Annotated in this window: 61 protein-coding genes and 1 riboswitch (1 of these 62 running past the window's edge); of the genes, 29 read left to right on the forward strand and 32 right to left on the reverse strand. The window is 54.7% G+C overall.

Features of this window, described 5'->3' with window-relative positions; genetic code table 11:
* Positions 1-110: 110 nt before the first annotated feature.
* Entirely contained in the window at positions 111-629 is a 519-nt protein-coding gene (locus Q0835_RS24760; protein ID WP_298818577.1) for a L,D-transpeptidase, read from the reverse strand.
* A gap of 295 nt (positions 630-924) precedes the next feature.
* Between Q0835_RS24760 and Q0835_RS24765 the strand changes: the two genes are divergently transcribed.
* Positions 925-1,536, forward strand: a complete 612-nt coding sequence (locus Q0835_RS24765) for a YceI family protein (protein WP_298818574.1) — start codon at positions 925-927, stop codon at positions 1,534-1,536.
* 83 nt (positions 1,537-1,619) lie between these two features.
* Here the strand turns inward: Q0835_RS24765 and Q0835_RS24770 are convergent, their stop codons facing one another.
* The 4 genes from Q0835_RS24770 to Q0835_RS24785 all read right to left on the reverse strand — a co-directional run bounded on the left by Q0835_RS24770 (position 1,620) and on the right by Q0835_RS24785 (position 4,376).
* Positions 1,620-2,024, reverse strand: a complete 405-nt coding sequence (locus Q0835_RS24770; protein WP_298965289.1) for a curlin — start codon at positions 2,022-2,024, stop codon at positions 1,620-1,622.
* 27 nt (positions 2,025-2,051) lie between these two features.
* Positions 2,052-2,444, reverse strand: coding sequence for a curli-like amyloid fiber formation chaperone CsgH (csgH, locus tag Q0835_RS24775; protein ID WP_298818571.1), 393 nt, complete (start codon positions 2,442-2,444; stop codon positions 2,052-2,054).
* A gap of 72 nt (positions 2,445-2,516) precedes the next feature.
* Positions 2,517-2,951 (reverse strand): curlin, encoded by a 435-nt coding sequence (locus tag Q0835_RS24780; RefSeq protein ID WP_298965291.1) that lies wholly within the window; start codon positions 2,949-2,951, stop codon positions 2,517-2,519.
* A gap of 315 nt (positions 2,952-3,266) precedes the next feature.
* Entirely contained in the window at positions 3,267-4,376 is a 1,110-nt protein-coding gene (locus Q0835_RS24785; protein ID WP_298965293.1) for a branched-chain amino acid ABC transporter substrate-binding protein, read from the reverse strand.
* A gap of 205 nt (positions 4,377-4,581) precedes the next feature.
* Here Q0835_RS24785 and Q0835_RS24790 point away from each other — a divergent pair, with 205 nt between their 5' ends.
* From Q0835_RS24790 to Q0835_RS24805, 4 genes are all read left to right on the forward strand, one after another.
* Complete coding sequence (locus Q0835_RS24790; RefSeq protein WP_298818565.1) at positions 4,582-5,130, forward strand: flavin reductase; 549 nt, start codon at positions 4,582-4,584, stop codon at positions 5,128-5,130.
* A gap of 56 nt (positions 5,131-5,186) precedes the next feature.
* Positions 5,187-6,191 (forward strand): P1 family peptidase, encoded by a 1,005-nt coding sequence (locus tag Q0835_RS24795; protein WP_298965295.1) that lies wholly within the window; start codon positions 5,187-5,189, stop codon positions 6,189-6,191.
* 71 nt (positions 6,192-6,262) lie between these two features.
* Complete coding sequence (locus Q0835_RS24800; RefSeq protein ID WP_298818561.1) at positions 6,263-6,781, forward strand: DUF3833 family protein; 519 nt, start codon at positions 6,263-6,265, stop codon at positions 6,779-6,781.
* 87 nt (positions 6,782-6,868) lie between these two features.
* Positions 6,869-8,359, forward strand: a complete 1,491-nt coding sequence (locus tag Q0835_RS24805) for a transglycosylase SLT domain-containing protein (RefSeq protein ID WP_298818559.1) — start codon at positions 6,869-6,871, stop codon at positions 8,357-8,359.
* Positions 8,360-8,389: 30 nt separating this feature from the next.
* Here Q0835_RS24805 and Q0835_RS24810 read toward each other — a convergent pair whose 3' ends face one another.
* Positions 8,390-8,971, reverse strand: coding sequence for an NAD(P)H-dependent oxidoreductase (locus tag Q0835_RS24810; RefSeq protein ID WP_298818557.1), 582 nt, complete (start codon positions 8,969-8,971; stop codon positions 8,390-8,392).
* 118 nt (positions 8,972-9,089) lie between these two features.
* Here Q0835_RS24810 and Q0835_RS24815 point away from each other — a divergent pair, with 118 nt between their 5' ends.
* Positions 9,090-9,704, forward strand: a complete 615-nt coding sequence (locus Q0835_RS24815; RefSeq protein ID WP_298818555.1) for a TetR/AcrR family transcriptional regulator — start codon at positions 9,090-9,092, stop codon at positions 9,702-9,704.
* Between the two features lie 51 nt (positions 9,705-9,755).
* On the opposite strand, the gene Q0835_RS24820 is transcribed toward Q0835_RS24815, so the two are convergent.
* Positions 9,756-10,229 (reverse strand): YcgN family cysteine cluster protein, encoded by a 474-nt coding sequence (locus Q0835_RS24820; RefSeq protein WP_298818554.1) that lies wholly within the window; start codon positions 10,227-10,229, stop codon positions 9,756-9,758.
* 318 nt (positions 10,230-10,547) lie between these two features.
* On the opposite strand from Q0835_RS24820, the gene Q0835_RS24825 reads away from it, so the two are divergent.
* The 3 genes from Q0835_RS24825 to Q0835_RS24835 are packed head-to-tail and all read left to right on the forward strand — an operon-like array spanning position 10,548 to position 13,926.
* Entirely contained in the window at positions 10,548-12,653 is a 2,106-nt protein-coding gene (locus Q0835_RS24825) for a PBP1A family penicillin-binding protein (protein WP_298818626.1), read from the forward strand.
* Positions 12,650-13,369, forward strand: coding sequence for a DUF1214 domain-containing protein (locus Q0835_RS24830; protein ID WP_298965297.1), 720 nt, complete (start codon positions 12,650-12,652; stop codon positions 13,367-13,369). The genes Q0835_RS24825 and Q0835_RS24830 overlap by 4 nt, the downstream gene beginning before the upstream one ends.
* Positions 13,366-13,926 carry a hypothetical protein gene (locus Q0835_RS24835; RefSeq protein WP_298965300.1) on the forward strand — a complete coding sequence of 187 codons (561 nt, stop codon included), beginning with the start codon at positions 13,366-13,368 and terminating at the stop codon, positions 13,924-13,926. Before Q0835_RS24830 ends, Q0835_RS24835 begins: the two co-directional genes overlap by 4 nt.
* A 121-nt stretch (positions 13,927-14,047) precedes the next feature.
* Here Q0835_RS24835 and Q0835_RS24840 read toward each other — a convergent pair whose 3' ends face one another.
* Entirely contained in the window at positions 14,048-14,908 is an 861-nt protein-coding gene (locus tag Q0835_RS24840; RefSeq protein WP_298818548.1) for a hypothetical protein, read from the reverse strand.
* Positions 14,909-14,972: 64 nt separating this feature from the next.
* A complete protein-coding gene (locus Q0835_RS24845; RefSeq protein WP_298818546.1) occupies positions 14,973-15,182 on the reverse strand; it encodes a hypothetical protein in 210 nt (69 codons plus the stop codon).
* Positions 15,183-15,463: 281 nt separating this feature from the next.
* Here Q0835_RS24845 and Q0835_RS24850 point away from each other — a divergent pair, with 281 nt between their 5' ends.
* Entirely contained in the window at positions 15,464-16,528 is a 1,065-nt protein-coding gene (locus tag Q0835_RS24850; RefSeq protein ID WP_298965303.1) for a DUF2336 domain-containing protein, read from the forward strand.
* On the opposite strand, the gene Q0835_RS24855 is transcribed toward Q0835_RS24850, so the two are convergent.
* The 3 genes from Q0835_RS24855 to Q0835_RS24865 all read right to left on the reverse strand — a co-directional run bounded on the left by Q0835_RS24855 (position 16,525) and on the right by Q0835_RS24865 (position 19,436).
* Positions 16,525-16,905 carry a DUF1491 family protein gene (locus Q0835_RS24855; RefSeq protein ID WP_298965516.1) on the reverse strand — a complete coding sequence of 127 codons (381 nt, stop codon included), beginning with the start codon at positions 16,903-16,905 and terminating at the stop codon, positions 16,525-16,527. The genes Q0835_RS24850 and Q0835_RS24855 overlap by 4 nt on opposite strands.
* Positions 16,906-16,970: 65 nt before the next feature.
* Positions 16,971-17,735, reverse strand: a complete 765-nt coding sequence (locus tag Q0835_RS24860; protein ID WP_298965306.1) for a peptidoglycan-binding protein — start codon at positions 17,733-17,735, stop codon at positions 16,971-16,973.
* A gap of 9 nt (positions 17,736-17,744) precedes the next feature.
* On the reverse strand, positions 17,745-19,436 hold the full coding sequence (locus Q0835_RS24865; protein WP_298965309.1) for a hypothetical protein: 1,692 nt from the start codon (positions 19,434-19,436) through the stop codon (positions 17,745-17,747).
* A 388-nt stretch (positions 19,437-19,824) separates the two neighbouring features.
* Between Q0835_RS24865 and Q0835_RS24870 the strand changes: the two genes are divergently transcribed.
* Together Q0835_RS24870 and Q0835_RS24875 are read left to right on the forward strand one after the other, a co-directional pair.
* Positions 19,825-20,265 (forward strand): DUF5330 domain-containing protein, encoded by a 441-nt coding sequence (locus tag Q0835_RS24870; RefSeq protein ID WP_298818540.1) that lies wholly within the window; start codon positions 19,825-19,827, stop codon positions 20,263-20,265.
* A 326-nt stretch (positions 20,266-20,591) separates the two neighbouring features.
* Complete coding sequence (locus Q0835_RS24875) at positions 20,592-21,023, forward strand: SufE family protein (protein ID WP_298965312.1); 432 nt, start codon at positions 20,592-20,594, stop codon at positions 21,021-21,023.
* Positions 21,024-21,126: 103 nt separating this feature from the next.
* On the opposite strand, the gene Q0835_RS24880 is transcribed toward Q0835_RS24875, so the two are convergent.
* From Q0835_RS24880 to Q0835_RS24915, 8 genes are all read right to left on the reverse strand, one after another.
* The gene (locus tag Q0835_RS24880; RefSeq protein ID WP_152501239.1) at positions 21,127-21,543 is read right to left on the reverse strand and encodes a MucR family transcriptional regulator; all 417 of its coding nucleotides are present in this window, start codon (positions 21,541-21,543) and stop codon (positions 21,127-21,129) included.
* Positions 21,544-21,862: 319 nt separating this feature from the next.
* The gene (mnhG, locus tag Q0835_RS24885; RefSeq protein WP_298818536.1) at positions 21,863-22,207 is read right to left on the reverse strand and encodes a monovalent cation/H(+) antiporter subunit G; all 345 of its coding nucleotides are present in this window, start codon (positions 22,205-22,207) and stop codon (positions 21,863-21,865) included.
* On the reverse strand, positions 22,204-22,560 hold the full coding sequence (locus Q0835_RS24890; RefSeq protein ID WP_298818534.1) for a cation:proton antiporter: 357 nt from the start codon (positions 22,558-22,560) through the stop codon (positions 22,204-22,206). The genes mnhG and Q0835_RS24890 overlap by 4 nt, the downstream gene beginning before the upstream one ends.
* The gene (locus Q0835_RS24895) at positions 22,557-23,033 is read right to left on the reverse strand and encodes a Na+/H+ antiporter subunit E (RefSeq protein ID WP_298965315.1); all 477 of its coding nucleotides are present in this window, start codon (positions 23,031-23,033) and stop codon (positions 22,557-22,559) included. Before Q0835_RS24895 ends, Q0835_RS24890 begins: the two co-directional genes overlap by 4 nt.
* On the reverse strand, positions 23,030-24,619 hold the full coding sequence (locus Q0835_RS24900; protein WP_298965317.1) for a Na+/H+ antiporter subunit D: 1,590 nt from the start codon (positions 24,617-24,619) through the stop codon (positions 23,030-23,032). Before Q0835_RS24900 ends, Q0835_RS24895 begins: the two co-directional genes overlap by 4 nt.
* 5 nt (positions 24,620-24,624) lie before the next feature.
* Positions 24,625-25,002, reverse strand: coding sequence for a Na+/H+ antiporter subunit C (locus Q0835_RS24905; protein ID WP_298818528.1), 378 nt, complete (start codon positions 25,000-25,002; stop codon positions 24,625-24,627).
* The gene (locus Q0835_RS24910) at positions 25,002-25,421 is read right to left on the reverse strand and encodes a Na(+)/H(+) antiporter subunit B (RefSeq protein WP_298818622.1); all 420 of its coding nucleotides are present in this window, start codon (positions 25,419-25,421) and stop codon (positions 25,002-25,004) included. The genes Q0835_RS24905 and Q0835_RS24910 overlap by 1 nt, the downstream gene beginning before the upstream one ends.
* Positions 25,421-27,805 carry a putative monovalent cation/H+ antiporter subunit A gene (locus Q0835_RS24915; protein ID WP_298818526.1) on the reverse strand — a complete coding sequence of 795 codons (2,385 nt, stop codon included), beginning with the start codon at positions 27,803-27,805 and terminating at the stop codon, positions 25,421-25,423. The genes Q0835_RS24910 and Q0835_RS24915 overlap by 1 nt, the downstream gene beginning before the upstream one ends.
* Before the next feature lie 401 nt (positions 27,806-28,206).
* Here Q0835_RS24915 and Q0835_RS24920 point away from each other — a divergent pair, with 401 nt between their 5' ends.
* Together Q0835_RS24920 and msrB are read left to right on the forward strand one after the other, a co-directional pair.
* A complete protein-coding gene (locus tag Q0835_RS24920) occupies positions 28,207-29,184 on the forward strand; it encodes a diguanylate cyclase (RefSeq protein WP_298965320.1) in 978 nt (325 codons plus the stop codon).
* Positions 29,185-29,268: 84 nt separating this feature from the next.
* A complete protein-coding gene (gene msrB / locus Q0835_RS24925) occupies positions 29,269-29,733 on the forward strand; it encodes a peptide-methionine (R)-S-oxide reductase MsrB (protein WP_298818523.1) in 465 nt (154 codons plus the stop codon).
* 70 nt (positions 29,734-29,803) lie between these two features.
* On the opposite strand, the gene Q0835_RS24930 is transcribed toward msrB, so the two are convergent.
* Positions 29,804-30,187: an MAPEG family protein gene (locus Q0835_RS24930; RefSeq protein ID WP_298965323.1), complete on the reverse strand. Its 384-nt coding sequence runs from the start codon at positions 30,185-30,187 to the stop codon at positions 29,804-29,806.
* 133 nt (positions 30,188-30,320) lie between these two features.
* Here Q0835_RS24930 and Q0835_RS24935 point away from each other — a divergent pair, with 133 nt between their 5' ends.
* Both Q0835_RS24935 and Q0835_RS24940 read left to right on the forward strand, forming a co-directional pair.
* Positions 30,321-31,133 (forward strand): helix-turn-helix domain-containing protein, encoded by an 813-nt coding sequence (locus tag Q0835_RS24935; protein WP_298965326.1) that lies wholly within the window; start codon positions 30,321-30,323, stop codon positions 31,131-31,133.
* 22 nt (positions 31,134-31,155) lie between these two features.
* Entirely contained in the window at positions 31,156-32,067 is a 912-nt protein-coding gene (locus Q0835_RS24940) for a VCBS repeat-containing protein (protein WP_298965329.1), read from the forward strand.
* Between the two features lie 28 nt (positions 32,068-32,095).
* On the opposite strand, the gene Q0835_RS24945 is transcribed toward Q0835_RS24940, so the two are convergent.
* Positions 32,096-32,512 carry a helix-turn-helix domain-containing protein gene (locus tag Q0835_RS24945; protein WP_298965332.1) on the reverse strand — a complete coding sequence of 139 codons (417 nt, stop codon included), beginning with the start codon at positions 32,510-32,512 and terminating at the stop codon, positions 32,096-32,098.
* A 133-nt stretch (positions 32,513-32,645) separates the two neighbouring features.
* On the opposite strand from Q0835_RS24945, the gene Q0835_RS24950 reads away from it, so the two are divergent.
* Both Q0835_RS24950 and Q0835_RS24955 read left to right on the forward strand, forming a co-directional pair.
* On the forward strand, positions 32,646-33,512 hold the full coding sequence (locus Q0835_RS24950; protein WP_298965335.1) for an SDR family oxidoreductase: 867 nt from the start codon (positions 32,646-32,648) through the stop codon (positions 33,510-33,512).
* 237 nt (positions 33,513-33,749) lie between these two features.
* Positions 33,750-34,988, forward strand: coding sequence for an MFS transporter (locus Q0835_RS24955; RefSeq protein WP_298818510.1), 1,239 nt, complete (start codon positions 33,750-33,752; stop codon positions 34,986-34,988).
* Here Q0835_RS24955 and Q0835_RS24960 read toward each other — a convergent pair.
* The 4 genes from Q0835_RS24960 to Q0835_RS24975 all read right to left on the reverse strand — a co-directional run bounded on the left by Q0835_RS24960 (position 34,948) and on the right by Q0835_RS24975 (position 38,166).
* On the reverse strand, positions 34,948-35,916 hold the full coding sequence (locus Q0835_RS24960) for an iron ABC transporter permease (RefSeq protein WP_298965522.1): 969 nt from the start codon (positions 35,914-35,916) through the stop codon (positions 34,948-34,950). The genes Q0835_RS24955 and Q0835_RS24960 overlap by 41 nt on opposite strands.
* Before the next feature lie 123 nt (positions 35,917-36,039).
* Positions 36,040-36,975 carry an ABC transporter substrate-binding protein gene (locus Q0835_RS24965; RefSeq protein WP_298965337.1) on the reverse strand — a complete coding sequence of 312 codons (936 nt, stop codon included), beginning with the start codon at positions 36,973-36,975 and terminating at the stop codon, positions 36,040-36,042.
* A gap of 16 nt (positions 36,976-36,991) precedes the next feature.
* Complete coding sequence (locus Q0835_RS24970; protein WP_298965339.1) at positions 36,992-37,765, reverse strand: ABC transporter ATP-binding protein; 774 nt, start codon at positions 37,763-37,765, stop codon at positions 36,992-36,994.
* On the reverse strand, positions 37,762-38,166 hold the full coding sequence (locus Q0835_RS24975; protein ID WP_298965342.1) for a DUF1636 domain-containing protein: 405 nt from the start codon (positions 38,164-38,166) through the stop codon (positions 37,762-37,764). Before Q0835_RS24975 ends, Q0835_RS24970 begins: the two co-directional genes overlap by 4 nt.
* A gap of 356 nt (positions 38,167-38,522) precedes the next feature.
* A riboswitch (cobalamin riboswitch) is annotated at positions 38,523-38,733 on the reverse strand.
* 550 nt (positions 38,734-39,283) lie between these two features.
* On the opposite strand from Q0835_RS24975, the gene Q0835_RS24980 reads away from it, so the two are divergent.
* From Q0835_RS24980 to Q0835_RS25005, 6 genes are all read left to right on the forward strand, one after another.
* Positions 39,284-40,657: a cytochrome ubiquinol oxidase subunit I gene (locus tag Q0835_RS24980; RefSeq protein WP_298965344.1), complete on the forward strand. Its 1,374-nt coding sequence runs from the start codon at positions 39,284-39,286 to the stop codon at positions 40,655-40,657.
* Positions 40,658-40,662: 5 nt separating this feature from the next.
* Positions 40,663-41,673, forward strand: a complete 1,011-nt coding sequence (locus Q0835_RS24985; RefSeq protein WP_298965347.1) for a cytochrome d ubiquinol oxidase subunit II — start codon at positions 40,663-40,665, stop codon at positions 41,671-41,673.
* A gap of 150 nt (positions 41,674-41,823) precedes the next feature.
* The gene (locus tag Q0835_RS24990; protein ID WP_298965524.1) at positions 41,824-43,908 is read left to right on the forward strand and encodes a S9 family peptidase; all 2,085 of its coding nucleotides are present in this window, start codon (positions 41,824-41,826) and stop codon (positions 43,906-43,908) included.
* A 296-nt stretch (positions 43,909-44,204) separates the two neighbouring features.
* Entirely contained in the window at positions 44,205-45,797 is a 1,593-nt protein-coding gene (locus tag Q0835_RS24995; protein WP_298818499.1) for an ABC transporter substrate-binding protein, read from the forward strand.
* Between the two features lie 282 nt (positions 45,798-46,079).
* Positions 46,080-47,129 (forward strand): hypothetical protein, encoded by a 1,050-nt coding sequence (locus Q0835_RS25000; RefSeq protein ID WP_298818497.1) that lies wholly within the window; start codon positions 46,080-46,082, stop codon positions 47,127-47,129.
* Positions 47,130-47,328: 199 nt separating this feature from the next.
* A complete protein-coding gene (locus Q0835_RS25005) occupies positions 47,329-47,712 on the forward strand; it encodes a hypothetical protein (RefSeq protein ID WP_298965350.1) in 384 nt (127 codons plus the stop codon).
* Here Q0835_RS25005 and Q0835_RS25010 read toward each other — a convergent pair.
* Positions 47,700-48,626, reverse strand: coding sequence for a LysR family transcriptional regulator (locus Q0835_RS25010; RefSeq protein ID WP_298965353.1), 927 nt, complete (start codon positions 48,624-48,626; stop codon positions 47,700-47,702). The two genes, Q0835_RS25005 and Q0835_RS25010, sit on opposite strands and share 13 nt — an antisense overlap.
* Positions 48,627-48,728: 102 nt before the next feature.
* Here Q0835_RS25010 and Q0835_RS25015 point away from each other — a divergent pair, with 102 nt between their 5' ends.
* The 3 genes from Q0835_RS25015 to Q0835_RS25025 are packed head-to-tail and all read left to right on the forward strand — an operon-like array spanning position 48,729 to position 49,656.
* A complete protein-coding gene (locus Q0835_RS25015; protein WP_298818491.1) occupies positions 48,729-49,040 on the forward strand; it encodes a putative quinol monooxygenase in 312 nt (103 codons plus the stop codon).
* 6 nt (positions 49,041-49,046) lie between these two features.
* Entirely contained in the window at positions 49,047-49,307 is a 261-nt protein-coding gene (locus tag Q0835_RS25020) for a DUF2798 domain-containing protein (RefSeq protein WP_298818489.1), read from the forward strand.
* A complete protein-coding gene (locus tag Q0835_RS25025) occupies positions 49,282-49,656 on the forward strand; it encodes a RidA family protein (RefSeq protein ID WP_298818487.1) in 375 nt (124 codons plus the stop codon). The genes Q0835_RS25020 and Q0835_RS25025 overlap by 26 nt, the downstream gene beginning before the upstream one ends.
* 20 nt (positions 49,657-49,676) lie before the next feature.
* On the opposite strand, the gene Q0835_RS25030 is transcribed toward Q0835_RS25025, so the two are convergent.
* The 4 genes from Q0835_RS25030 to Q0835_RS25045 form a co-directional block, all read right to left on the reverse strand.
* Positions 49,677-50,210 (reverse strand): GNAT family N-acetyltransferase, encoded by a 534-nt coding sequence (locus Q0835_RS25030; RefSeq protein ID WP_298818485.1) that lies wholly within the window; start codon positions 50,208-50,210, stop codon positions 49,677-49,679.
* Entirely contained in the window at positions 50,207-51,139 is a 933-nt protein-coding gene (locus Q0835_RS25035) for a cytochrome c (RefSeq protein ID WP_298965356.1), read from the reverse strand. The genes Q0835_RS25030 and Q0835_RS25035 overlap by 4 nt, the downstream gene beginning before the upstream one ends.
* 47 nt (positions 51,140-51,186) lie before the next feature.
* Positions 51,187-51,648, reverse strand: a complete 462-nt coding sequence (locus Q0835_RS25040) for a cytochrome c (RefSeq protein WP_298818481.1) — start codon at positions 51,646-51,648, stop codon at positions 51,187-51,189.
* 195 nt (positions 51,649-51,843) lie between these two features.
* Positions 51,844-52,446 (reverse strand): superoxide dismutase, encoded by a 603-nt coding sequence (locus tag Q0835_RS25045; protein ID WP_298965359.1) that lies wholly within the window; start codon positions 52,444-52,446, stop codon positions 51,844-51,846.
* Between the two features lie 725 nt (positions 52,447-53,171).
* Between Q0835_RS25045 and Q0835_RS25050 the strand changes: the two genes are divergently transcribed.
* The gene (locus tag Q0835_RS25050) at positions 53,172-53,552 is read left to right on the forward strand and encodes a DUF1761 domain-containing protein (protein ID WP_298965362.1); all 381 of its coding nucleotides are present in this window, start codon (positions 53,172-53,174) and stop codon (positions 53,550-53,552) included.
* A 242-nt stretch (positions 53,553-53,794) separates the two neighbouring features.
* Positions 53,795-54,982, forward strand: a complete 1,188-nt coding sequence (locus Q0835_RS25055) for a YbfB/YjiJ family MFS transporter (protein ID WP_298965364.1) — start codon at positions 53,795-53,797, stop codon at positions 54,980-54,982.
* Between the two features lie 51 nt (positions 54,983-55,033).
* On the opposite strand, the gene Q0835_RS25060 is transcribed toward Q0835_RS25055, so the two are convergent.
* On the reverse strand, positions 55,034-55,463 hold the 3' portion of the coding sequence (locus Q0835_RS25060; protein WP_298965366.1) for a branched-chain amino acid aminotransferase. 428 nt of this gene lie beyond the right edge of the window; the window shows 430 of its 858 coding nt (coding positions 429-858); its start codon lies beyond the right edge, outside the window; it ends in the stop codon at positions 55,034-55,036.

Raw genomic sequence — 55,463 nt, forward strand, 5'->3', positions numbered from 1 at the left:
GGTCATTCTTATTCACTTCACGCTAAAGCGGGCTCGTCTGAAGACGAGGGGTTTCCTCCAAGGCGTGGATACTAAATGCGGCAAGCTGTCCCAGCGCTGCAAAACTGAGGTTATTGCACTGCCACAACAGGTGTCCTGACCCCGACCCGCTGGAACAGATCCTGGATGTCATGATTGGCCATGCGGATGCAGCCGTAAGATACCGCGCGCCCGATGGAACCGGGGCGATTGGTTCCATGTATAGCGTAATTTCCGTTTGAGAGCGTCATCGCCGCAACACCCATCGGATTGTTTGACGCCCCTCCCCTGATCACAGCGGGCAGATGAGGAAAGTCCCTGCGAACTTCAGGAGAAGGCGACCAGTCCGGCTTGACATACTTGGCCGTGATATGTGCCAACCCTGTCCAGGCTTTCCTACTTTTTCCAACGGCCACCTTGTAGCGGATCGCCCGATTTCCCCGCAGCACCAAGTAGAGGCGCTTTTCGGAATTTTTGATGACGATCGTTCCAGGCTGGAACCTGTGATCGGAAAATCCGACAAGTTCTGCAGCACTCAAAGGCGATGAGTTCGACATCACGACCAAAGCCAAGGCCGAAAGCAAAAAGCTGAAAAGACAGGTGCGACGCATTACCAACCCCGTGTTTTCAGAGAAGATACCGCGTCATCAGTGCTGGAAGAATACCGCGCGCGCCACTTTCTTACCGAAAGGTTAATGCCTTTTGTGGCCGATTTTGCGCGCGCTACCAGCCAATTCAGTCGCTGCATTGTGACTTCAAAGTCAAGTGACTTAGCGCACAATACCGAACGGTAGGAAATGACTAGATTGATGGAGTGGTTCTCTGAGGAACCATTTGCCGTCGGACCTCGCGGAGCCTGGTCTCGCGAACTCTCTCGTACCCATGAGCTGAACAGGGACAATATCGATGACGTTTCTACACTCGACAATTTCAAATTTCGCGCGGAAAACCGCCAAGTTTCTTGCCGTCGCCGCGTGTGCGGGCGGTCTTCTTTCAGCCTCGCTTCCAGCCTATGCAGGGCCTCTTACAGGAACTTACACCCTCTCACCTTCTCAAATTGAAACCGGATTTTCCGTCCGCGTTCTCGGTCGCGGTCCCGTAACCGGCGCCTTCACCAAGGTCTCCGGGAAAATGGTACTCGATCAAAAACGGCCTGAGAAAAGCCGTGTCGAGGTGACGGTGGACCTGAGTAGCGTGACAACCAATAACAACAAGGTGACCGGCTTCTTGAAAAGCTCGGCGATGTTCGATGTCGCCAAACACCCAATCGCAAAGTTTCAAAGCACCCGTGTCAGAATTACCGGCCAGAACACTGCCGAAGTTGATGGCGTCCTGGTCATGCGCGGCAAACAAAAACGTACGACGCTTTCGGTGACGATCAATCCAAACTCCAAGGGCCGGGTTGCTTTCGAAGTCTCAGGAGCTTTCTTTCGGAGCTTATACGGAATGGACGCCGGGCTTCCCATTTACGCAGACAGGGTGAACCTCAATATCAAGGGAACTGGTCGCCGCAGTTGATGACATCTCGTATCCAATGAAAGAGGCACGCTAGCTGGCAAAGCTGCGTGCCTCTTCATTTGCCGGGTTCAAGTCTTGTCCCGTTACCATCCGAACTGGAAGGTCGTTCCTGTCTGACCATGCCCGTTTTGAACAACGTGGCCATTTGTGTTTCGACCGAATTGAAACAAACCGTAGGCATTGCTGTTGCCGTTCTGTTTGAGAGATCCGTTGTGGCCGTTTCCTTCCTGGAAAACTATGCCCTGATTGCCGAAGCCGTTTTGTAGAATACCGGCCGTATTGCCAATACCATTCTGCTTGATTCCGCCCTGTTTGCTCAGATCGTTGGCGATCGCTGCTGCCACAAGACCAGCTCGCATTAGTGTCTGCTGCTCACCATTTTGCGGATTAAGTGTGATGGAGAAGCCTCCCCCGGCAAGAACAGGGCTTGCTGCGATACCACTGAACAAAGCAGCTGCGGCGATAGTACGGACAATGTTGCGGGTCATGAGTAAATTTCCTGAATTTGAAGGATGTCAGATGCGGTCGCCGATGCGGGTTTCGCAGTCAAAGGTCTCGCTGCCGATCTGGTATTGAAAGCGTGCATCGTAGACGCCGTCATTGCCAAGCATGACACGGCCTGTTTCAGCGCGGCCATCCGGCCCGATTTCAAAGGCGCCACCCTGACTGGTGGAAGTCGTACCTCCAGAACCACCACCCCTTATGGTCAAGCGATACTGGCCGGTTTCCCCGGGAAGACCTGTTGCGATGCCGGTCAGCATTACGGAGTTTCCACCAGTCTCTGTGTCGATCCCGCAAGCTGTGCGATTGGCATTTTCATATGCTTGCGACGCGTCAGTTGCGTAGTGAACACCGCCAATACCGGCGATCAGGACTGCAAGGCTCAAGGCTTTAAGGTTGGATTTCATGATGTCCTCCTGTTGGCTCTTTCGGCGGCCGGATCAACCGGCCAACCAAAAGTGTCGGGAAGTATTCGGGCATTACGGGCAGGTCTGAACGAAGGCCGCGACATTACCGGAACCGGCCTGCTTGACGGATGCATCACAGCCATGACCAACCTGTACACCCGCGGCAATATTGCCGTTCCCATCCTGCGTCATCACTGCGTTATGGTCTGTGCCGAACTGACCAACACCAGCAGAGTTGCCAAAGCCGTTCTGCCAGGTATCGGCGAAGTTGTGGGCCCCTGTCTGGCCGATTGCAGTGGTGTTGTGATTGCCAAACTGGTTGTTGATGGTTTCGTTGGCATGACCGTCCTGAAAAATGCCGATCAGGTTGTTGAAACCATTCTGATTGCCGCCGGCAACATGGCCGAACCCAAACTGTTCGATATTTATGCCGTTTGCGTTGGCCGGCAGAACTGCGGTGGAAAGAAAAACCGCTGCAGTGGCGCTGAGAACAACTTTGCGAAACATCTGGACTTCCTCTCGTCGGTGCGGCCTCGCCGCGTGTTGAAGACAATCGGAAAGTAGAATGCAGGCACGGAACTCGCGCTGAATGTGGCGTTCAGATTGGGTTCATGGTGGTGTTCAAATTCGGGCAGCCTTGAATTTGGCTCCGCCCTGCGCTGGCACTCTTAAGGTGCTAAACCCGGTTCATCCATAAGACAATGCAGGAATTTGAATTTGGTCTGATGGTTCCAATCAAGGAAGTCAGCTTGAAATTGGCTTGTTCCAAAAAGGCCGGCAGCTACATCAGCCTTTGGGGCGTGGGGGTATCTGTCCTGCTGCCTATCTGGATCGGGGCTGTGGAGCGCCGTTTTGCCATTCATACCAGACATAGGCCGGTACGTTGGCGTCGCCGTTTTCATCAAAACGGACAGTTCCCAGAACGGTCTCGAACGCTCCATTTTCAAGTGAGCCGGCAACCGCCTCGAACGTCGGGTTGTCAGCCTGTTCCATTGCCTGTGCCCAGGCTTGAAGGGCCGCATAGGTTGTCAGGGCATAGCGATCTGCAGATAGACCGGCTTCTTCCAGATCGGCGACCACATCTTTGGATGCCTCAACCTCCCTTGGTATTTCGGGATAGGTAAGCAGTGTCCCTTCCCCAGCTGGACCAGCGACCGACCAGAATTCTTCGGTCATGAGGGCATCGCCACCGATCAACTGAGCATCAAGACCCTGGCGGGCCATCTCGAGCCCGATCAGACCGGCCTCGGGATGATAACCACCGAGATAGACTACATCGACATTCTCCAAACTCAGCTGGGTAACGAGATTGCGGTAATTGTCCTCGCCGGCATCGAAACCCAGGGCAATGCTCTCCGTAACGCCACGATCATTCATGACGGCTTTCACCGCATCAGTCAGGCCTTTGCCATAGGCTGTCTTGTCATGAAGAATAGCAATGCGACTGGAGGCAAACTCGGAGGCCAGCAATTGGCCTGCAACAACGGCTTGTGCATCGTCACGAGGCGCGAGCCTGAAAATGCCGGTGTCTGGCCCTCCGTCGGTAAACCTCGGTAAAGTGGTCGCCGGGGAGATTTGGATTATTCCCGCATCTGCATAGACTGCACTCGCTGCGATTGATGCGCCGAAACAAAAATGACCGGCCACGAAAACCGCGCCCTTACCAATGAGCTGGTTGGCAACTGCGACAGCTTTTTCATCGTTGCAGCCGTCATCAGCGACTTCCAGCACCAGCTTTTCCCCTCGAACGCCGCCAGCTGCGTTGATATCAGCAACGGCCTGCGCTGCTCCTGCCTGCATCTGTGCACCAAAGGCCCCGAACTGTCCGTCCATCGGACCAGCGATTGCAACGGTTACATCTGCAATAGACGGGTTGGAAATTAGACTACAGGCAACAACTCCGAGGCTTGCAACAAGCTGCTGATAAGTCATGTGTCATCCCAACGATCCGGTTTTGAATATTCTATCCGTAACGCCATGACGCAGGGAGCTCAATCGGGAGGTGCTGAATTTGACACTCCCGCTAAGGTCTGAATTGGCAATTTGGCGAAAAGGAAATGCGGTTGACGCTCTAGGCAGGGGTTTTGAAGAAGCATAGACTTTAACCTCCAGGGCCATATGTTTCGATTCCCAATCCATGGCCTCAAGGAGAGACGTCATTACACCTTCTTCCTCCGATATGAGCGACCAGGCCGATCTCACGCTGGACAAGCAGAGTTTTCGCGAAGCCATGAGCCGTATCGCAGCCGCGGTACACGTCGTAACAACGGATGGCGCAGGCGGGCGCATGGGAGCAACCGTTTCTGCCGCCTGTTCAGTCAGTGATGAACCGCCCAGCATATTGATCTGCCTGAACAGGCAGACCCGCATCCATGGCGCTCTATTGAAGAACAGATGCTTTTGCCTCAACACGCTTAGCGATGATCACGAGCACATCTCGGACGTCTTTGCCGGACGTGACAAACTGGAGATGCCGGATCGGTTCGCCAGAGGTGACTGGACCAACCTTGCCACCGGGTGTCCTGCCCTCGACAGCGCGCGTCTCAGCGTCGACTGCGAAGTATTCTCGGTAACCGAAATGGGAACACACTCGATTATCGTCGGAACGGTTGCGGATCTGCGGATGACCGACCCCGGTAAATCTCTTCTGTATGTACGCAGAGGCTACAAAAGCCTAGACACCTGAAATCATTGGGATCAAACTCTTTTTTTGACCCATCATATCACAGGGACAGTCTCCCAATGGCCGGCATGCGCAATCTGATCACCGATGTTCCGGGTCTGAAAGTTGGAAATGCTTCGGACCAGGAACTCAAATCCGGGGCAACCGTGCTGGTGCCGGACGAACCGGCCGTGACGTCGGTCGCAATACACGGCGGCGCTCCGGGAACGCGGGAAATCGCATTGCTGGAACCCGAACAGACTGTCGAGAAGATCGACGCGATCGTTCTTGCGGGCGGCTCCGCGTTCGGGCTGGACGCAGGTGCGGGTGTTCAGGGCCGTCTCGCGGAGCTGGGATATGGCTTTGAAATCGGCCCGGTTCGTGTCCCGATCGTACCAACGGCAATCCTGTTTGACCTGTTAAATGGCGGCGACAAGAGCTGGGGGCAGGCAGCGCCGTACAGAGATCTCGGCCGATCTGCACTGGACGACATTTCGTATGATTTCGTTCTCGGCTCCGTCGGTGCGGGCACTGGTGCCACGACAGCCAATCTCAAGGGCGGACTCGGATCGGCTTCGCACAAACTCGACAATGGCGTCACCATCGGTGCGATTGTTGCGGTGAATGCACTTGGCCGCGCAACCATTGGCGACAGCCCCCATTTCTGGGCAGCTCCATTTGAAGTCGGTCACGAGTTCGGCGGCAAAGGAATGGCTCACCCCATGCCGGACGACAGCACGACCGTACGAACGAAACTTGATGCCCTGAAGGCTGGTGCCAACACGACAATTGCGGCCGTGGCAACGGACGCGATCCTCACGAAGGGCGAAGCCAAACGGCTCGCTGTGATGGCGCATGACGGACTGGCGCGCGCGCTCTGGCCCGCGCATACGCCTCTGGACGGAGATTTGGTTTTCGCAATGTCGACAGGGCAGCAGCGATTGGAAAACGGCCTGGAAGATATGGTGCAACTCGGTGCGGCAGCTGCATCCTGTCTGGCCCGTGCGATTGCAAGAGGTATCTACAACGCGACCCCGGCCTCAGACGATCCGGTCCCGACCTGGCAACAGCGTTTTGGCGGCTAGCCTACAAATCCAGTTTACCTTTGCGCCCGTAGGACATTGTGCAAGCAGCAACAAGCACAAGGCGCCGACACATGATCCAAAGCTGGAAAAGACTGGTATTCGTTTTTCTTGTTTCACTGCTAGCGACCTCTGCTCCGGTCCTCGCCAAACCACTGGTTCTGGAAGAATTCTTCCGGGGCAAAACGGTCGGAGAAGGTGTTTTTGAAAGCAAGATTGCCGGCGTCTATCGCCCCTTCAAGGTCTATTTGACCGGGACCTGGAACCCGCGCACATTTACTCTTCGCCTTCGCGAAGACTTCGTTTACGAAGACGGTGAACGCGATACCAAAACCTGGTTTTTCCAGAAAGTCTCTGAGGACCGGTATATTGGCCAACGCGCCGATGTGCTGAGCCCAACAAATGTCGTCACCAATGAAGACGGGTCACTTCGGTTTTCATACATTGCCGAACTTGAAACCGAAAATGGCCCCATCAAACTCCGCTTTGACGATACGCTGACCCAGACCGACAAGCGCACGGTTCGCAACACCGCAAAGGTGATGAAAGCGGGCATTACAATCGGCACGGTTGATCTCACCTTTAAACGATAGCGCTCCCGGATCTTGAGCAGGCCTTCTTGATCGAGAGGTACACTTGAGGCTTAAATTGGCGATCAGTTTTTGAAACCGGGGCTTCAAATGAAACTGTCCAGCAGACTTGTCCGCATCTACAAACATGCGTTCTTGGTTATATTCATCGCCGTATCGAGTGCTTTCTTCTTTTCAGAACGGGGATATAGCGCAGATACGGAACTCGCTGAAAACCTGGAAGAAGTTCTGCGTCAACCTTTCGAAGGCGACTTTGACGATCTTATTGAGCGGGGATACCTGCGTGTACTTGTACCGTTCTCCAAAACGGGCTTCTTTATCGACAAGGGTGTGAAACGCGGCAGTTCGGCCGATCTAATGATCGAGTTCGAAAAACACCTGGCAACGACCCATGGCGACAAGGTCAAGGACTTCGAAATTGTTCTGATCCCCACACAACGGGCAAACTTGTTTAAGGACCTGTCCGATGCCCGCGGTGATATTGCGCTTGGCAATCTGACGATAACTGAAGACAGGGAAAAGCTTGTCACCTTTTCGGCTCCGCTTCTCAAGGGCGTGCAAGAAGTGCCGGTCACAGCTGACAGCGTCCCTGAGATCCTTTCAGTCGACGAACTGTCTGGGAAAACAATCTATGTCCGCAAATCGGCTTCCTATTCGCGAAGCCTCGACGCGCTGAACCGAAAACTTGCCCGTGAAGGCAAAAAAACGATGGACCTCGTCTATTCGGACGAGCGCTTGGAAGACGAGGATCTGATGGAGATGGTCGCCGCCGGCGGCATTCCCATGGTGATCGTCGACCGGCACAAGGCAGAACTCTGGCTCGACGTGCTGGATGGGCTCAAGCTACATCCTGAGGCTGCCGTCCGAAAGGATGGGGAAATCGCAATCGCTGTTCGAAAGAACGCCCCGGCCCTGCTGCAGGAAATCGACGGTTTTGTTCCCACCGTCAAGAAAGGCACATTGCTGGGAAACATCATTTTCAAACGGTATTTGCAGGAAGCGACTTACCTTAAGGAAATGCGCAAAGCGGACTATGATGAAAAGCTGGCCAGGTTCCGCGCCTTTTTCCAGAAATATGGGAAGGAATACGAAATCGACTGGTTGCTGATTGCTGCGCAGAGCTATCAGGAATCAAAATTCGACCCGGCAGCAAGAAGCGGCGCGGGTGCGGTTGGCCTGATGCAGATCAAGCCCGCGACCGCTGAAGGAAACCCTATCAATATCCGCGGCATCGCTTCCGACACGGAAAAAAACGTGCATGCCGGCGTCAAGTACCTACGGTATCTGGCAGATTCCTATTTTCCGAAACTTGCACCAGATCCGGCAAGCCAGACCTTTTTTGCGCTGGCGGCCTACAACGCCGGACCGAGCCGCTTCGCAAATTTGCGGGAGAAAGCCAAAATGCAGGGCTACGACCCGGACAAGTGGTTCGGCAATGTAGAGTGGATCGTTGCCTCTGAAATCGGCCGGCAGCCTGTCGATTATGTCGGCAACATCTATCAGTACTATGTTGTCTTTTTTAATGAGTACGAACGCCGCAAATCCGAGGCAGAACTCAAATCAAGCAAATCGGCGCAATAACAATTTGACGGTAGATCGGTAAGGGTGTTCTCAAGCAGCTTTACGACCGAGCTCTGCCGCGCGTTCAATCATCTTCGCGCGGCTTTCATCTGTCGATCCCTTGATCTGGGAAAACATATGATAACCCTTGGGCTTCAAGCCGCAGAAGCCCAGAATTTGTTTCTCCGTCTGTTTGCGGGAACCTGAACCATAGACCCAACGGTAGAACCAGTTAGGTGTGTCCGAGGTCACCAGCACTTGCGAAGTGCGCCCGGCCAAGAGCTTTTCCGGCAAAGCCTTGCCTTTGACATACTGAAAAGCCTTTCCGGGCAACAACACCCGGTCGAACAGTCCCTTCAGTTTCGCAGGATGACCGCCCCACCACAGCGGATGCGCGACCACAATGTGCTGGCACCAGACGATATCTTGCCAGACCGCCTCAAGATCGGGTTCAAGCGGCGGCGTCTTTGCGAAATTTGACGTGCCCAGATCTGGATTGAAGGTCATCTTGGACAGGTACCTCAACCGGATTTCATGCCCACCTGCTTCCGCTTCTTTGGCATATGCACCAGCGAGCGAACCACAAAACGACCCAAACTCGGGGTGTCCGTCCAATACAAGAATTCGTGTCATGACCAAATCCAATTGAGAGATACGTGAATTGTACAAAAATTGACCGTGGTCATTTTTTGACATCGTTAGATTCACAGGTCAAGGTATTTTTTGACCGCGGTCATTTTATTGAGGGTTCATGACACGCAAACCACAACAGCGCAGCATTGCGACCAAGGCCCGTGTTCTGGACGCCGCTCGGGATTTGAGCAAAAAACATGGACTGGAGCAGGTAACAGCAGAAGCTGTTGCACAAGAAGCAAGTGTCGCGAAGGGTACCGTCTTCTCTCACTTCGGCGATATGGACGGCCTGTTGTCGCATGTTCTTTTGGATCGCTTGAAAGCGCTCTCGGCGCAGAAAAACGAACAGGAACCGGATCGAGAGATTTCGGACCCGGTCGGTTTACTGATGCAACGCATCATGGCCCTGATCACAGTCATCACGGACAGCCCGACCATTCTTCGATTGTTTTTGGACAATATTGGCGTGACCAAGCCAAATTGCGCGGCAGAGTTTGTTGAAACTCTCGACACACTTGATGCCGATCTGGTGACATTTCTGAAGCTCTGGCAGCAAACAGCAACCATGGAGCCGAAACTGCGCACCGACAGGACACCGGAGGAAATGACCGATGGACTCATCGCTTTTATGATCCATGGTGCGATCTTGTTGAAAAGTCACCAGATTACGGACCTGGCTTCCCTGGAGGGGCGGCTTCGCCGTCACGTTGAAGCCTTCCTGCTTCAAAGCTGAGCGAACTGGTTTTGGTGCTTGATCTTCGGTGCAGTTGAGGCGTGCCGAGATTTAGGCCGGCAGATCACCAGGCCAGGTCACCACATGGTTTTCATAGTCTTCCAGTGCCATGCCGTCTTCCGGAACAGTGCGGCCCCTTGCTGAGACACCCGCCTCGTGCACCGTCTCCGAAGTGCCTGAAACAAGGGGATGCCACCAATAAAGGTCCTCTCCTTCTGAAACGAGCCGATAGGCACAAGTGGGCGGCAGCCAGGTGAGCGTCTTGACTTCAGTCGGTGTCAATTGAATGCAATCGGGAACAGTCGCCGCTCTGTTTTCGTAGTCCTTGCAACGGCAGGTCTCGCCATCAAGCAAGGTACAGGCAACCCGGGTCCAGACAATGTCGCCCGTGTCCCAGTCTTCCAATTTGTTCAGGCAGCACCGTGCGCAGCCATCGCAAAGAGATTCCCATTCGCGCTTGCTCATGTCCTCGAGCGACTTGGTCTTCCAGAATGGCAATTTGCCCTGATCACGATTGGATGTCATTTGGTTCCCGCCCCATTGCCCAGACGACTGCCGGGGCCGCGTGCGCCTAACATGCTAGCCTCCACTCGGCAAGCATTGCGGTTTTAGCGGTATTTATCCGCAAGCTTTTTCAATGAATGATCAATAAAAACGGAGCATTCTTTCATCATGCCCATCACCGGTTTTCACGAGGACAAAAAACCGGTAATTTGAAATGATCAGTTTGACCCGGAGATTCAGGGCCGCGTGACGGACAAGCCGCACCCACAGGAAACCGAAGTTACGAAGCCGCCGAGAAAGCGTCACCGTATCCGCAGGTTTTTTCTTGCAATCGATGCCATCGTCGACACCGCGTTGTGGCGCAGCGGTGCCGCGGTCCGGCGAACGGTTGAAGGCTATGATGCGTTCTTGCGCCGCTTTCGCGCCAAGGGAATCTGGCGCGGTCTGGCAGAGCTTTCATCCGACGGGTTGACCTTCGGCTTGATAGGATTCATCGTGGTCCTGGCATTTGCGCAGCCGGCCTTCGAAGCAACCCGCTACGCAGACTGGAAGACAACGGACGACTTTGCCGTGACCTTCCTGGATCGCTTCGGCAATGAAATTGGCCGCCGCGGGATCGTGCTTAATGACAGCGTGCCCCTGGAGGAAATTCCAGATTCCCTCGTCAAGGCAACGCTATCGACAGAAGACCGGCGCTTCTTTTTCCACTTCGGCATCGATTTTGTCGGCACCTTCAGAGCCATGGTCGAAAACGCCCGTGCAGGCGGCGTCGTCCAGGGCGGCTCGACACTGACACAGCAGCTTGCCAAGAACCTGTTCCTGACCAATGAGCGCAGTCTGAGCCGCAAGATCAAGGAAGCCTATCTGGCGCTCTGGCTCGAGGCGAACCTTACCAAGCAGGAAATTCTGAAACTCTATCTTGACCGGGCCTATATGGGCGGTGGCGTGTTCGGCGTAACCGCAGCTGCCGAGTTTTATTTTAACAAGAACGTGCGGGAACTGACGCTTGCTGAAAGCGCGATGCTGGCTGGCCTTTACAAGGCACCCGGCAAATACGCCCCTCACATAAATCTGCCTGCGGCTCGAGCACGCGCGAATGAAGTTCTTACCAACATGGTTCAGGCATCGCTTTTGACCGAAGGTCAGGTGATCGGTGCAAGGCGCAACCCGGCTCTGGCTGTCGATCGCTCACAGGACCAATTGCCGGAGTATTTCCTCGACTGGGCACTGGAAGAGGTCAAGAAGCTTGCGCGTCGTAATCCGGCGCTTGCTCGCGATCGCATCGTGACGGTACGCACCACTCTTGACCCGGCCCTGCAACGCCAGGCAGATCTCGCGGTGGAAACCATTCTCAGGGAAAACGGCAAACTGCGCGATGCCAGCGAAGCTGCCCTGGTATCGATGATCCCAGACGGCGCTGTCGTGGCCATGGTTGGCGGCAGGTCATATGGCGAGAGCCAGTTCAACAGAGCAGTCAACGCCCTGCGACAACCAGGGTCATCCTTCAAGCCGTTCGTCTATATGACGGCCTTCATGAACGGCTATGAGCCGACCAGCATCGTGCCGGACCGCCCGGTCTGGATCGGCAACTGGTCGCCCAAAAATTACAACAGAAGCTATAGGGGACCGGTCAGCCTGAAACTGGCACTGACAAAATCGATCAACACCATTCCGGTGCGGTTGTCGCTCGATTTCGGCCGTGAGAAGATTATCGAAACCGCTTACGCCATGGGGCTGACACACGAGCTCGAGAACTCAATTTCGTTACCGATCGGTTCATCTGAGGTCTCCGTCGTCGACATGGCCGCGTCCTACGCAACCTTTGCCAATGGCGGCTTCAAGGCACCTGCCTATGCAATACTTGAAGTCAAGAACAGCGACGGTGTCGTTCTTTATCAGCGCGAACGCGACGAACCGGAAACCATCCGCGTGCTACCGGAGGACAAGGTTCATCAGATGAACGATATCCTGGTCAATGTGGTTGAAGCGGGCACGGCCCGCAGAGCCAGGATCGATGGGGTTGTCGCCGCAGGCAAAACGGGCACCACCAACGCATACCGCGACGCCTGGTTTGTCGGCTATACAGGCAATTTCGCAACTGCTGTCTGGTACGGAAATGACGACTTTTCGTCCACGCGGCGCGTGACGGGCGGCAGCCTGCCAGCCATGACTTGGCAGCTTTACAACGACTATGCCCACAAAGGGATTGAACTTGCCCGAATGCCCGGGGTCGAAGCCGAAAACCTGCCGCGGCTCGCCAGGTCACAGCCCGCAAAACTTGCTGCAACACAAGTCGTCACCTCTCAGCCGCGGGTATTGAAGCGGCGCACACAGCAGCTTCTTGAGCAAATCGGCGCTGACATGCGAACGCTCCTGGAACAAAAAAGCGCCAAGGCAGCAGTGCCTGAAAACTCCAACCCCACCGATGTCGCGGCGGCTCAATGACTGATCAGTCCGTGTCGCACGCAACACGCGGCCCTGATCAAGGCCGGGCCGACGGGTCTTCTTTTAGTGAGTCCGCCTGGTACGGGGAAAAACTGCCCCGTGCGATCCGGCCCTATCGAAGCCATCCCGTGCGTACACTGGCGACCATTGCGTTGGTCGTGGTTCTGGCCTCGCTTCTGGGCATCAGCACGGCCTATTTGCTGATAGAGCGGGAACAACCCCTCAATGCGGTGACCATCGGGCCTTGGCACGCCTACCCCAAAGCCGGCACGGCAGACGCCGACCCTTATTCTGTTGCCATCTACACACGTGGAGCCGTCATTCCCCTCGCCAATGGTGAAGGCCTCGCACTTGTGGCACGTGAAGACAGCGCAGGACAGCAACTCGACCCGACCTGTATCTACAGGATTGCGGGACAAACACCCTCAGCACGTCTTTGGACATTGACCGCGCTGGACGGCAATGGACACTTGGTTGAAACCCTGCCGGGTCGCGGAAACCTCGTGAGTTCGGATCTGTTGCGGGCTCAGGATGGGTCTTTCCAGATAACCGCTGCCCGCAATCCGCACTCAGGTAACTGGCTGCCGCTCGCGGCCGCCGCAAAAGCCAGTGACGGTCTGCGGTTTGTGCTCAGATTGTATGACGCACCAGTCACCACGGGTGCCGCACTGGATGGCGTCAGCGTGCCGCTGATCGAAAGGACTGGGTGTCCGTGACGCTTTCCCCGCGCTTCAATCTCACCGTTGGGCTGCTGGCGATATTCTGTCTGGCAGCGATCATCCACATTCTCGTGGTGCTCAGCATTCCGCACAATGTGCAGCACAGTGCCTACGACAATGTGGCCGCCTATGGTCCTGACCGCCAGTTCAATCTGCTACCTGACATTCGACCGGGCGAAGAAGCCTTGCCGGATCTGGATCCGGCCATGAAGCACGCAACCTGCCGCTTTCAGCTGGACAACGGTCCGGTTCTGTTTGACGCCAGCATCCCGGTTTCCTTTTGGTCGATTGGCCTTTTCAACGCGGCCGGGGAAGCCGTTTACAGCCTCAACAACCGCACAGCAGGCGCTGAACGTCTGTCGATGCTGGTCCTGACCACCGAACAGCTTTCCATCTTGCGCGAGAACCCACCGGAAAACCTTGAAGACCTGATTGTGATAGAAACGGAAGAGCCCATCAGCGGGTTCGCACTCCTGCGTGCCTATGTGCCTCACGGTTCGCGGGCCACGGACGTGGACCAGGCTCTCAAGGCTGCGAATTGTACCGGGATTTGATCAGCTATCTCATCTACTGGGCGTGCTGTTTGCCAGGCTGTCATGGCGACATTTGAAAGTCGAGAACCGGACCTCGCACCCTACAAGAAGGTCACTGCACAGGGACGGAAACAAGACTGCGCTATTTTTGTACCGGAGCGCGCTCTGTGCCCCATCCGGTAAAGATCCGCGATCGTTTCACCGTTTCATCCTGGGCACGGCGTTTGCTCAAGTCGCAGCCGCTTTCCGCAATCCTGACTTGCCCTTCCAGTTCACGGATGGCGTTGTTCACTTTCCAGACGCGATCCCGGGTGGGTGTCTCGATCTCCAGTCCGTCGAGGGCTTTCTTGTAGGCGATGATGCGGTAACGCAGCGCCTGTCCAACCCATTTGATCATGACACGGTTTTCCCACACTCGCGCCTTGGCACCCTCATAGGTTTCTTCCGTGGTAACTGGCTTGCTCTTCAGAACCCGAAGTCGTTCATTGTCGGCTTTTTGCACTCTCAAGGCGACTTCGCAGAACGGCATCACAAGTTCCGCATCGCCCTTGGCATCAGATGCGATCTTGTCATATCGGGCATCTGAAGACTGAAACTTGTCGGAGCGCAGGTAAATCAAATAGAGATCCGGCGGAACACGGCCTTCTGTCTCAGGCAGAATTCTTGTTCGGGAAAGCTCCACCATGGTACCGCCGATCCAGTCCTTGGTCCAAGGTGGCCGGATCAGTGTCCAGCCGCGTTTGCGCAGCAGCTTTTCATCATTGGTGTAGTTGAATTTGGAAACCGGATCGCCTCGCAGCCTGGCGGCTTCGTTGCCGACCGCTGGCATCAGGTCGTCATGCACAACCGAAGGTCTGGCGCGATCAAAGTCTCCGGTCGGGCGCGTGCATCCGGCAAGCATGGCCGCAAGCAGCAAGGTGGCCATAAAGGCCTTTTGCTGTGTCCCTCGCCTCCTTGCCAAAGATGGCGTGGAGCCGGACTGAGCCGCTTCACCAATGCCCATCGGGCGTTTCTCCAAACCACGAAACCAGAATTCGGTATCACTGCGGCTGGAGAGGCATGGACCGTCAGTCCTTGTCGGAACCAGCTGGTCCGGCCGCTTTACCGATGGTCGTGATTCGTGCGGCAAGATCAAGGTCGTGACGCTCGTAACGGACACCTGGGAAGAGGATAACCTCACCAAATGTCTCACAACGTGCCGAGCTGCATTGATTGGAGCGCTGACCCACACGTGAAGTGGGCCTGTGCGCGGATGCGAAGTCCAACAAAGTGCCCATCGTCTCCTCCTTCGGTTCCAGTTGCCAAAAGTCGGTGTATTACCGACCGACAACGGTCAAACGGGCGACGCATTACTTCCTGCAGTCTCATTAAGAAGCCGTCAGGGTTAACAGGATGCTAACGCTTTTCGTGCAATTTGAAGGACACTAGTTCTTCCGGTCGTCCGGACTTTTGTATTTTGTAGTCGGGTGTCATGCGCCAAAACCAACGTTTCAATCAGACTAAACCGTTTCCCTCTTTTGGCCGAAAACCGATTGCAGGCTCTGCTTGTGACGGTGGCGTGTTGCTTGCTGCGACAGAACTCTTTGTTGCCAGAAGTCACCATGATATTGAAGAACAAGAGATTTTTTCGGAACTGGCTCGCAATCTGATATCTGCGACAAGCTCGGAAGACCGCCGAAGAATTGCCTCGCTACTTGCGCCGCACACCGAAACGCCAGACGATCTTTTGCAGCACTTGGCCCGTCACAACGACCACCTGACCGCCTATCCGGCGCTTCGTTACAGTGCTCGCCTTTCTGTGGATCTCCTTCACGAGACCGCCGTCTCAGGCCCCGACACACTGAGACAGGCAATCGCAAACCGTGCTTCGCTGCCCGAATCGATTGTCACCTCTTTATGCGAAAACGCTGGTTCGAGTGTTGTCAGGATCCTGCTCGATCGGAGCGACGTTCTTCTCACTCAGCGGCAAAAGTCTGTCCTGAACAGCCGGCAGGACATCGTTGCAGACCTGAGTGCGGAAATGGCTCACCACGACGCTCTGAACCCCGATGGTCTGATGGGGCAGTTTTTGCAACTGCCGACGAAACTGAAATCAAAGGCAATTGCCGCTGCTGAAATGACCAGCCTCGTCAGTCAGGCTCAAGCACCGCGAAGGTCCCGAGACATCCGCACAGACGCGGCACGGCTTCAACTTTGCGATGCTCTGGTGACAGAAGCACTGAGTCAGAACAGATCACGCTTTGCGAATTTGCTTTCACAAGGACTTGGCTTGCCCCTCGCCACCTGTGATCTTCTGCTGCAAACCGATCAGGCGGACGGCTTGGCAGTCGCCTTGAAAGCCCTTGGAACAAACAAGTCTCAGTTGGCGACCGTACTGATCCGCATGTACGGTGAAGCTACCTCCCTGGAGACCATTCGCCTGCTGCTGCGATTGCATCAAACAATCAGTTCAGGCGCTTCGGAAGTGCTGGTTGGCCAGTGGACATTGGGTGATCGGTTAGAAATTACCGGTGACCCCCGGCACGCTGCTCTCTATGAGGCCGGCAAGAAACGCCAAACTGTTGGTCAAAAGGAATTGCCGAACCTGGAAAAAGGGTTGGAACAAAAAAGTTCCGGAAACTAGATCCGAAAGAAGCTGTCCGCCGGATTGGGCTCGTTCTGACCTTCCTCTGCCAGCGGCAATTCAACCTTTCCCTCTCGCGCTTCGATATCGACCAGCCAGTAGTCCGGATCCATGCGCGCTTCACTCTTAAGCCGGGCGTCAATCGTCTCGCGGTCCGTTTTTTCAAATCGCCGCTCAAACAGCCTGGTTTCTGGACGTTCATCGAACATGGATTGCGGTGCAGGCGCATAAAAGTCAAAACTGCCATCGAGGCGGTCCACACAGATGAAGACCGCACCGGCTTCAGGTGCTCCCCGCTTTGAGACGGCCGCAAAGCCCCCCTCTCCGAAGATCTGGCGAACGAGAGCACTGACAAAGAAGTCGGAGGTAACGCGCATCTGCATAAGCGGGATCCAATCGTGAAGAAGGTTCCCTGTCTTAGCAGATTTGTCACCCGGGTAAATCAGCCGGCAAGTGCGCGTCCGCTAATCATTTCGAGCCGTTCGATCACTTTTGCCCCGGGTTCTCCGGTGATTGGCAAGCCACGATCAAGTTCGAAACGCTTGATCGCCGTTGTGGTGTTGAGGCCCATGAGCCCGTCGGCTTTGAGAGGTCCATAGCCAAGGTCGGAAAGCGCTTTTTGCACCTTCAACAACTTCGGGTCGGCGTCGATTCCCGGACCTGTCGATAGTTCAGGAGCGCTGGCAAGGGTTCCGGAAAATCCGGGTTTCTTCCGTGGCACGGGTATCTGGGCTTCAAGCGGCGTATCCCCATGCATGAGGACAAGTGCAAGAAGGGCTTCGTTTGCCTGTCCGGTTTCAACCTGTCCCACCTTACGCTCATAGGATCGGATTGCACGTTCTGTCGCCGGGCCGTTTATTCCGTCCAACGGTCCTTCATAGAGCCCGATCTTGCGCAACGAAATTTGAACATCAAGCACCAGAGTGGAAATTTCCTGGATCTTGAGATCTCCGGTCCGACCGTCCGGTTCCGGCAATTGCATGTCGTCCGGAAGGTCCCGTGTCGCAAAGAATGGAGCCGGATGACGTCCCGGTTGTAGACCGAGAGCATTTGCCACGATCAGACACGCAGTCAATCCCATGACCACTGTCCCGCCTGCCGCAACAGGGTTGTCCAGGGCGACATGACCGGCTCTTGCCATGATCGAATCGTTTTCCTTTAACTCCGACGCCTTCCGAGGCTTTGCAGATTTTGCGTTTCGAGCCATATCCGCCTCCTAAGCCGTCTTGGCCATTGGCCGCGTTTGGGCCTGATCAGCATCGGTTGAAACATCCTTGAAAGGCGCGGTACGGGCCGGCAGACGAATGCAAACACTTTCGCCATGCCCCAGCATCGTTTGAACCTTCAGACAGGCATTGGTGCGTTCAAGAAGATCTGCGGCAAAAGTCAGGACCGGTTTGCTGCCTTCGGAGCTCCATTGCAGGCTCGATTTCCGGTCCTTGACGGAAAACAGCAGCTCAAACCCGGCAAGACTGCAGTTTGCCTCCAACAGAATTTTTGCGCCAGAACCACTTGTCGCAATCATATCCAGCAACACGAAACACATTGCCTTGCGCACCAGCGTTCCATCGACAAACACAAGCGGTAGGTTTTGACCACAGCTGGTTTCAATTTGCACACCCTGGCGATCTGCTGCCGGTCCGACCCTTTCAAGGCAGAACTCCAATGCTGAAACGATGTCGGTCTTGGCAAAGACCGGTTCGAGGTCTCCTTGCTGCCCTACTATCAGGTCGGAGAGTTCAGCCAGTGAGGAAAGGCCGACTTGACCGGATCTCCTAATGTCTCTTGCTGCGTCTTCAACTCGGCGTTGGTCGAATGCAAGATCGATGTTTTCCAGGTCCGCTGCGCGAGACAACACATTTTCAAGGGCTGTCCGAGCACCCCGGCCAGCCGTCTCTTGCATTTGCGCTGAAATACGCTCGAGCCTGGTATTCATCTCTTCGGGGAGAGTTTGCGAAAGTGCTTCAATCGGCATCTCGTCCGCCGCGCGCAGGCTCAGTAGAAGCGAGCCCTGTCCCTCGACGCTCAGATCTGCTTCCTGAATTGGAGGCCGCAGTTTGAGCGACAGTTTGCGATACTCCGCCTGCCCTGTTTCTCCCGGACTGGAGGCACCGACGCGCAAGCGAACATCAAACGATGCCACCTCACTATCGTTACGAGCCTCGGAAAGCTTGGTCAGATAGAGTGGCCTGTCGGCTACATGAAGTCTGGAAAACAGCCAGCTGTCAGAATTGAAGCCTGACGTGATGCCAAGCAGTTCTTTAACCGGCCCGCCCATGACTGAAAGCCCTCCGTCGGGCTTCAGTTCGCAAAAGACCTCTGACACCGACTGATTGATCAGCTGACGCCGCCCCTCGGAGGCCTTCATCAAAGACCTGGCATGCTTCCGGTCCGTCGAAATACGGATTGCGAGCAGTCCAACATACAAAATTGCCGCAACACCTGCCAGAAGCGTGACACCAGCTGGCAATGGAGCAATCCCCGCCAGCGTTCCAGGAGCAACAGAGACAGCAATCATCAAGCCCGCGCAAAGCAAGGTCACGGCATACGTTGTTTTGCGGCTTGTCGAAAACGCGGCTTCAACGGGCGGAACGAGCAGCCAGAGAAACGCAAATGATGTGCTACCGCCTGTCAAAACACAGATGGCAGCGACAAATCCGGCAAACAAACTGGCGGACAAGCCGATCGTCCGGTCAAGCGTTCCCGAACGAGACAAGTAAAGAGCAAGCGGCCATTGGCTGAGCAACCAGGACAACATCAACGTCACAACGACGTGGGGAGGTCCAGCAAGTGCCAGATGCAGTGGCAGGACAACGAGAGCGGACGTTCCTGCAACTGTGGCACTGATGAGAAAAGATCGGTGCAAGGGAGCCAAAAAAACATCGGTGGCCGCGGAGGGATGAATCATACCTTCCAGACGGGTCGTCCAATGCCCCCAAAAAACATTCAGCAAATTCAGAAGGTTACGCACTCTTTACTACCATAAACCAGACACGGACCTAATCACCCGCAACGCTTGTAGGACCATTGTCGGCTGGAGCACTTAAGGAACGATAAAGGATGAATTCATATCGCCCAAAATTTTCGAAAAAACCGCTGCAATCAGCACCTTGTGCCGGAAAAGATAAAAATTGAATCAAATTCTCAGAAAAGTCGACTTAAATGCCTGTTTTATTTTATGAAAATTGCCCCTTCCGATTCAACTGGACATTCTCAAGTCGTTGCTAAGGTGACCTCATAACAAGCACGTCGGCAGCAAAAATGACGTGTAAATCGAACAAACTATGGGTAGCGACATGTTCTTTTTGATGAGAACAGCCTTCTGGCTCACCTTGGTGCTGGTCCTGATTCCTCTCGGATCAGATGAAGACAGTACGCCGGTGGAGACTGTAAATCCTGTTTCGGCCTATCTGGCGGCGCAGGCGACCGTTTCCGACATCGGCAGCTTTTGCAGCCGAAATCCGGATGCGTGTGAAACCGGTGGCGAAGCTCTCTCGGCTATTGGAAGCCGTGCGCGCGATGGTGCGCGCATTGTCTACCAGTTTCTGGACCAGCAGATGGCGAATGAACCTGGCCAGGAACCCATCGTTACAGGTTCGACCACCACTACGAGTATAAAAACACAGCAGCAGTCAGCAGTGGCGACTGCGACAGCTCAACCGGTGTTCGATGCCTTGACGCGCCTGGACACAGAAATTGGGCCGGTGCCGCGTCCCAAGCCCCGCTCAGGCGCCTGACCTTGAATGAATAGCTGTTTCGTATTCTCCTGGCTTACTAAATCTCGAAAACAGCTGACTGCCCCCGCTTGAGCGATGCCTCTCCAATCGGCATCGCAAATACGGCTTTACTTCAGCAGCCCTGTGCTGCTGCGCCGCAGATGAATAGCTGCCCATTTCATCTGCGGCGATTTTTCTTTTTTGCCGATCATGCTCTGCAATTTTCAATCATGCATTTGCGCCTAGTCGAGATCATTCAACAGCAATTGGGACAGCCTAAAACTCCGGTTTGTACTTTCCGTCACAAAGGCTATATGACACGGGAAAGACCAACAAAGACCGGTGCCATGACCACAAGTTTCAGCGAAATTCTGGAATCCTTCGACTTTCTGGACGACTGGGAAGACCGCTACAAATATCTGATCGATCTGGGGAAGGAGCTTCCGGAGCTCACCGACGCTGAACGCACTGACCGGTTCAAGGTTCGCGGCTGCGTATCACAGGTCTGGCTCATCACTGCAATTGAAAAAGATGAAGCAGGAACGCCGGTTTTGACCTTCCAGGGCGACAGCGACGCGTTGATTGTGCAAGGGCTTGTCGCGGTGGTAACCGCACTCTTTAACGGCAAAACCGCGCAGGAAATCCTGAACACGGATGTCGAGGGGGTTTTTGCGCAGCTTGGGCTGCAAGAGCATTTGACCCCGCAGCGCTCCAACGGATTGAAATCAATGGTTGGCCGCATCCGTTCCGATGCTGAGCAGGCACTTACCGCCGCTTAGGGATCACTATCTGCGGATTGATCTATTTCCTCAAAACCGGATTGACAAAAAAAGAGCTGCCACAAGGGCAGCTCTACTTTGATCGGCAGAAAGCCAGATCGAATTATTTAGAGCGTTTGCGCTGCTGGCCAAGACCCATTTTCTTTGCAAGTTCTGAGCGTGCAGCTGCATAATTCGGCGCAACCATCGGGTAGTCGGCGCCCAGGTCCCACTTTTCCCGATACTCTTCCGGGGTCATGTTGTAGTGGGTGCGAAGGTGTCTCTTGAGAGACTTGAACTTCTTGCCATCTTCCAGGCAGATGATGTAATCCGGCATCACCGACTTCTTGATCGGCACTGCGGGCTTCAGCGGCTCGGGCTCTGGTTCGTTCGACGCGGTCGCAGTTTTCTGCAAGGCACCGTATACTTCGTTGATCAGGCCCGGCAGATCTGTGGAAGCAACCGTGTTGTTGCTCACATAAGCCGATACGATGTCTGCTGTAAGATCAATGAGATTTGCATCCACCGGACTATCAGTCATTTTTCACCCGTTCTCTACTGATTTCAAATTTTACTGCGTTATAAACCTACAAAAGAAAGCGACGTAAGTGTCTTGGGAATATCAGTTACTTACGAACTTAGAAATCGGGAACGATTCTACTTTGCAGGTGATTGTCACCGCCTTATATCGCCGGAGTCCTGATCAGACAACCCCACAAAACAAATAAAAGTCGGCTAAAGGCAATAAAAATAAAATTCTACAAATATTGACCGTTTCCTATGCACCTAGTTTCACAATGGTCCAAAAGTATAGTCGAGTGCACTGACTTTGATCAGCTAATATCACAACACAAACACACTTATCCCTTTGGCCGCATGATTTCGGCCAATGCATCCACTTTTGTATCGGCACAGGGGCGATATCCCGCCGCGTACGCAGCTTTGGCCAACAAGTGGGCAGAAATAGGGGCAGTCAACAAGAAGAACACAACACCGGCAATGGCACGGGTCACAACAGCCAGGTCGCCAGCGTCAACTGCAAGCGCGAGCAGCATTACGCCCGAGCCGAGCGTCCCCGCTTTTGAGGCTGCATGAGTACGCATGTAAACGTCTTTCAGGCGCAAAAGACCAATTGACGCGACTAGAGCGAAGGATGCGCCGATGATCAGCATCAGCCCGGTCACAATTTCCACAACAGCAGTCATCGTCCTGCCTTCCTGCGCTCAATGCTCTCTTCGACTTCTTCCATGATGGTCTCATCACCTGCCAGACCTCGGTTCAAAACGAAACGCGCAAAGGCGACAGTTGCCAGAAATCCGACGAGGCCAAGCGTGATGGCAATGTCGATATAAAGATAATAGCCCGTCAAAACGCCCATAGCAGCGATGAAGCCGATGCCGACCGCAACAAGCATGTCCAGAGCGACCACACGATCCGGCAGGCTTGGGCCCTTGACCGTGCGGATAACAATCACAACGAAGGAAATTGTCAGCAATACCAGCGCGATGTGCACCGAGACCCCTAAAAATTGCGACGAGAAGTTTTCAAGCGGGCTCATCTGAACACCTCCAGAATCTTGCGCTCGAAGCCATTTTTGATGTCATCGATGGTGGCCTGTGGATCCGGAACGTCGATGCAGTGAACATAAAGCACTTTCCTGTCGTCAGAAACGTCGACAGAGAGGGTGCCTGGCGTCAGCGTAATGAGGTTCGCCAGCATTGTGATCTCAAAATCGCGATCGACTGTCAGCGGCAATGCGATGATGCCTGGCTGCAATTCGATACGCGGGCGCAATACGATCGTGGCGACCCGCCAGGCGGACAGAACCAGTTCCGATACAAACAACAAAGCCAGGCCGAACCCTTTGACGATTTTTTCAAAATATCCGGCAGTTCCAACCTGTTCGCGAATGAGATAGAGCGCGCCAAACCCGAGGATGAATCCGAAGATCAGATTGATCTCAGAAAAGCTTCCCGAAACGGCACCCCACGCAAGCGCGAGCAGGATGTTTATGAGAAAGAGACCAGTCATCCCTCACCTCCAAAGACTGAGCGCACATAGCCGAGCGGATCGACGACACCACTTGCGCCTTGTGTCGATAGTTCCAGCATCCATTCGGGCTGCAAACCGAAATAAATGATGAGCGCGGTCAAAATTCCCAGCGGCAGCCAAACAGCCGCGCCAGTCAACTGAGACGTATCGGTGACAACCGACTGTGCGGTTTGACCATCGGGCGTCCCTTCCGGCCCGCCACGCCAGAATGCATAGATCCAAACGCGGCCCATGGCGAGCGTCGTCAGGAAACCACTGATCAGGATTGCTGCGCCAAGCCAGACCCTATCGTCCTGGAAGGCAGCATCGACCAAAATCACTTTTGGCCAGAAGCCGGAAAAAGGCGGCAATCCGGAAACGGCAAAGACAAGAACAAGAAACACACCCGCAAAGGTCACGTTTTTCTGGTAGAGGCCGCCAAGTTTGCGCAGATCATAAGACCCTCCCAAGAGGTTCATGATGCCCGATGCCATATATAGGGCCGTCATGACGATGATCGAATGGACTGCGTAAAAGATCGCTCCGGAGACAGCCAGAACAGACCCAACCGCAACCCCGGCAAGCATGGAGCCGATCCCGGCGATCACAAGATAGCCCAGCAAGCGGCGGACCTCACTTTGCGCAAGCGCTCCAATTGCACCCGTTAGAAGCGTCACAATCGCGACCCATCCGATAACATCCGACATGAAGATGCGCGACTCTGGCAGGATCAGCACAAAAATGCGGATCAACGCGTAGACCCCTACCTTTGTCAGAAGACCAGCAAAGACGGCCGAAACCACAATGTTCGGCGTGTGGTACGAGGCCGGAAGCCAGAAGTTGACCGGAAAGGCGGCCGCCTTCATTGCAAAGGCAAGGAAGTAGAGCGCTGCAACCGTCGCAAGAGTACCCGATGCCGGGTTCTCCAGCTCAGCCACCTTGATGGCGATATCGGCCATATTCAGCGTGCCGAAGATCCCGTAGAGCAGACCTGTCGCGATCAGGAAAAGGTTTGTGCCAACAAGATTGAGAACACCATATTTGACGGCACCATCAAGCTGGATCCGGTCATTTCCGAGGATGAGAAGTCCGTATGAGGAAATCAGCAGAACCTCGAACCAGACATACAGGTTGAATATGTCAGCGGTCAGGAAAGCGCCGCTGACACCAGTCATCAACAGCAAGAGGAAAGGATAAAACCCGTAACGACGGCCGGTACTGTCAACGGTGGACGCTCCATAAACACCTGCGCAAAAAGCGACAATCGCACCGATGAGCGTCAGTGTCGCCCCCAACGCATCGGCGGTCAGCGCAATACCGAACGGTGGCAGCCAGCTGCCCATGACCATGGTTATAACCCCATGATCCAGCACTCTTATCAAAAGCCCGAGCGAGGCAAGCACCAGCAAACCAAGCAGCGCAATGCCCATCTTTGCCTGAATGTCTGTGTTCTTGCGCAACATCAGGCAAACAGCACCACCCAGCATGGTGATCAGGATCGGCGCGATCACCAACCAGTCGCCCGACGCTATGGGCGCTGTTGCCATGGCTTCTGAATAGTCAACGGAAACGGATGAACCAGCCATAAAGCTCAGTACCCTTGCGGCGGAGTTTGATCATTTTCAGGTTCGGCGACTCGCATCCGGTTCACTTCATCCGTACCCAGTTCCTGGTAGGCACGAAACGCCAGCACCAGAAGGAATGCAAAGAACGAAAAGGAAATAACGATCGCGGTCAGCACGAGTGCCTGCGGAAGCGGATTTGCAGTGGCAATTTCCGGCACATAGAGATGCTCCGGAATGAGGGGCGGAACCTCGCGGGTCAGCCGTCCGTTGGTGAAAATGAGCATGTTGACCGCATTGCCCAAAATCGCAATACCGAGCAACATGCGCACCAGTTGCTTGGACAGCATCAGATAAACGGCCACCGCAAAAAACAGCCCAATCAGGATCGAAACACCGGTCTCCATCAGTCGGTCTCCCTTTCTTCCAGAGCAAGGGCAATTGAACCGATTGCGCCAACGACAACCAGATAGACGCCGATGTCGAAGACAAGCGGTGTGGACAAGGGAATCTCAACCCCAAAGAGATCGAAGATCAGCCATTGACTGGTCATGAAGGCCTGGTTCTTGAAAAACGAAAGGGTTCCCGCCAATGCCCCGATAAAGAGACCAAAACCTGCCACTCCCATCGGATGAAACACAATGGCCCTGCGCACGGAAGCAACACCGCAAGCGATACCGTAGATCGCCAATGCGGAAGCTGCGATCAGCCCGCCGATGAACCCGCCCCCCGGCTCGTTGTGGCCGCGCAGAAGCACAAAGATCGAAAACAGAACCATGAGCGCGGCAAGGTATGGTGCAATGGTGCGGAAAATAATCGTGCGCATCATCGTGCCTCCGCTTTCCGGGTCTGCACAACATCCGGGTCACTCCCGTCGGACGTTGCTTCTGGCTTGGTTCGCACGCGGATCAGAGCAAGCACACAAAGCCCGGCAAGCACCACCACGGCAATCTCTCCGAGCGTATCAACACCGCGGAAATCCACCAGGATCACGTTCACGATGTTGCGCCCATGCGCGATCGAACGGCTGTACTCGGTAAAGAACTCGGACAGCCGACTGTCGAACGGCTGCTGGGTGATGGCAAGCAAGGTCAGCGTCAGACCCAGCCCCACCGCAGCAGCGATAACACCCGTACCGAGAGCAGCCGGAGCCGTGCGATGATCGCGCGGTGAAAGATTGAGCCGCGTCATGACCAGAGCAAGGATGACAACGGACAGTGTCTCCACCATGAATTGGGTAAATGACAGATCGGGTGCGCCAAACATCATGAAGATCAATGCAACTGCAAAGCCCTGGATGCCGAGCGAGACGATTGCAGTCAGGCGTGTCTTGGCTATCAGCACCGCGATCAGTCCAAGGATGGCGATGAAGAAAATGCCCCATTCGTAGAAGCGATACTCCGGCATTTTCGGCATGGCCGGCAAGCTGTTGGTTAGGTATCCGGGCAAAAGCACTGCCAAGGCCGTGAACCCGAATGTCAGCATCATGTAAGTGTGCATTTTTCCGGTTTGCAGGCGACGTGTTATCCACGCCGAGAGACCAACAATACCCGAAACGAACTGGTCAAATCCTTTGTCGGGGCCCCAACCGATCGCGGCAAGGACACTTGCGATGAAAGAGCGCAAACGGTCAAGCTGTGTGAACAGGGCAATACCGAGCCCTATCGTTATCACGGACAGGATCAGCGGCGCGTTGATCTTGGTGGGCCACAGGTGAAGATCTATACTTTTGAATTCACCAAGCAGGGACGAGAGGGTCGGGCCAACAAACAGCACGCCGGTAGTGTGCGCAATCAACGCCAATCCGAGACCTGTCACAGACAAGAAAACAGGTCCGGCGAAGAGAAGGATAGGCCCTTCATGAGCATGTTTCGGGGTGTCGACCTTTGGCCCAAAGAATGGCTTGATGGCAACGGCAGCCGCAATCACAAGCATTAGCGAATTGCCGATTACGGCAGTCACAGTGATCGGTAGCCCCAGTTCCAGCCAGCCCCAGGTTCCGTAGTAAAGCACTTCCTTTGCAATGAAGCCGATAAACGGGGGCAAGCCGGCCATGGAAAGGGCCGCGAGACAAGCCGCCACAAAGGTTATCGGCATCGCGGAGCGCAACCCGCCAAGTTTGGTGATATCTCGCGTTCCAGCTTCATGATCGATGGTGCCGGCCACCATGAAAAGCGCGCCTTTGAACAGCGAATGCGCAAGCAGATAGAGCACCGCTCCTTCAAGGGCTTTTTCGTGGCTTGTCCCAGTCAACATGACGAGAAGTCCGAGCGAGGCAACGGTCGTATAGGCCAGCATCAGCTTCAGGTCCGTCATGCGGACAGCCAGGATTGTGCCAACCAGAAGCGTAATGCCGCCGAAGAGCGGCAGAACCGTCGTCCAAAGTGCGGTATCTCCAAGCAATGGATGAACCCGCATCAGCAGGTAGACACCTGCCTTGACCATTGTGGCGGAGTGCAGATAGGCCGAAACCGGTGTCGGCGCTTCCATGGCATTGGGTAGCCAGAAATGGAACGGGAACTGCGCCGACTTGGTAAACGCCCCTCCGAGAACCAGCAGGAAAATCGGGACGTACAGACCGCTGTCCTTGATGATGTCGGGGGACGACAGGAGTACCGACATCTCGATTTCGCCGGTCGCATTGATGATCAAAATAAAGCCTGCCAGGAGCACAAGTCCGCCCCCGCCGGTCACCACAAGCGCTTGAACTGCCGCACGTCGGGACGCCGCTCGCAAGTGATCGAACCCAATCAGGAGGAACGATGTGATTGACGTCAGCTCCCAGAAAATAAACAGCGAAATCAGATTGTTGCACAGCACCAGCCCGAGCATCGCGCCCATGAACATGAACAGGAAGGAAAAGAAACGCCCTTGCTGAGGGTGGCCTTTCAGATAGCCGCCCGCGTACAGGATGATGAATGTTCCGATACCGGAAATCAGCAGGGCGAAAAGTGTCGACAACCCGTCAACATAGACCGAAAAATTCACTCCGTAGCTGGGTGCCCAAGCCATCGAAGCGACAAAGGTCTGACCTTCGGAAACGGGCCCAATGAACCCGGCAAAGTGCAGAAAAATCATTCCCGGAACAATTGCCAGCGGCCATGCGGCATTGTGTTTGAACCAGCGTGTCAGGATCGGGGCAACCACGGCGGCCGCAAATGGCGCCAGAACGGCGTAAAGTGTGGTGTCGTCGATCGCTGCTGGCGTCATGGTGATCTTTCGTCACAAACTAAATCGGCGGGACATATGACTTCGAATCAATTCCCATTCCGCAAGATAATAGCGGTCAGGAAGAGTTATGACATGTCTTAGGCAAGCGATACTGTGTTTCAAGCGCTCCTGATACGATTTTCACGTGTTTAGAGGCGCATTTTCAGTTTGGCTGCCAATCAAGCTGGTAGTTCTACCGTAAGTGCCAGCCTGAGAGACCAGCTGCTTGAGCCAAAGTGACAGATCACAAGACGGGAATTCATGGTGGCCGGTGCCGATGACCGGAGCCAATTCTCCATCCGCCAGTCCGAAGCGCGCAAGAAACTTTTCAGACCACTTGATTTCGACGGCTGGATACCGTTCAGTTTTAAATTGCCACCAGAATTCTGAGCGAGGCAACAATGACGCTAGACGACAACAAAGGTCTTTCGTCGGCAACGGATATGATCCGACCGTCCAGCCTCGACTTTGAAACACTTTTAAAACTCAGCAACGATGCTCTGATTGTCCTGTCATCAGACGGCACCCCAACCTTCATATCCCCCGCCGCTGAGCGGCTTTTTGGCTGGAGTACCGAAAAACTCTCTGCGCAACTGCGTGACCTTGTGTATGTCGAAGCATCAAACAGTGATGCGGAACTGCTCCACCAGATCCTGTCGGGTACCGCAGAATTTGCGGCCACATTGCCTCTTGCCGATCTGCAACTCCGCACTGCCTTCGGTCCGCTTGTCTGGACGGAAGTCAGCAGCCACATTCTTCGGGATGAGAGCGGCGCACCAGAAGCCTATGCCGTTTATTTCAGAAACATCGCCCGGCAGAAAGAACTGGAAAGCCAACTCGAGGCCGCTTCCCAGACCGACCCGCTGACAGGACTGTTCAACCGTCGCGCATTTGAAGACAGTCTCAAGCGAGAATGGGCTATAGCGTTACGCGAACAGACCCACACCAGTCTCATCAAGGTTTCTCTCGACAGGTTTGACGCAATTGCGGAACACTATGGTTCGAACGCCGCCGAGACTTGCCTGGCGCAAGTTGCCAAAACCCTGAAAGAGACGGCTCGAAGGCCTGCCGATGTCGCAGCGCGCACCGCAACGTCTGAGTTTTCCCTGCTACTGCCACGAACACACGAGATGGGTGTTGAGACGATCAGCGCCTATATCCATCAGGCGATCCAGGATCTTGGCATTCCAAATGCCGACAACAAGGCGGGCAATGGCATCGTTACCGCATCGGTGGGCGCCGCTTGTACGGTTCCCGAACAGACCGGAATTTCTGAGAATTCTGAATTCATTCTGGCCGCAGCCGAAAGCTGCGTTTTCCAGGCTCGCCAAGAAGGCGGAAACCGCGTCAAGACGGTGATGAATTATCTAACGAAATAGTGTCGCTTAGCAATCCGCAGATGACTTGCCGAGGCCATGTTCGGCCCCTATTTTCGTGGCAAAGGTAACGGTGGGAAACGGGAAATGAGCGACAGTACTACGCGACAGAATGTACCGAAGGTGAGAAAAACCACCGCGGAATGGATGGACCAGCTGACGCCGGAACAGTTTTATGTCACGCGGCAATCCGGGACGGAACGCCCGTTCACCGGACCTAATTGGGATAACAAGCTGATCGGCCGGTACGACTGCATTTGCTGCGATGCCCCGCTATTCATGTCGGATACCAAATTTGATGCCGGTTGCGGATGGCCTAGCTTCTTCCAAGCCGTTCACACAGACGCAATTCGTGAGCTTGAAGACCGCTCCCACGGCATGGTCCGAACGGAAATCCGTTGTGCGCAATGTGATGCTCACCTCGGTCACGTCTTCCCAGATGGCCCGCCTCCAACAGGTTTGAGATACTGCCTGAATGGACATGCCATGAACTTCATCCATGGCGGCAGGCCGCCCTCGACCGTTTCCGAAGAAGAGACTGAAAACAGCTGACAGGTTCCGGCAGTCACCTTCAAATTCCCTTCTGTAAATGCAATCGGGCGCCTTTAGCGCCCGGCATTCGTCAGCCGACCACTGCCAGCCCCATGATCACAGTGCCCGCAAGTCCGGCGGTATAGGCGATTGACCTCAGAAAAGGGATACCGCTGACGTAAAGGGGTACATAAGCGAGGCGTGCGAAGAAAAAGAGGCTCGCCCCCAAAGTCGCCTGCTCAATATTCGCCCCGGGAACGATCAGCGACAAAACCCCAAGCACCAGAAAAAAGGGCAGATTTTCCTTCAGGTTGGCGAGGGCGCGATCCGCCCTGCGCGCAAATTTTCCGCGATCCGGCATTGCGTCCCGACCGCCAACGATTTGCGAAAAGGTGACATAGGGCAGCAGAAACAATGCACTGAAATAGATCTGTACCAGGTAAAGCAGGAGAACAGCCAAGATCCATGTCGTCATTCCGACCTCCAGAGTTCGTGTGTTGCGCGGGATCCTTGGCAAACCTAAGTTTTCTTCGATCCGCAGCAATTCCCTTGGAGGGAATATTCAGGATCAACCGAACTATGGCGCTCACTACCCGGCGGTTTCATCAATGAATGTGCAAAGTCTGGCTTTCGGCAATTCACTCAAATCCCTGCGTCGTGAACGTGGTCTGTCACAGCAGGCATTTGCCGGACGGATAGGCTCCACGCAGCGTCATGTCTCTTTTCTTGAAACCGGACGCGCACAGCCCAGTCGCTATATGATCCAGCGGATCGAGCGAGAGCTTGCCCTGCCCGTTGGACGCAGTCAGATCCTCTATGAAACCGCCGGCTTTTCGAGCCCTTACAAATGCCGTGCAGAAGATTCGCCGGATGTCTTGGAAGCACTCGATCTCATTGAAACCCGTCTTCTTGCAAATTGGCCGTTTCCGGCCTTTGTCCTGGACAAGCGCTGGACCATCCTGCGCTTCAACACCCCTGGAAAACTATTTCTGGGTGGCCTGACGGACCTACAGAACCAGCCTGCCAATCTGTTCAAGATCTTTCTGTCATCCTCCTTTCGGGAAAGAATCCTGAATTGGGAGGAAGCAGCGCCGATCTTCGCCGCCAGGCTCTACCGTGAAGCTGCAGAGGATCCCGCACTTGCAGATCTGCTTGAAGAGGCTCATGCCAGCGGTATCCTTGAAGGTCTGGACGAAACCTTTCGCGAAGATGTCCCGGTTTTTGTACCTGTGGAGTTCATGGGGCCGGATGGAAGCCGACTTCGTGTGACATCTTTGCTGGGTCAACTTGCATCGGTTCAGGATGCAGTCATTGAAGGCATGACCATCGAGATGATGGTTCCGATGGACACCGAAACTCAAAACTGCCTGCTGGCAGCTGCTACACCGACTGCGGTTGCTGGAACAGCGGCAGCAGAATGAACAACAAGAGAGTTTAAGATTGATGCAGCGACTAATTGCTTCTTTCGCATTCGTGCTGATTTCAGTGGGACTTGTCGCTGCTCCAGTGAGTGCCAGCACGGTATCGGCCTTGCCCGAGACCGTCTGGAACGGACAACAGACAAGACCCGACCGTGGATTGCCGGATGGTGAATTCGCACTTCACACGACACCTGAGGGCCAATCAGTTGCAGCGTGGTATGGAGCCCCCACCGATCGATATCGTCACAACATCTTGGGCGACGCTATCGAAGCCGGGGCATTGCACGTCGCATTTCGGGATGGACGGAAATTTTCTCTCATCCTTCCAAGATCGCAGGTTTTCGAGGACCGTACTCCCCGGATTGTCGACCTGGACGGAGATGGTCACCCCGAGATCATCACCATCAAGTCGTTTCAAGACGCAGGTGGCAGCATCGCGATTTTCGGAAATCGCGGCAGCGCACTTGTTGAGCTTGCCAGCAACGAACCGATCGGCCGCAGCAACAGGTGGCTGAACATTGCCGGCATTGCAGATTACGCCGGGGCTGGGTCAAAACAGATTGCCTACGTCGAGACACCCCATATCGGCGGAACGCTCTATGTGCTTGAATGGCGGGGCAAGGAACTCATGCCGATTGCATCACTTCCAGGTTTTTCCAACCACAAGATCGGATCGCGGCATCAGGACCTCTCCGCGGACATCTCTTGGACTGGAGACAGTCGTCCGGAACTGGTCGTGCCTTCTGACAATCTGCGACAGCTGCGCGTCGTGGGTCTTACAGACGGACACCTGAAAGAAATCAAGAAAATAGAGCTTTCTGCACCCGTCCTTAGGCGCATTGTACCAGCGGAAAACTCGGGTTCAGGCTGTGTTGGGTTCAAACTGGAATCCGGTGAGAATGTCACCTTGTGCCCGCCAAGTCAGCCCGGGTGATGCCTCCCCCCCCTGCTCCATCAATTCATCACGCAGTATCTTGTTGAGCTGCGAGAATGCGCCCGATATTCACTTCTATCCAATCGGCAAAGTCGCGTACTTTTAGTGCCACTTCTTGCCCGATAGGGGTTAGGCTGTAGTCGACATGCGGCGGTACGACGGGATGGGAGTAACGGTTGACGAAACCATCCGCTTCAAGCGTCTGCAATGTCTGCGCCAGCATCTTTTCGCTGACGCCTCCCACTTTGCGCCTGAGCTCGGAAAACCGGTGCTCCTGATCCAACAGCGCAATCAGCACCAAAACACCCCAGCGGCTTGTCAGGTGTTTCAGGATTTCGCGCGAAGGGCAGTTTTGATTGAAAAGCTCCCCTTGCCGCAGCATCGCTGACAAGGGTTTTGACGTTCCGGCATCCGCCAAAGGTGCGCTATCTGACTGGTCTGTCATGTTTCTTCCCAAGTCTTAGCCCCGGTTTGAACGGCTTCAAAACTAACCTTTTTGTATGTACTAACAAAAAGTAAGCACTGCGTCTACATGGAAGGCATCCGAACCAACACCGATCGTTTGAAGGAGAAACACAATGATCGCAGTCACGGGCGCCAATGGCCAATTGGGACGTCTTGTCCTGAGACATCTTACAAGCCAAACCAGCAAACAAGTTCGCGCGTTGGTTCGAACACCGGCGAAAGGACAAGACCTTGCCTCGGACCAAGTCTCGGTAGTGAGGGGAGACTATGACGATCCGGCCAGTCTTGCCGCCGCACTCTCGGGAGTTGAACGTCTTCTGGTGATTTCAGGATCCGAAGTGGGTAAACGGGTTCCTCAACATGCTGCAATCATCGATGCTGCAAAGGCAGCTGGAGTGCATTTCATTGCATATACAAGCTTGTTGAACGTCCCCAAATCCAGTTTGATTTTGGGTGCTGAACACATTGAAACGGAAAAGCTGCTTGCAGAGAGCGGCATCGCTCACGCCATCTTGCGCAACGGCTGGTATCTTGAAAACTTCGCCGGCACTCTTGCCGCGGCACTTGCCCACGGAGCCGTCACAGGTGCGAGTGGTGACGGCAAGTTTTCTGCTGCCGGGCGGGAGGATTATGCCGAAGCTGCTGCCAGAGTGGTTGCCGGCACGGATCTCTCGACACGTTCGTTTGATCTTGGTGGAACACCTGCGTTCACCCGTCACGAGTTCGCCGAAGAGCTCTCCCGACTGTCCGGGCGCGCCATTGCGTATAACAATCTGGACGAAACGACTTACGCCGAAATGCTTGTCCAGGCTGGCTTGCCGGATGGGCTTGCCAAAGCATTGGCTGACGCGGATCGCGGCGCTGAGGCCGGCGAACTTGAAACTGCCTCAAGAGACCTTGAAAAGCTTATCGGTCGCCCCGCCAAAACACTGCGGAGCTTTATCGAAGAAACCTTGGCCGCGTCCGAAAGTACAGTCTGATCCGGCTGAAAGGGGCTTTCCGATCGGGAGGCCCCTTGTTGGCAATTTGAAAGACATTCCGCAATACGTTGGCAACGAGGCGGCTGCCACTCTTTCTGGCAGCGCTTTACCGGCCTCAACGACTAGCTCTCCCAAGCCATTCATTCAAATTTCTGACCGATTTCATGAGCAAATTGAATTGGATTGTGCTGTGCAAAGCTGGTAGCCCGGAACTTCATCATCGGAGCCCTTGTCACAGTGACCAGCTCAGCGACCCCTGATACCTATTCTCAGGACGGGCCATACGCCTGGTTCCGGCTGGCGATCTGTATTCTGCTTGGAACTCTTGGCGGAGCCGGAATGTGGGCGGTCGTTATCGTGCTGCCCGCCGTTCAGAACGATTTCGGTATCGACCGGGCCGATGCGGCCCTGCCCTACACCGCAACCATGCTTGGATTTGCTGCCGGCAACTACATTCTCGGCAGGTTTGTTGACCGGTATGGGATCGTGTTCCCGGTCATCGTCTCTGCCCTTTTCTTAAGTTCCGGCTTCGCTCTGGCCGCACTTGCGCCGAATGTGTGGCTTTTCACAGTCGCCCAAGGCCTCTTGATCGGCCTTGGAACCTCGGCAACCTTTGGTCCCTTGATCGCGGATATCTCGCACTGGTTCTTAAAGCGGCGCGGTTTTGCTGTCGGGTGCGCTGCCTGCGGCAATTACCTGGCTGGCGTTCTTTGGCCCTCGATCATTCAATGGAGCCTTGGATTTACTGACTGGCGGGACACCTACCTGCTCATCGCCGCAATCTGCATTTCGACCATGGTGCCATTGGCATTCATCCTGCGGCGTCCCCCGCCTGAAAATGCATTGTCGGCAGCACCTGTACATGCCCGCTTCGGTGGGCAGACGACAGGCTTGTCGCCAGCAGCTCTCCAGACGCTGTTGGTGATTGCCGGAATAGCTTGCTGTGTCGCCATGTCGATGCCGCAGGTTCACATCGTGGCTTATTGCGTGGATCTGGGTTATGGCGTTGCACCCGGCGCAGACATGATCGCGTTGATGACAGGTGCAGGTGTGCTCAGCCGATTGGCTTCAGGCCTCATCGCCGACAAAATAGGTGGCATCAAAACACTTTTGCTCGGCTCTGTCGGACAGTGTCTCTCACTGTTTTTGTTCATACCTTTTGACGGCCTTGCCTCGCTCTATCTCGTATCTCTGATCTTCGGACTTTCACAAGGAGGCATCGTACCGAGCTATGCCGTCATCGTGCGCGAATACCTGCCGGCAAGAGAAGCGGGCCAACGTGTCGGCCTCGTGGTCATGTCGACCATCCTGGGTATGGCCCTTGGCGGCTGGCTCTCGGGCCTGATCTACGATTTGACCGGATCTTATGAAGCCGCATTCCTGAACGGTATTGCCTGGAACCTCTTGAACATGGCCATCGCCATTTTCATCCTGTTCAGCGGTCGCCGCCGGTCTTCGCTCGCAGCAGGACAATAAAGAACACGCCGCCGATCAGACCGGTCACAATCCCGATGGGCATATCCTCCGGGGCCATCAAGGTGCGTGCTGCAACATCTGCCCAGATCAGGAAAATCGCTCCAAGAAGCAATGACGCAGGCAAGACACGCGTATAACTGCCCCCAACCAGGAACCGCGCAATATGCGGGATCATCAGACCGACAAATCCGATGATCCCGGAAAATGCAACCATGACACCCGTTATTAGTGCGCCGACGACAAACACGGTGAAACGGAAACGTGTCACCGGGATACCGAGCGTTGCCGCAGTCTCGTCGCCGATGGTCATGGCGTTGAGATCCGCAGCCCTGAGCATGAGATACGGAACCGTCACGAGCAGAATGCCAAGCGGAAACAGGAGATGGAGCCATTGGGCCAGCCCAAGACCTCCCAGCATCCAGAAGACAACTGTATGCGTCGCTTTCGGGTCTCCGAGAAAAATCAGCACATTGGCAAGCGACATGATGATGAAGGAGACGGCCACTCCGGCAAGCACAAGCTTGTCGGCGCTGGTAGCAACCGCAAAACGCGTGACGCCGAGCACCACGAGCGTTGCAACAAGTGCACCGGCAAACGCCATCAGCGGAACGGTTAGCAATCCAAGGAAAAGGCCAGTGTGAAGCAAGGCCAGGATCGCGCCAGCGGCACCGCCCGATGATATCCCGAGAAGATGCGGGTCAGCGAGCGGATTGCGTGTCACGGACTGCAGCGCAGCGCCGACCACGGCCAGCCCAGCGCCGACAAAACCCGCAAGCAGAACCCTTGGAAACCGGATTTCCCAGACAATTGCTTCCCGGCCGCTCGACCATGTCACGTCAAACAGACCTGGAACCAACTTGTTCGCAATAACACCAAGCACTGTTCCGGCCGGAACCGGAACGGCTCCAACTGAAACCGCGACAATCATCGAGAGGCAAAGGGCCGCAATGCCAACCAGAACCAGACCGAGAAAACGCCAGCTTTTTCTGCGGCCCGGTTCCTTTGTCGCCTCATTCAAGGATTGGCTATGGTGCGGTCGTTGTAGCAAGGATCACTCGCCCCAAAATGCGTTGGCGAGCTTCTTCACGGCCCTGATGTTGCGCGGACCCGGTGTCGCCTCAACATATTCCAAGGTCACGAACCGGTCATTCTTGACCGCTTCAATTCCGGCCAGCGCGGGATTGTTTTTCATGAAATCGCGCTTCTCTTCAGCCGTGACTTTACCGTAGTTGACGATGACAACCATTTCAGGGTCGGCCTCGACGACTGCCTCCCAGTCGACCGTTGCCCAGCTTTTTTCGAAGCTGTCCAGAACATTGATGCCCCCAGCAGCTTCAATCAGCGCGGTCGGCATGGCATATCGCCCAGCCGTAAAGGGTTTATCCTCGCCACTGTCATAAACGAAAACGCGAAGCGGTTTATCGCCGGCTTTCAATTTGGAGGTAAATGCGTCCAGTTCGGCCTTGTAGCCGGCCACCAGATCATAGGCTGCATCTTCCACGTCGAAAATTTTACCGAGATTGATAAGGTCGTTGTACATGTCTCCCATGGAGACCTTTGGTTTTTCGCCAATGTGGATACAAGATTCCGTCAGTTCGTAGACTTTGATGCCGAAGGGCTCCAGCGTCTCGGGCGTGACCTCACCACCAACCTTCATGCCGTAGTTCCAGCCTGCGAAATAAAAATCTGCATCTGCTCCAATCAACACTTCTTTGGTCGGATACTTGGCGGAAAGCTCGGGCAGTTCGGCAACGCCTTCGCGCATTTCCTCATCCAGCGTTTTCCAGCCCGAGATACCGGTGTAACCGACCATCCGATCACGTAGACCAAGAGCCAGCATCATTTCCGTCAGGTTCACGTCGTTGGAAACCGCCGCTTTCGGCGGCTCGGAGAACACAACCTCCCGGTCACAGCTGCGCACTGAGGTTTCAGCAAATGCAGACCCTGCCAAGACAGTCAGGACGAGACTAAGTGCAATACGTTTCATGTTACGAATTCCATATTCAAAGGTGAAAAGTGAGGTGTTGCTCGTGGCTTTGACTAAGCCGCTCCTGTCGGACAAAGACAGAGTATGCTTGTTCGATATGCGTTGGCGTCAGAACCTCTTCCGGAGTTCCAAAACCAAGTGATCTACCTTTGTGCAAAAGCAGCACCTGATCGCACACGCGACCTGCCAGGTTGAGATCATGCAGACTGGTGACGATCGTGATGTTGAGGCTGCTGATCAGCGTCACGATTTCCAGTTGATGTCGAATATCAAGGTGATTGGTAGGCTCATCGAGAATGAGCAGCCGTGGTTTTTGAGCCAGGGCGCGGGCCACCATGACACGCTGACGTTCGCCGCCCGAAAGGGTCCCGAGAGAACGTGCAGACAAGTCGTTGAGGCCCATACGCTCCAGGGCCTCATCGACAATTTCGGTATCCCGCCTACCGCCTCTGGCAAACCCTGAGCCGTGTGGGCGGCGACCGAGTTCAACAATCTCACGAACGGAAAGTGCGAAATCTCCGGGTTGCTCTTGCAGGACCGCGGCAACTTTTTGTGCCGTTTCCCTTGTCGACATGGACCAGATGTCCTCACCGTCGAGACGAACGGTCCCGGTAACCGGCCTATGGAACCGATAGAGCAGCCGAAGTAGAGTGGATTTTCCAGCACCGTTGGCACCGGCAACTCCCAACACCTTGCCGGCGGGAACGTCAAAACTGACGCCGTTCAAAAGTGCATGCCCCCTGCCCGGTGACCATCCAACATTCTGAACACTGAGAACTGTGCCACTCATGAGACTGCAGTCTCCTCAGCCCGGGTCACGATCATCGCAGATGGAATGCGCGCAAGCGTGGTTTTGCGAAGTTTGCCCGGCCGTACTGTGGAAGAGCACCAACCATCTGTGAGGTCCTGATACTGCCGCGCGAAGGCAATAAGGTCCTCAATATCGGTCTCTGGGTCTATGTCGCCAACCAAATAGGTTGCCTTGCCATTGGCCCGATAAGCGACCGTACAGGGCCTGTCGCACCCGGCCATGCATGCAATGCCCGACACTTCAAAGTCGTCACCTACTATCGGTGTCGCAAGACGCATTGCGTCCTGAAGTTTCTTGATCAGCTCAAGACCCGGCCGGCAGTTGGTGCCCTTGTAGCGGCAGGACGTGCAGACAAAGATCTTGTGTTTGTCATCTTGCATCATCGTTCTCCGCCAGACCTTCCCCGAAACTGTCTAATTCGTCCCGATCCCGGGTTCGCAAAGGCACTTGCGAAGCACAGTCAGGTAAAATCACTTGTAATGTTATTACATTACGATTCAGTTTTCTGGCAAGCCCTGCGGGACGATCGTTCGGCCGCATGGCTCGCGCGGCACGTTCACTTAAGGGGTCGGCAGCCTTCAAGAAGGCAGGATCAAAGGAATTGGCAGTCGTGTTGCTCCGGTTCATATCGCCCTCCGCGATGGCGCGGGGCGTTCAAGAACCGAATGTCAATTTGTGTCAGCAAAGATAGCCGATATGCCATGCCACTCGCTCCTCCGGGACACCCCGCCCGGGTTGAAGTTGAAATTGCAATGGCAGGTCTCCTGACTTACGGGTCATCGCTTGCCTGATCCTTCCCGGGAAACCCAGTGGCGCTTTCAGGTTTGCTCGCCGTTCACAGTTGCGGGGGCAGTCACGGATTTGGTGCCTTCTGGCTACGCCTCACCGTGTTCCCTTTTAATCCCGATCCGGCCTCGGATTCGGAAACCATCAAAAAAACTGAGTGCCGCAAATCGCTGGTTGAGTCAATCAGGCCTTTCACCTTTGGGGGAAATACTTGGACACCCTAGTTCCGAGCTCTTGCCGGCAGAGCAATCGATCAGGACACCGAAACTGCCCAATGAAAATTGCAAAGTTCAAATGAGGCGATAGTTCCAGCTCGGGGACCCTTCAGCCTGCAGATTATCCCGTTCTTTTCTCGCAAAACGATCCGCGTGACATGTTGATGTTTTTCGGCATGAGATTGTCCCTCGTTTGTTGCAGCGGATGCGGCATGAAGAATTTAAGCTTGATAAGAATACTCCATTGGAACCCGGTGAGCGCCGTGCCTCTACCTGAAAATTATCAACTGGTCCGTGATCAAAGCCACATGTGTTGCACCCCTTAATATCTGCGCCTTGAGACCAGTGCGCCGCGTTGCAGCCCTCGCGCTGGGGCAACGTGACCGAGTGACGGGTTGCCGCAGGGCATGGCGCCGCAGGCAGGCCATTTTCAATTGTAGCCGATAAGTAAAATTCCATATTCAGCAGCAAGAGCTGACAGCTTGAAAGGTGTCACATGGAAGAGCTGCTATTGAGCCGGATCCAGTTTGCCGCGAATATCTCGTTTCACATCCTGTTTCCGACGATCACCATCGCCCTTGGTTGGGTATTGCTGTTTTTCAAACTTCGTTTCAATGCAACCGGTGACGATCGCTGGATGGCGGCCTACCGGTTCTGGGTGAAAGTATTCGCGTTGTCCTTCGGCCTCGGCGTCGTTAGTGGCATCACGATGAGTTTTCAGTTCGGTACCAACTGGCCCGGTTTCATGGAAACCGTCGGCAATGTTGCCGGACCTCTCCTGGCCTATGAAGTCTTGACTGCTTTTTTTCTGGAAGCGGCATTTCTCGGCATCATGTTGTTTGGGTCGCGCCGAGTTCCAAACTGGCTTCATACGCTGGCGACCTTCCTCGTCGCATTCGGCACCACAGTCAGTGCGTTCTGGATCCTGGTGCTGAATTCCTGGATGCACACCCCGACCGGATTTGAGATGAGAGACGGTGTGGTTCACGCAACTGACTGGATCGCGATCGTCTTCAATCCATCGATGCCATACCGTCTGACGCATATGCTGTTGGCGAGTGGCCTGACCGTGGCATTCCTGATCACGGGGGTATCCGCCTATCGACGTCTGATCGGGGACACGTCGAAGGGAGTGCGGCTCGCTTTCAAAACCGGTATTTGGATGGCGGCCATTCTTATCCCGGTTCAGATCTATGCGGGAGACCTCCATGGCCTGAATACGCTTGAGCATCAGCCACAAAAGGTTGCGGCGATGGAAGGCAACTGGACCACAGGACCAAATGTCCCGTTGCTGCTGTTCGCCCTGCCTGATGAAGAGGCGCGGGAAAACCGGTTCGAACTCGCCATCCCGAACGGCGCGTCTTTGATCCTGAAACACGACCCGCAAGGTGTTGTTCCAGGACTGAACGATTTTTATGCCGAAGATGGCACGCCGTTGCACCCGCCGGTTGCGCCGGTCTTTTGGTCCTTCCGCGTTATGGTCGGAACCGGCATGTTGATGCTGTTGGCAAGCTGGGGAACGCTGATTGCGCTGCGCCGCAGCGGCGGCATCGATAAACTCAATCCCTGGATACTGCGCGGTCTCGTGGCCATGACCTTCTCGGGCTGGATTGCCACACTGGCCGGTTGGTACACGACGGAGATCGGGCGGCAACCCTGGTTGGTTCAGGGGGTTCTGACAACAAAAGCGGCGGTTGCCGATGTGCCCGCAGGCATGGTCGCTTCGACCCTTGCTGCCTATCTCGTTGTCTACGCTGTTTTGCTCGCCGCCTATATGACGGTGATTTTCCGGCTCGCCCGAAAAACCACGAACACCGACGCCCGCCCCCATTCTGGAGCGGCGCAGGTCTCGCTTGTGCCGGCGGAGTAATCAAGATGACCCTATTCGGAGATCCTGCAATCTGGCTCCCGCTGGCATTTGCCGCGCTGATGGGCCTATCGATCCTGGTCTATGTCATTCTTGACGGCTTTGACCTTGGAGTCGGTATCTTGTTCTCCTTTGCCACTGACGCAGAAAAGGACAGAATGGTCGCCGCTATCGGACCATTCTGGGATGCCAATGAAACTTGGCTGGTTCTGGCCGTAGGATTGCTGCTTGTTGCCTTTCCCGCCGCACACGGAACCATATTGACCGCGCTCTATCTGCCAGTTGCAGTCATGCTGATTGGCTTAATTCTGAGGGGCGTTGCGTTTGAGTTTCGAGCCAAGACCACCGGCTCACAAAAAGCTCGCTGGAACCTCGCCTTCTTCTTGGGCTCCCTGTCCGCTTCCCTTTCGCAGGGCTATATGCTCGGCATCTACATTATGGGCCTGGAACAGACCGCAACGACCGTTGCATTCGGATTGCTGACCGCTGTCTGCCTGACCGGGGGTTACGGATTGATCGGCGCAAGTTGGCTGATCATCAAAACCGAGGGCAGATTGCAGACAAAGGCCGTCAACTGGGCGCGCCGAAGTCTCTGGGGTGTGATCCTGGGACTGGGCGCCGTTTCCTTGGCAAGTCCACTTGTCAGCAGCAGGATATTCGAGAAATGGTTCTCCTTTCCTTCCATCATCCTGCTGGCGCCGTTGCCGCTCATGTCCGCGCTTCTCCTGTTTGTATTATGGACTGCGTTGAAGCACTTGCCCGACAGCAAGGACAGATGGAGTTGGGTGCCCTTCTGCATAACGGCGACCCTGTTCGCGCTTGCCTTTTCAGGGCTCGCATACTCGTTCTACCCTTACGTGGTTCCGGAAAAACTGACCCTTTACGAGAGTGCCAGCGCCCCGGAGAGCCTCTTCATCATTTTGCTCGGAGCGATATTCGTGCTGCCTGTGATCATCGGCTACACGATCCTCGCCTATACGGTGTTCCGCGGCAAGGCGACGGAGCTGACTTACGATTGATCCAATGAATACGCAGACAGCGGGACTGGCAAAGGTCTTTGCAGTTTTGACAGTGTTCTGCACGAGCAGGGCCGGGATCACGCGGGAAACAATGTGATTTTCAACAGCGTCGACCTTGCCTTCATCACGGAAAAAACCTACCTCGGGACAATGAAACAGGATGCTTTTCCCCCGCGCGCCGAAGCGCGCCCTGAAACCCTCGTGACACACGGGATTTCCCGCCAGGATGACTATGGCTGGCTTCGAGCCGACAACTGGCAAGAAGTCATGCGAGATCCGTCCGTGCTTGATGCCGACATTCGTGCCTATCTGGAAGCTGAAAACGCCTTTCAGGAAAGCCAGATGGCCACCACAAAGGAGCTGCAGGAAACGCTCTTTGGGGAAATGCGTGGCCGGATCAAGGAAGATGACAGTTCCGTCCCCTCGCCCGACGGTCCTTATGCCTATGGTCTGAAATACGAGACCGGTGGGCAGCAGCCCATCTTTTTCCGCACACTTCGCGACGGCGGCAAGGAAACCATATTGCTGCACGGCGATAAGGAAGCTGAGGGCAAGGCCTATTTCAAGATCGGCGTAGCCAGCCAATCGCCCGATCACAAACTTCTTGCATGGGCCTACGATGACAAGGGCTCGGAATATTATTCAATGCAGCTCCGCGATATCGAGAGCGGCAAGGACCTTGACTATCGCATCGAGGACACCGGTGGCGGCGGCGTCTTTTGCGCGGACAGCAAATTTGTCTTCTATATCCGGTTGGATGACAATCACCGGCCCTCCAAACTATTCCGACATGAAATCGGCACCGATCCGGCCAAAGATGTCCTGGTATATGAAGAGAAAGACAGCGGTTTCTTCATGGGTGTCGGCAAGACCCAGTCCGGCGACACGATCGTTATTGACATCCATGACCATGAAACGTCCGAAGTCTGGATGATCCCGGCAAACAGCCCGGAAACACCACCTGTCCTGATTGCGCCCCGCGATACGGGTGTCGAATATTCCGTCGATGACCATGGCGACACGCTCTATATCCTGACAAACCTGGGAGACGCGGAAGACTTCAAGATCGTAACCGCTCCCAAGGCGACGCCGGGCCGCGAATTCTGGACAGATCTTGTTCCGCACAAGCCAGGCTGTCTGGTGCTGTCTCACTGTGTCTACAAGACCTTCATGACTCGTCTGGAACGAGAAGACGGCCTTCCGCGCATTGTCGTCCGCCGATTGACCGACAACATCGAACATTCGATCGCATTCGACGAAGAAGCCTATTCATTGGGCGCAGGCGGCGGATACGAATTCGACACGACCACAATACGCTTCACCTATTCTTCCATGACCACACCTTCTCAGACCTTCGACTACAACGTCGAAACCCGGGAGCGGGTCTTGCGCAAGGAACAGGAAGTGCCGTCCGGCCATACCGCTTCTGACTACGTGACAAGACGGCTGATGGCTCCAGCTGCAGATGGAGAAACGGTTCCCGTCTCAATTTTGTATCGCAAGGACACTATACTTGACGGTTCAGCCCCCCTGCTCCTTTACGGCTACGGCTCCTACGGCATCAGCATACCGGCAAGTTTCAACACGAATTGTCTTTCGCTGGTTGATCGCGGCTTCGTCTATGCCATCGCGCACATGCGCGGCGGCAAGGAAAAAGGGTTCCGCTGGTACAAGGACGGCCGCCGGGAGAAGAAAAAGAACACCTTCACGGATTTTATCGCGGCGGCGGATCACCTCGTTGCGGAGAAGTTCTCGTCCCATGACCGCATCATTGCCCACGGTGGATCGGCTGGCGGCATGCTGATGGGGGCCGTTGCCAACCTGGCACCCGAGAAATTCGGCGGCATCATTGCCGAGGTGCCGTTTGTCGACGTGCTGGCAACGATGCTCGACGACACGCTGCCGCTCACTCCACCGGAATGGCCGGAATGGGGCAACCCGATCACGGACAAGGCAGCCTACGAATACATCGCCTCCTATTCTCCCTATGACAATGTTGCGGCGAAAGACTATCCAGCAATCCTCGCGGTGGCCGGTCTCACCGATCCGCGCGTCACCTATTGGGAGCCCGCAAAATGGGTTGCCAAATTGCGCGCCGTTAAGACCGACAACAGGCTCTTGATGCTCAAAACCAATATGGAGGCAGGCCATGGAGGGGCTTCAGGTCGCTTTGACCGCCTCAAGGAAGTTGCACTGGTTCAGGCCTTTGCCCTCATGGTGGCCGGAAAGGCCTAAGCACGCTTCCAGAAAAGCACGTTCTTTGAAATTCAAAAACGCCCGGCCCGCAAGGTCGGGCGTTTTTTTGCTTCAACCGTTTTGGCGGGTTGAAACGCGTCTCTTCTCAGCAGTCGCCGCGACCGCTGGACTGGCGGGGATCGTCGGCAGCGATTGCGGCTGAGGGAGCCTGGATTTTTCCATCACGAAAAGTTTAAATGAACACCGGACACACATGCCGGTCCGGTGTTTCTTTTGTCCTGAAATGACTTAGGTTGTTTCGATAATCAGACCAAACAACAGTTGATGGGGATGTCATGACAAAGTCATTACGCAGAACTGGCCGATTCTCAGCCAGTTTAACGCTCGCCGCTGCCCTGCTTTCTTCCGTTTCTCTTGCAAGTGCTGCAGAGCTTAAGTGGTCATCACCGACCGACCCTCAGACCATGGATCCTCACGCGGTCAACTCCGCGCCTGTGCTTGGGTTCTTGAACAATGTTTATGAAGGTCTGGTCCGTCGTGACAAGGATATGGCAATCGAGGGATCTCTTGCTGAAAGCTGGGAACCGCTCGGCGGCGACGGCTGGCGCTTCAACTTGCGCAAGGACGTCAAGTTTCATGACGGCGCAGACCTCACCGCGGAAGACGTTCTCTTTTCCTATGAGCGCGCTTCTTCCGAAGAGGCCGACACCAGTTCCTGGTTCGCACCGGTCAAGGAAGTCAAGATCGTCGACGACCACACCATCGACTTTCTGACGCACGCCCCGAACCCGATATTCCCCGACTCAATTGCGAATTTCATGATCCTGGACAAAGGTTGGGCAGAGGCCAATGGCGCTGAACGTCCAGCCAAGGACAGCGAGACCTTTGCAACACTGAATGCAAACGGCACCGGCCCATTCAAGCTGACGTCTCGTGAGCCCGGTGTTCAGACAGTACTTGAGCCCAACGAAGGCTGGTGGGACGAGAAGAAACACAACCTCACCAAGGCAACTTTCATCCCGATCGCCAATCCGGCGACCGCCGTTGCCGGTCTTTTGAGCGGACAGGTTGATCTGATCAACCCGGTGCCCGTTCAGGACGTCGGACGGGTCGAGGGCCAGGACGGTCTGACACTTCACCAGGGCATTGAAGCCAGGGTGATCATGCTCGGTTTCGCACACGGCCATGATGCCTTGAAGTACTCGGACGAGACTTCCGACAAGAACCCGTTTCAGGATGTGAAGGTCAGGGAAGCGGTTCAAAAGGCAATCAGCGCAGAAGCGCTTGTCGACAAGATCATGCGCGGCAATGCCGAGGTTGCCAGCCAGCTGGTCAGCACCCAAATGAAAGGCTTCAGCGACGCGGCAAGCGAGCGCATCGGATATGATCCGGACGGCGCCAAGGCGCTTCTGAACGAAGCCGGTTATCCAGACGGATTCTCTTTTGGACTGATGTGCCCGAATGACCGCTACATCAATGATGAAGCACTTTGCAAGGCTATGGCGGCGATGCTGACACAGGCCGGCATGAAGGCCGACCTCAAGGCGATGCCCGTTCGAAACTACTGGCCGGAGCTGCGGGCCGGCAATTTCGATATGTATCTTCTGGGATGGTCGCCCGGAACGTTCGATGCAGAACATCCGGTCCGTTTCCTTGTCACCACGAAGAATGATGAGAAGAAACTCGGCAGCTGGAACTTCGGTGGTTACTCCAACGAGCGCGTTGATGAACTACTCCCTCAGATTCAGAAGGAAATCGATGCAGAAAAGCGGCAGGCAATGCTGGATGAAGTGGCCACGATCATCCGCGACGATGTTGTCTATGTCCCGCTTCATGTACAGCCCCTGCTCTGGGGATCGAAATCCAATATCGACCTGACCCAGCGTGCCGACAACTTCCTCATGCTGCGTTGGATCAACGTGAACTAAGTTTACAGGACACTCCAATCCAGAAAGCCGGTGCAATGCACCGGCTTTTTTTGTTCCTCTAATTTTTGGAAGTCTAAATTGCAGCTAAGGGGGCGCAGCTACAGATCCTTTGCAAAAATTTCACCTAAACACATAAATGTATTTAATACGAAAACCAAAATATTACATCGATTTCATGAATAACAATTAATATTGAATAGTAGAAAAAACCTCCCCACGTCAAAAGCGCGCAATCAAATCGGTTTTATTTTGATCAATGCAGCATTTCTGGAGAGGAAAACTATGACTACTCATATCGGATCACGTAATACCGCTCTGTTTGACATGACAACGCTGCTGGACAAGCAGCTCGATGCTTTGAAGTCGACAACAAGCCAGAAAGAAGCTGGGGGTCCGCCCGGCACAAATATTCAGACGGACACAACAGAGACAGAGGTCACCGGGCCAGGACAGCCGGACTACGCCCTCCCCTTTTTGAACCTCGACCCCTATGCCTTCAGCGGGAAAGACAACCTGCCGGTCGGCGACTTGCAGGAAGGAGCACAGGGCGGGATCACCTCGGAAGTCCAGTCCGCGAATGGTGCCGGAGAGCAGCAGCTCGGCTTCGGCCTTGAAATGATGAACCACACGTTCCGCACCTCGGACGGAACACTGGACATCATGACCCTTGCTGAGGAGCGGGCGACCGAAATCAAGTCCGGTTTCTACAATGGCCAGGAGATTGCCGTTGAATACCAGAGCGGGCTGATGCATGCGTTCGAAGGGAACTTCTACGACAACCAGTTCAGACAGCTCTATATCGAAATGGCCTCCGAGGTTGGTACCACAATTCAGGCAGAAACCTTTGATGAGCACGGCAACCAGGTTCTGACAGCCTTTGGCCAGGAACAGATGTTAGAGGTTTATGGCGAAGCGTTCGACTACGGGATCGCAGAATTCGAAATGATTTTCGAACTCGCTATCGACATTCAGTTGATCGATTTCGGCCGGTACGAGATGTCACTTTCGGTCATGTTCGAAGGCGAAATCGTCTACCTGAACGGCGCGGAGCGCGCCTATTTTTTCGAGTATGAAACGCCATTCCCGTTCTACTTCTCCAGCCTTGACGAGATTGAAATCGGTTCGCTTCCACAGGGCTTTTATGATGAAATCGCCCGTTTTACAGCTGGCATGGGTGACGCCTGGGATGCAGTCGGAACGGTCAGTGACCACTTGGAATCGGTTTTGCTGCAGCTGCAGGAAGATGGGCACTATCAGCAGTGGGATGACATGGGTCAGGGCCTGGAAAATCCGTTCAATTTCAACCTGCCCAACGTAGATCCGTTCGCATAACAGATCACCTCGGCACTTGCAGGTGCAGCTCTTAAACTTTCGGGGAACAGATTGACCGATTGCCCTTCACTCTTGTGAGTGAAGGGCTTCGTCTTTCGTGACTTGATTTTGAGCCAGTCTTCGGCTCAATTGAACCTTGTTGCAAATCAGTCTTTTGATGCCCGAATGGGCCGATTCCGACATATCACTGGAGCCTGCCATGTCCCGCAAAGTCCGCCGTTTTCAGAGCGCTGTTAGCGCATCCAAAACCGGTCTGCGCGCAACGGTCATTGCTGCAGCTTTCAGTCTTGCCGCATGTCAAAACCAGTTCCAGACACCTTCGGACCTGCTTTTTGCACCGACGTTTTCCAAGGACCTCGGCAACATTCCTTACACCTACAACACACCTTACGACTGCCGTTCGTTCACGGGCAGTGGCTGGAAAGGCATTGCCAGCGGGCGCGTGATCAATTTTGACAGGCGCTATCAGATCTCACAGGCCGGTTGCTTTAAAACAGAGCAGGAATGCCAAGCCTGGCTGTTTTACATGCGTGACTATATCGACGTTCCACGTTTCATGCGCTGCAACACCTACACGGCTTGATTGACCCCGCTTTCCGGCAATGCTCCCTGAAAAATGGGCCGCTCTGCCATATAGGTTTCCATATGGTCACGCAGGCATTTCGCTCTGGCACTTAAAAGGCGGCCTGTGGGCCAGACTGCGTAAGCCTCACGCGTCTGTCCACACCAGCGCGGCAACACGAACTTCATCCGGCCTGCCAGGATATTCCCCGACGTTTCGGAGACCGGCAGCAGTGCAATGCCGTGCCCGTCCGCTGAGAACTGACAAGCCAGTCCGATATCGTCCACCGCAACATTTGCTGCTGGGTACCGGACAGCTTCTTCTCCCGTATCCAGGTTCCGGAGTTGCCACTGAGGCAGCGATGGTACCCAGATCAGCTTGTGTGATTGCAGGTCTTCAGGTCGCTCCGGAACACCTGCTTCGGCCAGATAGTCCGGAGAGGCGACCAGCATAGTTGCAACGCGCCCGACGTGTTTCTGATAGAGACGCAGATCCGTCTGAGGTCCGAACCGGAGCGCCAGATCAATTCGATTTTCCAGAAGGTCCTGGTTTTCATTGCTCAGTTGAAGTGTGAGCTGAATATCAGGATAGGCCTTCAAGAATGCTGACCACATTGGCTCCAGCATACCGACGGAGATATTCGTTGGTGCGGCCACACGCAGCCGCCCCCTCATTTCGGTCAAATCCGCACTCAATCCCCGCAATGAAGCCTCCGCCTGCTGGAGGAGATCGGCGAATGCCTCGTAATATACTTCGCCTTCGGATGTCAGCGAGAACTTGCGAGCCGACCGGTGAACGAGCTGCGCACCTATCTCTTCTTCCAATTTGCGCAATCGCCGCGTCACGGTCGCCGGTGGCACACTCAGCTGTTTGGCTGCGGCGGACAGGCTGCGATTCTGGGCGATGCGAATAAAAAGCGCGAGATCGTCAAGCATGATTTCATTTTTGAAAATTGAACTCTCGCATATCGATATAGATTCTGAAATTCGAAATCAATACATCTTCAGCGTCCACACCAATCAGCAATGGAGAGTGCAATGTCGAATTACTTTGTGAGCGCAGGTATCGAGCTTCAAGGCGGCGCTGATCTGAAAGAAGCAGAAAACGGACTGCGGCTTCTGGCGGAACAGACCCAGAGCGAACCCGGATGCATTCTGTTTGAAATCCGTCAGAACCTCAAACAACCGCAAAAGTTCACCCTGTGGGAATGCTGGACGAACCGGCAGGCGCTTCTGGACCATTTTGAAATGCCACACACAAAGACCTATCTGGCGCGGAATCTGACGGAAGTGAGCTATATCGAAGAGCTTGGTGAAATCGGTTCGAATGCTCGAACGGATACGGCTTGAATTCAGATGAGACATCGGTTTATCGCAGCAATCCTGATGTCATTCGGCCTTTCGCTACTCATGTCCTGCTGGGTGACCCTCATCAATCTTGGGTGGACGGACGGGTTCGTCGGTCAATGGATGGCAGCCTTTCGGCTCGCCTGGCCACCGGCCGCCATCCTTGCATTCCTTCTCGGTCCACCCGTTCAAAGACTGACCGGCTATTTCGAATACCGTCTAACTAAATTCAAAGGATCGGAAAATGACACTGACCCGCAAAAATTTTGAAGAACTTGGCCTGCCGGTTGGCCCCTACACGCACGTTGTCAAACATGGGGACACGCTTTTCACTTCTGGTTTTACGGCATTCGGCACTGAACGGCGGACGGGCTCGGCGAGCGAACAGACCCATGCCGTGCTTGAACAACTGGAGTTTATCGCAGCACAATTTGGCAGAACTCTTGCCGACCTCATCAAGGTTACAGTGTTCATGACCGATCCGGCTGACATTCCGGGCATACGAAATGCGCTGTCGACCGGATATAAGGATGCCGTTCCGGCAAGCTCGCTTGTGATGGTTTCAGGATTATTTGCACCGGAACTGAAGGTGGAAATCGAAGCGATAATTGCCGTTTAGCACCGCCCGAGACCATTGTTTCAGAGTTCAGAAAGGTCTTTCCTGAAAAAGATCGTTTCTTCGATCGGTGTCGAATAATACGCAGGCACTTCAACAAAGCCTGCAGCTTTGTAGAGCTTGATGGCGCCGGACATGGACGGCAGCGTATCCAGCAGCATTTCGCTGTATCCAGCCGAAACGGCGGCATCAAGCACGCGGTCGACCAGACCCGCTCCGACGCCGTGTCCCCGCCCCTTCGGCAAGACATAGAGCCTTTTCATTTCACAAGCGCCATCGTCATTAAAGGCCCTCAGGCCGACACAGCCAAGGATCGCGCTCGCCTCGTCCTTTGCCACGAACAGGGCACCTTTCGGTGGTGCATATTTACCGGGCATACCGGCAAGTTCTTCTTCAAACCCCTGATAGGACAAGTCGATGCCGAGCCAGTCTACATAAGCTCGAAAGAGATCCTTGACGGTGTTCAGGTCCTGCGCATCCGCCACGGGAGATATTGTAATACTGCTTTGCACTGTCATGAGATTGGCTGAAGACGTCCGCTTGATGGTATTGATCAATTTGCAGGTTCAGCGACGGTCGGAATTGCTTTCAGATAGGCGGCAATCGCGTTTCTGTCGCTCGCTGGAAGGCGGGCCATATTTTCCTGCACATGGACCATTTCACCGCCAACCGAATCATATTCCGGCGTGAAGCCGCTCTCCAGATAGTAAGCAATGTCAGCTGCACTCCAGCTGCCAAAACCTCCTTGCGTTGGCGTGATATCCGGAATTCGCCCTTCCCCGGTGGGAGCCGGTGCACCACCAAGCCAATCTGACAAAACGAGGCCGCCGGCGAAGTCGCGCGGGGTGTGGCATTCACCACAATGGCCCGGTCCTTCAACGAGGTAGCGGCCCCGTTCCCATTGCTCGGCATCAATTTCGCCGTCGCCACTCGGTTGTGAAATGACTGGCGCCGGGTCCAGAAACATACGCTTCCATAGTCCGAGACCCCGGCGAATGTTGAAGGGAAAGCCGAGCTCGTGCGATGCAGCTTTGCCCTCGACGGAAGGGACCGTTGCCATGAAGGCGTAAAGATCACCAAGGTCTTCCGGTGTCATCCGGGCGTAGGAAGTATACGGAAAGGCCGGATAGAAATTCTGTCCGTCAGGCGACGTCCCGTGCGTCATTGCATTTGCAAAATCTATCAGAGACCAGCCGCCGATACCGTCAGCCTTGCTCGACGAAATATTGGGAGCAACGAACACTCCAAAAGGTGTTTCAAGCCGCAGACCGCCACCGAGGTTCAGGAGATCGTCTCCCTTTGCTCCCTTCTCGGCATGACAGGAGGCACAGCCACCTGCCCAGAAAACAAGCTCGCCTTTCGCGGGGTCGCCTTCTTTCAGCGCGGATGCTTCTTCCGCACTCATCCGTGTGGGAGCGGAGAGGCCCCAACCGATGGCGGCAGCAATCCCCGCCAGAACAACAAGTACAAGGATTGCCTTTTTCATCGGGCCTCTCCCGAAAAGACCAAAAAGAATCTCCGGATCGCGTCCGGTCAGTTCTTCTTACGGTACGTCTCGTGGCAAGATTTGCAAGTCGCTAAAACCGGCCCCATGGCTCCCTTGAATGCATCAAGATCTGCTGGGCCGTCTTTTCCTGAAGCCGCAGCTGCCTTTTCAGTCGCAGCCTGGAACTTTGCGAGCTCGGCCGCAAACCCTTCCGGGTTTTCCCAGATCGCCGCTGCAGCACCCGTATCGCCCTGATCAGAGCCTGCGGGATAATAATCGCCGAATGTCAGAGAAGCGGCTCTTACGGTGGCAATTGCTGCTTTTCCAGCAGCGGGAACATAGTCGATTTCAGCCTTCATCATGCCACCACCCAGACCGGCAGCAGCACCGACGGACGACATGATTGCCTTGCGGGTTTCAATGGGGTCATCGGATGCCTGCGCGGCGATACTGACCACACCAAGACCCAAAACCAATCCGGCCACGGCCATTTTCCTGACAATGCGCATATTTCTCTCCCTCTCGCGTCACGAGTTCGATGGCATTTCACACCGTGCAGAGTACAGCGCAAGATTGGAGCACTATCAAAATCACGCTCCCGTGATCTCCGCCCAAATTTGTAACAAAGTGTCGCTCCTTGCACGACACAACAAAAAACCCCGGTCGTGAGACCGGGGTTTCGTGTTCACGCCGATACGACGATGTTATTTGGTGGCAGCTTCGTAGAGCTCCAGGACGTAATCCCAGTCAATCATGCTGTCGACAAAGGCTTCCAGGTATTTCGGACGCGCATTGCGGTAGTCGATGTAATAGGAGTGTTCCCAAACGTCGCAGCCGAGGATTGGCGTTGCACCGTGAACCAGCGGGTTCTCGCCGTTGGGTGTCTTCATGATCTCAAGCTTGCCGTCTTTCACGGCAACCCATGCCCAACCGGAGCCAAACTGGCCGATGCCGGCAGCAATGAAATCAGCACGGAACTTGTCGAAACCGCCCAAATCACTGTCAATTGCGAAAGCAAGCGCCCCCGGCAAAGACGAACCTCCGCCGTTTTTCTTCATCCACTTCCAGAAATGGATGTGGTTGTAGTGCTGACCAGCGTTGTTGAAGAGAGGTGCGTTCTTGCCGTAGCTCTCCTTCACAATGTCTTCAAGAGACTTGCCTTCCAGACCACTGCCGGCAAGCAGCTCATTGCCCTTGGTTACGTAGGCCTGGTGGTGTTTGTCATGATGAAATTCCAGGGTTTCAGCAGACATGTAAGGTGCCAGGGCATCATATGCATATGGCAAGTCGGGCAATTCGAATGACATGACAAACTCCTCAAAAGGTCAGTGACCGGCGGTCCGGGCGAGCGCCAGAAGAACCGCTTCGAGCGGCAAAATAGGATTGCAACGGGCTGTCGGCAAGCATGTAAGGCAAAATAAAAAAAAATATTCTTGTTTTTTTATTCTGCCATCACGCCAGATCAAGGGATTTCAGAAAAATGTCTTTATGTGATCCGCAGCACGGCAAGTGTTACTGAGTTTGATATGGTCATGAAAGCTAATAGACCGGAGGCCAAACAAAAAGGAAAGAGTTATGTCTTTAAAAAACACTTACTCGATTGCCCTTATTGTTTCGGCGACAATCGTAATTGCTGCATTGTTCCCAAAATATACTGAAAAAAGCGACTGGAGCTCGCTTGATCAATGCTACAACAACTATAAAAGCTGCTGCAATCAGGAACAGAGCCAGCGTCCGGAATTCTGCACGCTCCATGGCTGAGCAACATTCAGTCTGCCGGACTTTTCAAAAACCAGTTTCCTGAAGTGCTGCCGATCGCCATATGGGCCGATTTCAGTGCTTGAGGTGCCTTGAACGGCTTCCGTCTGCAGGCACTGCAAGCGGGCACGTTCCAATCACCAAACAAATCAATCAACCCTTAAGTTGACTGATTTGCTATCAGCTGATAATTCATCCATATGGTTGAATGAATGCCCCGTTCGCGGTTTCCTGAATGTCGGGCCACCCGTCGGACTACGGCAAGGAGGCGATAGTGGAATTTGAAAACGTAAACTGGATTGCAGTTGGTGCGGGCACGGTCGTTGCTTTTTTGTTCGGATGGCTGGTCTATTCTCCCCTGCTCTTCGCAAGACCCTGGGCCCAAGGTTCAGGTGTCGAACTCAACAAGGACAGCAAGCCACCAATGGGCGCTATGCTGCTCCAGATAATCGGGTTGTTCTTTTTGGCGACCGTGATTGGAATAACCGCAACATTCGATGCGCTTGTCGCTGCGATTCTCGCCATTTTGGCTGCAGCCGCTTTGACCATCTCCAACGGCGCTTTCTGCAAAAAAAGCAATGCTGCTCTTGCCATAGATGCCGGCTACATTGCGGGAGCCGGAGTCCTGATGATCCTTGCGCAGGCTCTTCTGTAGTACAAGCTAGTCCGCATACGCGAAGCAGCAGAAGTCTTCTTTCAAACTGCTATTGGAGAAATCGGGCCCTGACAGTCCGGCATTTTAGCCTGGGTCCCGATCCGGCTTCAGACCTGGCGAAGCAATCGAAATGCGCTTGAAATTCCATCGGCATGAATGACATGGCAAATCGAACGTGGCAATGTCCCTTCCATTCGCGCTAAATGGTGCTGACTGGAATTACCGGAAGCCGCGATACTGGAATGAAAGCCCTCTCCCGCGATCCGGCCACACTCGCAATCGGCGGTCTTTGCGCGCTCGCCGCAGCCATGGGTATTGGCCGGTTCGTCTACACGCCAATCTTGCCTTTCATGACAGAAGGCCTGATTCTGCCGGCAGATGAAGCTGGTCTGATCGCCGCCGCGAATTTTCTCGGTTATCTCTCCGGGGCACTTGCCGGCGCGTCGCGGTTTTTGTCGGGCAGTCCGCGTATGTGGTTCCTTGGCGGATTGCTTGTCAGCGCGCTGACAAGTGCGGCAATGGCTCTGACAACAGCACTTTTTGCATATTTGGCAATCCGCTTTCTGAGCGGTATAGCCAGTGCATTTGTACTCGTTTTTTCAACGACTCTGATCCTTGAACGCCTGAACAATGCTGGCCGCGGAGGTCTCTCCGCCTTGCATTTTGCAGGCGTCGGCTGCGGCATTGCCTTCTCTGCAATGCTGGTCGCCGCCCTTGCGCATACAGGCACTGATTGGCGTGGCCTGTGGTTGGCGAGTAGCGCGGCGACTTTCGTTTTACTGGTACTGGCGGCAATCCTTGTGCCGGGAAAAAACACATCCACCCCTAAGCCATCCCAAGAGATCCCTGCAAACGCAAAAAATAGCACGGTAACTACAATAAGTTATCTGGAGCCAGGTCTTGTTCGGTTGATCATTGCCTATGGATTGTTTGGTTTCGGCTATGTGATTACCGCGACATTTGTCTCCACGATTGCGCGAACGACACCTGCACTGCAGCCCGCCGAACCTTTTGTGTGGCTTGCCGTCGGCCTATTTGCTGTGCCGTCGATCTATATCTGGAACAAGGTTGCCCATTCTCTGGGTGCAAGGCGTGCTTTTGCATTGGCCAGTATCATCGAAGCAGCCGGTGTCGCCCTCACAGTGATTGGTCAAAACCCATCTGTCTTCCTGTTGGGTGCAGCCCTGCTTGGGGGCACGTTCATGGGCATGACCGCACTTGGTCTGATGGAAGGGCGGCGCCTGGCAAGTGCGGGTGGGCCAGAAGCGATCCGCAGGATGTTGGCCATCCTGACCGCAAGTTTTGGAATTGGCCAGGTAATAGGCCCGTGGTTTGCAGGTTACCTGCATAACCTCACCGGTTCATTCGATGGCGCTTCGCTGGCAGCAGCGGCGGCTCTGCTTGTCGCAGCTGCGCTTGCCGTCAGGTAGCCGCATATTTCCTGAGCTTCAGCTCTGGACACATTGAAATGCATCTGGCGATCAGGAATGCGAGAAGTCCCAATAAAGGTCGCGCGCACGCGATGCAATTGGGCCGGGCTGAAGATCTCTCTCCTCGATGCGCTTTACCGGAGTGACCTTGTTGTAATTCCCTGTCGAAAAGATCTCATCGGCTTCGAGAAAATCCTGGTAGCCCATTGTGCGCTCGAACACATCATAGCCAGCAGATCTGAGCAGCTGAATGATACGCTGGCGTGTGATTCCGTTCAAAAAAGTCCCGTTGGGAGCCGGTGTGTGAACCTTGCCGTCCTTTGCCATGAAAATGTTGGCGGACGTCAATTCAGCGACATTGCCGAGCATGTCCCGTACCACAGCATTGTCGAAGCCGCGCTCCTTGGCCTCAACCATGGCTCTGGCATTATTGGGATAAAGGCACCCGGCCTTCGCATTGACCGGCATGCATTCCATTGTC

Source organism: uncultured Roseibium sp., assembly GCF_947499295.1.
In the GTDB taxonomy this organism is placed as follows: Bacteria; Pseudomonadota; Alphaproteobacteria; order Rhizobiales; family Stappiaceae; genus Roseibium.

Coding starts and splice junctions, on each gene's coding strand:
- Q0835_RS24760 (WP_298818577.1), bottom strand. CDS start 629: ATGCGTCGCACCTGTCTTTTCAGCTTTTTGCTTTCGGCCTTGGCTTTG.
- Q0835_RS24765 (WP_298818574.1), top strand. CDS start 925: ATGACGTTTCTACACTCGACAATTTCAAATTTCGCGCGGAAAACCGCC.
- Q0835_RS24770 (WP_298965289.1), bottom strand. CDS start 2,024: ATGACCCGCAACATTGTCCGTACTATCGCCGCAGCTGCTTTGTTCAGT.
- csgH (WP_298818571.1), bottom strand. CDS start 2,444: ATGAAATCCAACCTTAAAGCCTTGAGCCTTGCAGTCCTGATCGCCGGT.
- Q0835_RS24780 (WP_298965291.1), bottom strand. CDS start 2,951: ATGTTTCGCAAAGTTGTTCTCAGCGCCACTGCAGCGGTTTTTCTTTCC.
- Q0835_RS24785 (WP_298965293.1), bottom strand. CDS start 4,376: ATGACTTATCAGCAGCTTGTTGCAAGCCTCGGAGTTGTTGCCTGTAGT.
- Q0835_RS24790 (WP_298818565.1), top strand. CDS start 4,582: ATGGCCTCAAGGAGAGACGTCATTACACCTTCTTCCTCCGATATGAGC.
- Q0835_RS24795 (WP_298965295.1), top strand. CDS start 5,187: ATGGCCGGCATGCGCAATCTGATCACCGATGTTCCGGGTCTGAAAGTT.
- Q0835_RS24800 (WP_298818561.1), top strand. CDS start 6,263: ATGATCCAAAGCTGGAAAAGACTGGTATTCGTTTTTCTTGTTTCACTG.
- Q0835_RS24805 (WP_298818559.1), top strand. CDS start 6,869: ATGAAACTGTCCAGCAGACTTGTCCGCATCTACAAACATGCGTTCTTG.
- Q0835_RS24810 (WP_298818557.1), bottom strand. CDS start 8,971: ATGACACGAATTCTTGTATTGGACGGACACCCCGAGTTTGGGTCGTTT.
- Q0835_RS24815 (WP_298818555.1), top strand. CDS start 9,090: ATGACACGCAAACCACAACAGCGCAGCATTGCGACCAAGGCCCGTGTT.
- Q0835_RS24820 (WP_298818554.1), bottom strand. CDS start 10,229: ATGACATCCAATCGTGATCAGGGCAAATTGCCATTCTGGAAGACCAAG.
- Q0835_RS24830 (WP_298965297.1), top strand. CDS start 12,650: ATGACTGATCAGTCCGTGTCGCACGCAACACGCGGCCCTGATCAAGGC.
- Q0835_RS24840 (WP_298818548.1), bottom strand. CDS start 14,908: ATGGGCATTGGTGAAGCGGCTCAGTCCGGCTCCACGCCATCTTTGGCA.
- Q0835_RS24845 (WP_298818546.1), bottom strand. CDS start 15,182: ATGGGCACTTTGTTGGACTTCGCATCCGCGCACAGGCCCACTTCACGT.
- Q0835_RS24855 (WP_298965516.1), bottom strand. CDS start 16,905: ATGCGCGTTACCTCCGACTTCTTTGTCAGTGCTCTCGTTCGCCAGATC.
- Q0835_RS24860 (WP_298965306.1), bottom strand. CDS start 17,735: ATGGCTCGAAACGCAAAATCTGCAAAGCCTCGGAAGGCGTCGGAGTTA.
- Q0835_RS24865 (WP_298965309.1), bottom strand. CDS start 19,436: ATGATTCATCCCTCCGCGGCCACCGATGTTTTTTTGGCTCCCTTGCAC.
- Q0835_RS24870 (WP_298818540.1), top strand. CDS start 19,825: ATGTTCTTTTTGATGAGAACAGCCTTCTGGCTCACCTTGGTGCTGGTC.
- Q0835_RS24875 (WP_298965312.1), top strand. CDS start 20,592: ATGACCACAAGTTTCAGCGAAATTCTGGAATCCTTCGACTTTCTGGAC.
- Q0835_RS24880 (WP_152501239.1), bottom strand. CDS start 21,543: ATGACTGATAGTCCGGTGGATGCAAATCTCATTGATCTTACAGCAGAC.
- mnhG (WP_298818536.1), bottom strand. CDS start 22,207: ATGACTGCTGTTGTGGAAATTGTGACCGGGCTGATGCTGATCATCGGC.
- Q0835_RS24890 (WP_298818534.1), bottom strand. CDS start 22,560: ATGAGCCCGCTTGAAAACTTCTCGTCGCAATTTTTAGGGGTCTCGGTG.
- Q0835_RS24895 (WP_298965315.1), bottom strand. CDS start 23,033: ATGACTGGTCTCTTTCTCATAAACATCCTGCTCGCGCTTGCGTGGGGT.
- Q0835_RS24900 (WP_298965317.1), bottom strand. CDS start 24,619: ATGGCTGGTTCATCCGTTTCCGTTGACTATTCAGAAGCCATGGCAACA.
- Q0835_RS24905 (WP_298818528.1), bottom strand. CDS start 25,002: ATGGAGACCGGTGTTTCGATCCTGATTGGGCTGTTTTTTGCGGTGGCC.
- Q0835_RS24910 (WP_298818622.1), bottom strand. CDS start 25,421: ATGCGCACGATTATTTTCCGCACCATTGCACCATACCTTGCCGCGCTC.
- Q0835_RS24915 (WP_298818526.1), bottom strand. CDS start 27,805: ATGACGCCAGCAGCGATCGACGACACCACACTTTACGCCGTTCTGGCG.
- Q0835_RS24920 (WP_298965320.1), top strand. CDS start 28,207: ATGACGCTAGACGACAACAAAGGTCTTTCGTCGGCAACGGATATGATC.
- msrB (WP_298818523.1), top strand. CDS start 29,269: ATGAGCGACAGTACTACGCGACAGAATGTACCGAAGGTGAGAAAAACC.
- Q0835_RS24930 (WP_298965323.1), bottom strand. CDS start 30,187: ATGACGACATGGATCTTGGCTGTTCTCCTGCTTTACCTGGTACAGATC.
- Q0835_RS24935 (WP_298965326.1), top strand. CDS start 30,321: ATGAATGTGCAAAGTCTGGCTTTCGGCAATTCACTCAAATCCCTGCGT.
- Q0835_RS24940 (WP_298965329.1), top strand. CDS start 31,156: ATGCAGCGACTAATTGCTTCTTTCGCATTCGTGCTGATTTCAGTGGGA.
- Q0835_RS24945 (WP_298965332.1), bottom strand. CDS start 32,512: ATGACAGACCAGTCAGATAGCGCACCTTTGGCGGATGCCGGAACGTCA.
- Q0835_RS24950 (WP_298965335.1), top strand. CDS start 32,646: ATGATCGCAGTCACGGGCGCCAATGGCCAATTGGGACGTCTTGTCCTG.
- Q0835_RS24960 (WP_298965522.1), bottom strand. CDS start 35,916: ATGATTGTCGCGGTTTCAGTTGGAGCCGTTCCGGTTCCGGCCGGAACA.
- Q0835_RS24965 (WP_298965337.1), bottom strand. CDS start 36,975: ATGAAACGTATTGCACTTAGTCTCGTCCTGACTGTCTTGGCAGGGTCT.
- Q0835_RS24970 (WP_298965339.1), bottom strand. CDS start 37,765: ATGAGTGGCACAGTTCTCAGTGTTCAGAATGTTGGATGGTCACCGGGC.
- Q0835_RS24975 (WP_298965342.1), bottom strand. CDS start 38,166: ATGCAAGATGACAAACACAAGATCTTTGTCTGCACGTCCTGCCGCTAC.
- Q0835_RS24980 (WP_298965344.1), top strand. CDS start 39,284: ATGGAAGAGCTGCTATTGAGCCGGATCCAGTTTGCCGCGAATATCTCG.
- Q0835_RS24985 (WP_298965347.1), top strand. CDS start 40,663: ATGACCCTATTCGGAGATCCTGCAATCTGGCTCCCGCTGGCATTTGCC.
- Q0835_RS24990 (WP_298965524.1), top strand. CDS start 41,824: ATGAAACAGGATGCTTTTCCCCCGCGCGCCGAAGCGCGCCCTGAAACC.
- Q0835_RS24995 (WP_298818499.1), top strand. CDS start 44,205: ATGACAAAGTCATTACGCAGAACTGGCCGATTCTCAGCCAGTTTAACG.
- Q0835_RS25000 (WP_298818497.1), top strand. CDS start 46,080: ATGACTACTCATATCGGATCACGTAATACCGCTCTGTTTGACATGACA.
- Q0835_RS25005 (WP_298965350.1), top strand. CDS start 47,329: ATGTCCCGCAAAGTCCGCCGTTTTCAGAGCGCTGTTAGCGCATCCAAA.
- Q0835_RS25010 (WP_298965353.1), bottom strand. CDS start 48,626: ATGCTTGACGATCTCGCGCTTTTTATTCGCATCGCCCAGAATCGCAGC.
- Q0835_RS25015 (WP_298818491.1), top strand. CDS start 48,729: ATGTCGAATTACTTTGTGAGCGCAGGTATCGAGCTTCAAGGCGGCGCT.
- Q0835_RS25020 (WP_298818489.1), top strand. CDS start 49,047: ATGAGACATCGGTTTATCGCAGCAATCCTGATGTCATTCGGCCTTTCG.
- Q0835_RS25025 (WP_298818487.1), top strand. CDS start 49,282: ATGACACTGACCCGCAAAAATTTTGAAGAACTTGGCCTGCCGGTTGGC.
- Q0835_RS25035 (WP_298965356.1), bottom strand. CDS start 51,139: ATGAAAAAGGCAATCCTTGTACTTGTTGTTCTGGCGGGGATTGCTGCC.
- Q0835_RS25040 (WP_298818481.1), bottom strand. CDS start 51,648: ATGCGCATTGTCAGGAAAATGGCCGTGGCCGGATTGGTTTTGGGTCTT.
- Q0835_RS25045 (WP_298965359.1), bottom strand. CDS start 52,446: ATGTCATTCGAATTGCCCGACTTGCCATATGCATATGATGCCCTGGCA.
- Q0835_RS25055 (WP_298965364.1), top strand. CDS start 53,795: ATGAAAGCCCTCTCCCGCGATCCGGCCACACTCGCAATCGGCGGTCTT.